The sequence below is a fragment of the Sphingobium sp. SG1 genome, assembly GCF_057063145.1.
This window is the reverse complement of the sequence record NZ_JBVVOJ010000012.1, coordinates 1-55,794: the sequence shown is the minus strand read 5'-3', so window position 1 is coordinate 55,794 and position 55,794 is coordinate 1. Positions and strand designations below refer to the sequence as shown.

52 protein-coding genes and 1 pseudogene (1 of these 53 only partly in view) are annotated in these 55,794 nt (G+C 65.0%); 18 read left to right on the top strand and 35 right to left on the bottom strand.

Features of this window, described 5'->3' with window-relative positions; translation table 11 throughout:
- The 5 genes from AC0KVN_RS20800 to purH all read right to left on the bottom strand — a co-directional run.
- Window positions 1–253 carry the beginning of a hypothetical protein gene (locus AC0KVN_RS20800; protein WP_435567799.1) on the bottom strand. The gene continues 1,517 nt to the left of window position 1, outside the view, so only the first 253 of its 1,770 coding nucleotides appear in the window; it begins with the start codon at window positions 251–253; its stop codon lies off the left edge, out of view.
- A complete protein-coding gene (locus AC0KVN_RS20795; RefSeq protein ID WP_435567800.1) occupies window positions 231–650 on the bottom strand; it encodes a GtrA family protein in 420 nt (139 codons plus the stop codon). Before AC0KVN_RS20795 ends, AC0KVN_RS20800 begins: the two co-directional genes overlap by 23 nt.
- Window positions 651–654: 4 nt before the next feature.
- Complete coding sequence (locus AC0KVN_RS20790; RefSeq protein WP_435567801.1) at window positions 655–2,181, bottom strand: NAD(P)/FAD-dependent oxidoreductase; 1,527 nt, start codon at window positions 2,179–2,181, stop codon at window positions 655–657.
- A 195-nt stretch (window positions 2,182–2,376) separates the two neighbouring features.
- On the bottom strand, window positions 2,377–2,709 hold the full coding sequence (locus AC0KVN_RS20785; RefSeq protein WP_004208877.1) for a UrcA family protein: 333 nt from the start codon (window positions 2,707–2,709) through the stop codon (window positions 2,377–2,379).
- Between the two features lie 228 nt (window positions 2,710–2,937).
- Window positions 2,938–4,530, bottom strand: a complete 1,593-nt coding sequence (purH, locus tag AC0KVN_RS20780) for a bifunctional phosphoribosylaminoimidazolecarboxamide formyltransferase/IMP cyclohydrolase (protein ID WP_435567802.1) — start codon at window positions 4,528–4,530, stop codon at window positions 2,938–2,940.
- A gap of 159 nt (window positions 4,531–4,689) precedes the next feature.
- Here purH and AC0KVN_RS20775 point away from each other — a divergent pair, with 159 nt between their 5' ends.
- Window positions 4,690–6,636: a S9 family peptidase gene (locus AC0KVN_RS20775; protein ID WP_435567803.1), complete on the top strand. Its 1,947-nt coding sequence runs from the start codon at window positions 4,690–4,692 to the stop codon at window positions 6,634–6,636.
- A 181-nt stretch (window positions 6,637–6,817) separates the two neighbouring features.
- On the opposite strand, the gene AC0KVN_RS20770 is transcribed toward AC0KVN_RS20775, so the two are convergent.
- From AC0KVN_RS20770 to htpX, 6 genes are all read right to left on the bottom strand, one after another.
- The gene (locus tag AC0KVN_RS20770; RefSeq protein ID WP_435567804.1) at window positions 6,818–8,584 is read right to left on the bottom strand and encodes a heparinase II/III family protein; all 1,767 of its coding nucleotides are present in this window, start codon (window positions 8,582–8,584) and stop codon (window positions 6,818–6,820) included.
- A complete protein-coding gene (rpe, locus tag AC0KVN_RS20765) occupies window positions 8,581–9,243 on the bottom strand; it encodes a ribulose-phosphate 3-epimerase (protein ID WP_004208872.1) in 663 nt (220 codons plus the stop codon). Before rpe ends, AC0KVN_RS20770 begins: the two co-directional genes overlap by 4 nt.
- A gap of 72 nt (window positions 9,244–9,315) precedes the next feature.
- Complete coding sequence (locus AC0KVN_RS20760) at window positions 9,316–9,801, bottom strand: diguanylate cyclase (protein ID WP_435567805.1); 486 nt, start codon at window positions 9,799–9,801, stop codon at window positions 9,316–9,318.
- A gap of 51 nt (window positions 9,802–9,852) precedes the next feature.
- On the bottom strand, window positions 9,853–11,163 hold the full coding sequence (locus AC0KVN_RS20755) for an RsmB/NOP family class I SAM-dependent RNA methyltransferase (RefSeq protein WP_435567806.1): 1,311 nt from the start codon (window positions 11,161–11,163) through the stop codon (window positions 9,853–9,855).
- Window positions 11,164–11,200: 37 nt separating this feature from the next.
- On the bottom strand, window positions 11,201–11,518 hold the full coding sequence (locus tag AC0KVN_RS20750; RefSeq protein ID WP_423301091.1) for a hypothetical protein: 318 nt from the start codon (window positions 11,516–11,518) through the stop codon (window positions 11,201–11,203).
- Window positions 11,518–12,438, bottom strand: a complete 921-nt coding sequence (htpX, locus tag AC0KVN_RS20745) for a zinc metalloprotease HtpX (RefSeq protein ID WP_483656375.1) — start codon at window positions 12,436–12,438, stop codon at window positions 11,518–11,520. The genes AC0KVN_RS20750 and htpX overlap by 1 nt, the downstream gene beginning before the upstream one ends.
- A gap of 108 nt (window positions 12,439–12,546) precedes the next feature.
- On the opposite strand from htpX, the gene AC0KVN_RS20740 reads away from it, so the two are divergent.
- The 3 genes from AC0KVN_RS20740 (at window position 12,547) to AC0KVN_RS20730 (ending at window position 14,326) form a co-directional block, all read left to right on the top strand.
- Complete coding sequence (locus AC0KVN_RS20740) at window positions 12,547–12,720, top strand: DUF1674 domain-containing protein (protein WP_435567807.1); 174 nt, start codon at window positions 12,547–12,549, stop codon at window positions 12,718–12,720.
- A gap of 158 nt (window positions 12,721–12,878) precedes the next feature.
- Complete coding sequence (locus tag AC0KVN_RS20735; protein ID WP_010338698.1) at window positions 12,879–13,358, top strand: hypothetical protein; 480 nt, start codon at window positions 12,879–12,881, stop codon at window positions 13,356–13,358.
- An 89-nt stretch (window positions 13,359–13,447) separates the two neighbouring features.
- Entirely contained in the window at window positions 13,448–14,326 is an 879-nt protein-coding gene (locus AC0KVN_RS20730; protein ID WP_010338699.1) for a UTP--glucose-1-phosphate uridylyltransferase, read from the top strand.
- A gap of 43 nt (window positions 14,327–14,369) precedes the next feature.
- Here the strand turns inward: AC0KVN_RS20730 and AC0KVN_RS20725 are convergent, their stop codons facing one another.
- The 7 genes from AC0KVN_RS20725 to AC0KVN_RS20695 form a co-directional block, all read right to left on the bottom strand.
- Window positions 14,370–14,501 (bottom strand): hypothetical protein, encoded by a 132-nt coding sequence (locus AC0KVN_RS20725; protein ID WP_017501097.1) that lies wholly within the window; start codon window positions 14,499–14,501, stop codon window positions 14,370–14,372.
- A gap of 162 nt (window positions 14,502–14,663) precedes the next feature.
- On the bottom strand, window positions 14,664–15,617 hold the full coding sequence (locus AC0KVN_RS20720; protein WP_435567808.1) for an NAD-dependent epimerase/dehydratase family protein: 954 nt from the start codon (window positions 15,615–15,617) through the stop codon (window positions 14,664–14,666).
- 29 nt (window positions 15,618–15,646) lie between these two features.
- The gene (gene ssb / locus AC0KVN_RS20715) at window positions 15,647–16,273 is read right to left on the bottom strand and encodes a single-stranded DNA-binding protein (RefSeq protein WP_435567809.1); all 627 of its coding nucleotides are present in this window, start codon (window positions 16,271–16,273) and stop codon (window positions 15,647–15,649) included.
- 89 nt (window positions 16,274–16,362) lie between these two features.
- Window positions 16,363–18,219, bottom strand: a complete 1,857-nt coding sequence (gene feoB / locus AC0KVN_RS20710) for a ferrous iron transporter B (protein WP_333702570.1) — start codon at window positions 18,217–18,219, stop codon at window positions 16,363–16,365.
- Window positions 18,216–18,473, bottom strand: coding sequence for a FeoA family protein (locus tag AC0KVN_RS20705; protein ID WP_435567810.1), 258 nt, complete (start codon window positions 18,471–18,473; stop codon window positions 18,216–18,218). The genes feoB and AC0KVN_RS20705 overlap by 4 nt, the downstream gene beginning before the upstream one ends.
- A gap of 75 nt (window positions 18,474–18,548) precedes the next feature.
- Window positions 18,549–19,214, bottom strand: a complete 666-nt coding sequence (locus AC0KVN_RS20700) for a COQ9 family protein (protein WP_435567811.1) — start codon at window positions 19,212–19,214, stop codon at window positions 18,549–18,551.
- 9 nt (window positions 19,215–19,223) lie between these two features.
- Entirely contained in the window at window positions 19,224–20,105 is an 882-nt protein-coding gene (locus AC0KVN_RS20695) for a DMT family transporter (protein ID WP_435567812.1), read from the bottom strand.
- Window positions 20,106–20,173: 68 nt separating this feature from the next.
- Between AC0KVN_RS20695 and AC0KVN_RS20690 the strand changes: the two genes are divergently transcribed.
- Complete coding sequence (locus tag AC0KVN_RS20690; RefSeq protein ID WP_435567813.1) at window positions 20,174–21,265, top strand: alkene reductase; 1,092 nt, start codon at window positions 20,174–20,176, stop codon at window positions 21,263–21,265.
- 75 nt (window positions 21,266–21,340) lie between these two features.
- Here the strand turns inward: AC0KVN_RS20690 and ribH are convergent, their stop codons facing one another.
- The 6 genes from ribH to AC0KVN_RS20660 form a co-directional block, all read right to left on the bottom strand.
- Window positions 21,341–21,763, bottom strand: a complete 423-nt coding sequence (ribH, locus tag AC0KVN_RS20685; protein ID WP_483656370.1) for a 6,7-dimethyl-8-ribityllumazine synthase — start codon at window positions 21,761–21,763, stop codon at window positions 21,341–21,343.
- Between the two features lie 11 nt (window positions 21,764–21,774).
- A complete protein-coding gene (gene ribB / locus AC0KVN_RS20680; protein WP_037510065.1) occupies window positions 21,775–23,055 on the bottom strand; it encodes a 3,4-dihydroxy-2-butanone-4-phosphate synthase in 1,281 nt (426 codons plus the stop codon).
- 73 nt (window positions 23,056–23,128) lie between these two features.
- The gene (locus AC0KVN_RS20675; protein ID WP_017501107.1) at window positions 23,129–23,737 is read right to left on the bottom strand and encodes a riboflavin synthase; all 609 of its coding nucleotides are present in this window, start codon (window positions 23,735–23,737) and stop codon (window positions 23,129–23,131) included.
- A gap of 36 nt (window positions 23,738–23,773) precedes the next feature.
- Window positions 23,774–24,727: a bifunctional diaminohydroxyphosphoribosylaminopyrimidine deaminase/5-amino-6-(5-phosphoribosylamino)uracil reductase RibD gene (ribD, locus tag AC0KVN_RS20670; RefSeq protein ID WP_435567833.1), complete on the bottom strand. Its 954-nt coding sequence runs from the start codon at window positions 24,725–24,727 to the stop codon at window positions 23,774–23,776.
- A 35-nt stretch (window positions 24,728–24,762) separates the two neighbouring features.
- A complete protein-coding gene (locus AC0KVN_RS20665; protein ID WP_037510071.1) occupies window positions 24,763–25,263 on the bottom strand; it encodes a hypothetical protein in 501 nt (166 codons plus the stop codon).
- 50 nt (window positions 25,264–25,313) lie between these two features.
- On the bottom strand, window positions 25,314–26,003 hold the full coding sequence (locus AC0KVN_RS20660) for an energy transducer TonB (protein WP_435567815.1): 690 nt from the start codon (window positions 26,001–26,003) through the stop codon (window positions 25,314–25,316).
- Between the two features lie 187 nt (window positions 26,004–26,190).
- Here AC0KVN_RS20660 and AC0KVN_RS20655 point away from each other — a divergent pair, with 187 nt between their 5' ends.
- On the top strand, window positions 26,191–26,775 hold the full coding sequence (locus tag AC0KVN_RS20655) for a hypothetical protein (protein WP_435567816.1): 585 nt from the start codon (window positions 26,191–26,193) through the stop codon (window positions 26,773–26,775).
- A 90-nt stretch (window positions 26,776–26,865) separates the two neighbouring features.
- Here the strand turns inward: AC0KVN_RS20655 and AC0KVN_RS20650 are convergent, their stop codons facing one another.
- The 3 genes from AC0KVN_RS20650 to AC0KVN_RS20640 all read right to left on the bottom strand — a co-directional run bounded on the left by AC0KVN_RS20650 (window position 26,866) and on the right by AC0KVN_RS20640 (window position 32,642).
- Complete coding sequence (locus AC0KVN_RS20650; RefSeq protein WP_435567817.1) at window positions 26,866–28,131, bottom strand: DUF445 domain-containing protein; 1,266 nt, start codon at window positions 28,129–28,131, stop codon at window positions 26,866–26,868.
- An 81-nt stretch (window positions 28,132–28,212) separates the two neighbouring features.
- Window positions 28,213–31,377 (bottom strand): efflux RND transporter permease subunit, encoded by a 3,165-nt coding sequence (locus tag AC0KVN_RS20645; protein WP_483656369.1) that lies wholly within the window; start codon window positions 31,375–31,377, stop codon window positions 28,213–28,215.
- A gap of 92 nt (window positions 31,378–31,469) precedes the next feature.
- Window positions 31,470–32,642 (bottom strand): efflux RND transporter periplasmic adaptor subunit, encoded by a 1,173-nt coding sequence (locus AC0KVN_RS20640; protein WP_435567819.1) that lies wholly within the window; start codon window positions 32,640–32,642, stop codon window positions 31,470–31,472.
- Between the two features lie 232 nt (window positions 32,643–32,874).
- Here AC0KVN_RS20640 and AC0KVN_RS20635 point away from each other — a divergent pair, with 232 nt between their 5' ends.
- Window positions 32,875–33,123, top strand: coding sequence for a GlsB/YeaQ/YmgE family stress response membrane protein (locus AC0KVN_RS20635; RefSeq protein ID WP_004208846.1), 249 nt, complete (start codon window positions 32,875–32,877; stop codon window positions 33,121–33,123).
- Between the two features lie 60 nt (window positions 33,124–33,183).
- Here the strand turns inward: AC0KVN_RS20635 and AC0KVN_RS20630 are convergent, their stop codons facing one another.
- The 3 genes from AC0KVN_RS20630 to AC0KVN_RS20620 form a co-directional block, all read right to left on the bottom strand.
- Window positions 33,184–33,441 (bottom strand): GlsB/YeaQ/YmgE family stress response membrane protein, encoded by a 258-nt coding sequence (locus AC0KVN_RS20630; protein WP_004208845.1) that lies wholly within the window; start codon window positions 33,439–33,441, stop codon window positions 33,184–33,186.
- Between the two features lie 195 nt (window positions 33,442–33,636).
- Window positions 33,637–33,936, bottom strand: a complete 300-nt coding sequence (gene sciP / locus AC0KVN_RS20625) for a CtrA inhibitor SciP (protein ID WP_004208844.1) — start codon at window positions 33,934–33,936, stop codon at window positions 33,637–33,639.
- A gap of 107 nt (window positions 33,937–34,043) precedes the next feature.
- Window positions 34,044–34,340: a hypothetical protein gene (locus tag AC0KVN_RS20620; RefSeq protein WP_097384715.1), complete on the bottom strand. Its 297-nt coding sequence runs from the start codon at window positions 34,338–34,340 to the stop codon at window positions 34,044–34,046.
- Between the two features lie 126 nt (window positions 34,341–34,466).
- Here AC0KVN_RS20620 and mnmA point away from each other — a divergent pair, with 126 nt between their 5' ends.
- The 8 genes from mnmA to AC0KVN_RS20580 all read left to right on the top strand — a co-directional run bounded on the left by mnmA (window position 34,467) and on the right by AC0KVN_RS20580 (window position 45,143).
- Window positions 34,467–35,573, top strand: a complete 1,107-nt coding sequence (mnmA, locus tag AC0KVN_RS20615; RefSeq protein ID WP_303762177.1) for a tRNA 2-thiouridine(34) synthase MnmA — start codon at window positions 34,467–34,469, stop codon at window positions 35,571–35,573.
- Between the two features lie 101 nt (window positions 35,574–35,674).
- Window positions 35,675–37,138: a CYTH and CHAD domain-containing protein gene (locus AC0KVN_RS20610; protein WP_435567820.1), complete on the top strand. Its 1,464-nt coding sequence runs from the start codon at window positions 35,675–35,677 to the stop codon at window positions 37,136–37,138.
- Window positions 37,139–37,203: 65 nt separating this feature from the next.
- Window positions 37,204–37,866: an ATP phosphoribosyltransferase gene (gene hisG, locus AC0KVN_RS20605; protein WP_004208839.1), complete on the top strand. Its 663-nt coding sequence runs from the start codon at window positions 37,204–37,206 to the stop codon at window positions 37,864–37,866.
- Window positions 37,856–39,142 carry a histidinol dehydrogenase gene (hisD, locus tag AC0KVN_RS20600; RefSeq protein ID WP_435567821.1) on the top strand — a complete coding sequence of 429 codons (1,287 nt, stop codon included), beginning with the start codon at window positions 37,856–37,858 and terminating at the stop codon, window positions 39,140–39,142. Before hisG ends, hisD begins: the two co-directional genes overlap by 11 nt.
- Before the next feature lie 84 nt (window positions 39,143–39,226).
- Window positions 39,227–39,673: a transcription antitermination factor NusB gene (gene nusB, locus AC0KVN_RS20595; RefSeq protein WP_004208836.1), complete on the top strand. Its 447-nt coding sequence runs from the start codon at window positions 39,227–39,229 to the stop codon at window positions 39,671–39,673.
- 155 nt (window positions 39,674–39,828) lie between these two features.
- Complete coding sequence (thiL, locus tag AC0KVN_RS20590; RefSeq protein ID WP_435567822.1) at window positions 39,829–40,746, top strand: thiamine-phosphate kinase; 918 nt, start codon at window positions 39,829–39,831, stop codon at window positions 40,744–40,746.
- A gap of 227 nt (window positions 40,747–40,973) precedes the next feature.
- A complete protein-coding gene (locus AC0KVN_RS20585; RefSeq protein ID WP_435567823.1) occupies window positions 40,974–43,097 on the top strand; it encodes a sodium-translocating pyrophosphatase in 2,124 nt (707 codons plus the stop codon).
- 54 nt (window positions 43,098–43,151) lie between these two features.
- Window positions 43,152–45,143 (top strand): alpha/beta hydrolase family protein, encoded by a 1,992-nt coding sequence (locus AC0KVN_RS20580; protein ID WP_435567824.1) that lies wholly within the window; start codon window positions 43,152–43,154, stop codon window positions 45,141–45,143.
- A 19-nt stretch (window positions 45,144–45,162) separates the two neighbouring features.
- Here the strand turns inward: AC0KVN_RS20580 and AC0KVN_RS20575 are convergent, their stop codons facing one another.
- Complete coding sequence (locus AC0KVN_RS20575; protein ID WP_435567825.1) at window positions 45,163–47,277, bottom strand: TonB-dependent siderophore receptor; 2,115 nt, start codon at window positions 47,275–47,277, stop codon at window positions 45,163–45,165.
- 274 nt (window positions 47,278–47,551) lie between these two features.
- On the opposite strand from AC0KVN_RS20575, the gene AC0KVN_RS20570 reads away from it, so the two are divergent.
- Entirely contained in the window at window positions 47,552–48,226 is a 675-nt protein-coding gene (locus AC0KVN_RS20570; protein WP_435567826.1) for a DUF2490 domain-containing protein, read from the top strand.
- A 154-nt stretch (window positions 48,227–48,380) separates the two neighbouring features.
- Window positions 48,381–48,608, top strand: a pseudogene (locus AC0KVN_RS20565) (TrbI/VirB10 family protein); the annotation flags it as partial.
- A 73-nt stretch (window positions 48,609–48,681) separates the two neighbouring features.
- Here AC0KVN_RS20565 and AC0KVN_RS20560 read toward each other — a convergent pair.
- The 3 genes from AC0KVN_RS20560 to AC0KVN_RS20550 are packed head-to-tail and all read right to left on the bottom strand — an operon-like array spanning window position 48,682 to window position 54,320.
- Complete coding sequence (locus AC0KVN_RS20560; RefSeq protein ID WP_435567827.1) at window positions 48,682–50,112, bottom strand: efflux transporter outer membrane subunit; 1,431 nt, start codon at window positions 50,110–50,112, stop codon at window positions 48,682–48,684.
- The gene (locus AC0KVN_RS20555) at window positions 50,105–53,182 is read right to left on the bottom strand and encodes an efflux RND transporter permease subunit (RefSeq protein ID WP_435567828.1); all 3,078 of its coding nucleotides are present in this window, start codon (window positions 53,180–53,182) and stop codon (window positions 50,105–50,107) included. The genes AC0KVN_RS20560 and AC0KVN_RS20555 overlap by 8 nt, the downstream gene beginning before the upstream one ends.
- Before the next feature lies 1 nt (window position 53,183).
- Complete coding sequence (locus tag AC0KVN_RS20550) at window positions 53,184–54,320, bottom strand: efflux RND transporter periplasmic adaptor subunit (protein ID WP_435567829.1); 1,137 nt, start codon at window positions 54,318–54,320, stop codon at window positions 53,184–53,186.
- A gap of 550 nt (window positions 54,321–54,870) precedes the next feature.
- Here AC0KVN_RS20550 and soxR point away from each other — a divergent pair.
- The gene (gene soxR, locus AC0KVN_RS20545) at window positions 54,871–55,311 is read left to right on the top strand and encodes a redox-sensitive transcriptional activator SoxR (protein WP_100206951.1); all 441 of its coding nucleotides are present in this window, start codon (window positions 54,871–54,873) and stop codon (window positions 55,309–55,311) included.
- A 79-nt stretch (window positions 55,312–55,390) separates the two neighbouring features.
- Here the strand turns inward: soxR and AC0KVN_RS20540 are convergent, their stop codons facing one another.
- Complete coding sequence (locus AC0KVN_RS20540) at window positions 55,391–55,708, bottom strand: LysR substrate-binding domain-containing protein (protein ID WP_483656368.1); 318 nt, start codon at window positions 55,706–55,708, stop codon at window positions 55,391–55,393.
- Window positions 55,709–55,794: the final 86 nt, after the last annotated feature.

The window sequence follows — 55,794 nt, the reverse complement described above, 5'->3', positions numbered from 1 at the left end:
GCATGTCGACGATGCGTGACCAGTGCATCGGTCCGCCCAGTGGCGGGTTCACCCGATGCTGGCTGACATCCCAGAAGCCCTGTCCGCCGATCCAGTCGCGTACCTGCACCAGCCGCATCGCATCATCGGGATCGCGAAAGCCCAACGCGGCGAAATCGCCATGGAACAGCCACAGCATGACCGCGCCGCACGCCAGCCAGGCGAGCAGGATCAGCCAGAGATTATAGCGCTCAACTACGCGCGAAAATGCCATATTTGCGGATCGCATAGACGCTCAGGAAACTGGCAGGCACCGATATCAGCTTGGCGATCGCCGGGGCAATGCCGACCGCGCTCAGCCCGCCAACCATGGCCATGGTGATGCCCATGCCGACCAGCGCACTGGCCACGAAGCCGAACCGCTGGGCATGACTGGGGCCGGCGCCCGTGTCGAACACGAAGCGGATGCTGATTACCCAATGCACGACCAGGCCGATCGCATAGCCCCCGAACGCAGCCAGAGTCGGCGTCGCACCGGCCCGGCTCAGCATGAGGAAGGCAGCCATGTCGCTCGACAGCGCGCAGATGCTGGCCAGCAGATAGCGGGCGAACATGAAGCGCGCGGCGATGCTGCCCAGAAGGGCGGTCAGGGCGCGCAACGGCTCGCCCATCGGCTCATGCGGCCTTCAGGCGAGAAGGCACCAGTCGTTCGCTGGCGAGCGCGGCACGCTGTCCTTCGACATCCTGCCCTTCCTCGCCCGATTCATGATATTCGGCATCCTCGTTGACGCCCCAGACGTCATAGACGCGCGTGCCGGCCTCGATGTTGCGCACCGTCAACATCGCCGTCATCATCGCATGATCCTGGTTGTTATAGCGGTGCATGCCGTTGCGGCCGACCAGATGGAGCGTCGGGGCGACGGCTTCCAGCTCGGTGCGCATCGCCAGCACATGGTCGGCATAGGCATCGTCATAGACCGGATAGGCCTTCTCCTGCCGCACCACCGCGCCGCCGACGACATCGTCGGGATTGCACAGGCCCAATATGGCCATTTCCTTCTTGGCCAGGTCGATCAGGTCGGCGTCGGCCGACGCCCACAGCCCGTCGCCCTCGAAGCAGAAATATTCCAGGCCCACGCAAGCGACCGATTCATCGGGCACCATTTCGGGCGACCAGCTGCGAAAGTTCTGGATACGGCCGACCTGCACCTTGCTGTCGTGGATATAGATCCAGTTGTCGGGGAACAGATCCTCCGACTTGATCATCAGCGCCACGGTCAGGAAGTCGCGATATTTGAGTTCCATCGCCTCGGGCAGGGTTTCGGGCAGCGGATGGATGCGCGCGGCCAGTTCGCGCATCGGCGCGGACGAAATCACATGCGCGGCGTTGATGATGACATCGCCATCCGGTCCGTCCGCCACCACGCGCCAGCGCTGCGTGCCCTGATCCTGCGCCAGCTGTTTCAGGCTGTGCGCCATCAAGATCTGGTTCCCGCCCTCGATCACCCGGTCGCGCGCGGCTTCCCACATCATGCCGGGGCCAAGGCGCGGATAGCGGAAGGTTTCGAGCAACGTCTTGGTCGCCATACCGTCATTGGGCTTCTTGTTGAGGCCCAGCGAGCGCTTCAGCCCATCGACCACCGCACCCCAGAGCGACAGGCCCTTGATCCGCTGCGCCGCCCAGTCGGCCGACATCTCGTCGCACGGCATGCCCCAGACCTTTTCCGTATAGGTCTTGAAGAAGATCGAGAAGAGCTTGTGGCCGAACGCGTTGACGGTCCAGTCCTGGAAGGAGCGGACATTGCGGTTTGGGAACAGCTTGGCCTTGGCAAAGCTTGCCATGCACAGGGTCGAGCGCCACACGCCCAGATTCCACAGCGCCTCGAACGCGCGCAGGGGATAGGAGTAGAATTTCCCCTCATAATAGATGCGGCTCATGCGCGGGCGCTGGATGAAATCGTCCGGCAGAATCTCGTTCCACAGGTCGACCACTTCCTTCGACTTGGAAAAGAAGCGGTGGCCGCCAATATCGAATCGATAGCCATCCAGTTCGACCGTGCGGCTGATGCCGCCGACATAGACCGGGTCTTTCTCGATGACGGTGACGGAAAAGCCTTTTTTCGTCAGCAGATAGGCAGCGGTCAGGCCCGCTGGCCCCGCGCCGATGATGGCCACGTCCACGCTCTGATCAATCCGCGACATGCGATTTAGTCCCCTGGATAGTCCTTCGTGTCTCGGTGAGTGCAGGAAATCCTCTAAGGAGTGGTTAATCGCCGGTAAGCATGAATGGGGCGCCGGCAGGACCGACCGATAGGACAAAGGGCCGCCCCGCATGTGCGGAACGGCCCCCTGCAGTCCCCGTGACGGGGAAGGCTTCCCTTGCGGGATGGGTGAAGATCAGCCCTGGCGCTGTGCCAGCGCGTTAAGGTCGCTGCGTGCGCCGTCCAGCGCGCTGCCGACACAGTCGCGATAGTCGGGGGTCGCCGGCAGGATCGATCCGTTGACCCAGCCGCACACCTGCTTGGCGGCGCGGCTGATGCGATAATCGGCGCGGCGCAGGCCATTGTTGCTGGCCAGGTTCAGGTCAGCGACCGATACGGCGATGGTGCGGGTGGTGAGGCCGGTGGTGCCGTCGACGACGACTTCGTTGCTGCTGTTGCCGGCGATAGCCATGCCAGGCAGCGCAAGGGCCAGGGTGGCGGCCATCGCCACCAGCGTCTTCTTGGTCATCCTATTCTCCTGTCGAACATGCTTTTTCTTATGTCGTGCCCAACGCCTGACGTGGGTGCGGGGTCGTCATCCTAAATAGGATTGCCCGGTGACATTGAAAAGAGGCCAATTGCCAAAAAATGGCAGTTTTCTGCGATTTTGCGGGTGCGAACAGGATCGTTTCGCACCCGCATAAACCTGATCGCGATATTGTCCCGACGCGCCATCTAGCGCGTTGGGAAACAAGCCTTAATGGCGGAAGTGACGCATGCCGGTGAAGACCATCGCCAGGCCCGCTTCGTCTGCTGCGGCAATGACTTCCTCGTCACGGATCGAGCCGCCCGGCTGGATCACCGCCGTCGCGCCGGCTTCCACTGCCGCGAGCAGGCCGTCGGCGAAGGGGAAGAAGGCGTCGGAAGCGACCGCCGAACCGATCGTGCGCGGTTCGCTCCAGCCGGCCTTCTCGGCGGCGTCCTTCGCCTTCCAGGCGGCGATGCGGGCCGATTCCAGGCGGTTCATCTGGCCAGCGCCGACGCCGGCGGTGCTGCCGCCCTTGGCATAGACGATCGCGTTCGACTTCACATGCTTGGCCACGGTCCAGGCGAACAGGCAGTCCTTCAGTTCCTGCTCGGTCGGCGCGCGCTTGGTCACGACCTTCAGCGCGTCCAGGTCGACCTTGCCATTGTCACGGCTCTGGACCAGCAGGCCACCGGCGATGCTCTTGACCATCAGGCCGGGGCGGGCCGGATCGGGCAGTTCGCCGGTCAGCAGCAGGCGCAGATTCTTCTTCTTGGCAAAGATCGCCTTGGCTTCGTCATCGGCGTCGGGTGCGGCGACGACTTCGGTGAAGATGCCGCTGATCGCTTCGGCGGTCGGGCCGTCGAGCGGACGGTTGACGGCGATGATGCCGCCGAATGCCGACACGCTGTCACAGGCGAGCGCCGCTTCATAGGCTTCGATCAGCGTCTCGCCGGTGGCGACGCCGCACGGATTGGCGTGCTTCACGATCACTACGGTCGGCGGGCCGTCGCGGAATTCGCTCACCAGCTCCAGCGCCGCATCGGCGTCGTTATAATTATTGTAGCTCAGTTCTTTGCCCTGGATCTGCCTGGCCTGGGCGATGCCGTTCGCGGTCGGGCCGTTAGGCAGGTAGAGCGCCGCCGACTGGTGCGGGTTCTCGCCATAGCGCAGCGTGGTGCTGAGCTTGCTCGACAGCGACAGGCTTTCGGGGAAGGCGACACCCTGGTCGGCAAAGGCGAACCAGCTGGCGATCATCGAATCATAGGCGGCGGTGGCGGCATAGGCCTTGGCCGCCAGCATCCGGCGGAAATCATAGCTGGTGGCACCGCCCTTTTCGGCCATTTCGGCGATCAGGCGGGCATAGTCGGCCGGATCGGTGACGATCGCGACGCTCTCATGATTCTTCGCGGCCGAACGGACCATCGACGGGCCGCCAATGTCGATATTCTCGATGATCTCGTCGCGGTCGGCGCCCTTCGCCACGGTCGCGGCGAAGGGATAGAGGTTGACGATCACCAGGTCGATCGCGCCGATTGCATGCTCGTCCATCGACGCGACATGCTCGGGATTGCCCCGCACCGCCAGCAGGCCGCCATGGACCTTGGGGTGCAGCGTCTTGACGCGGCCGTCCATCATTTCGGGAAAGCCGGTCAGCTCGGAAATATCCTTCACGGCCAGGCCCGCCTCGCGCAGCGCCTTGGCGGTGCCGCCGGTGGACACCAGTTCGACGCCATGCTGGCCCAGTGCCTGGCCCAGTTCGATGAGGCCGGTCTTGTCCGATACGGAAAGGAGGGCGCGCTTGATGGTGACGTCGGTGGTCATGGGGATGCTTCCTGCTGTTCGGGATGCCGCTTCAGGCTTGCCGCAGCCCTCTAGTCGCGCGCGGCGCAAAAATACAGTCCTCAAGCGCAGGGAATTTCCCGATCTTGCGGGCCTTTGCCGCTACTGTATTGTGATTGCATAACAGTTGGGGGATCTGACATGCGCTATCTGCTCGCCGCCACCGCCTTGCCCTTGCTCGTCGCCTTCCCGGTGCTGGCGCAAATTCCCACGCCGGAACGGGCAGTTACCGATCCCAAAAGCCTGACCTCGCCGGTCAATCCCGACGCCCGCGCCGTGCCGCTCGCCGATATCGGGGCCTCGCGCAGCCTGTCGAGCGCGGCGTGGAGTGCCGACGGCAAGCAGATCTTCGTCGCCACCAACCTCACCGGCCGCACCAATATCTGGCGCACCGACACCGCCGGCAGCTGGCCGGTGCAACTGACCCAGTCGGATGATGCCCAGACCGGCCTCGCCGCCTCGGCCGACGGCCGCTACCTGCTGTTCCAGCAGGATGTCGGCGGCAATGAATATAGCGACATCTACCGCGTGCCGGTGAACGGCGGCGCGGTCGAAAATCTCACCAACACCCCCGACCGGCGCGAAAGCGACTTGCTGGTCGGCCCCAGCGGCGGGCTGGTCGCGCTCGTCACCAAGCTCAAGACCCAAGGCCAGTCCAATGTCGCGGTGATGGACGGCGCGGGCAGGGTGCGCGACCTGACGCAGGAGGCCGACCCGCAGTTCGGCTGGTCACCGGTCGCCTGGATCGCGGATGGCAAGGCGCTGATCGCCAACCGTATGCGGATCGATTCCAAGGTCAGCGAAATCTGGCGCATCGACGTCGCCAGCGGCAAGGCGGCGAAATTGCTCGGCAAGGCCGACACCGTCTATGCCGCGACCGATGCGACCGCCGACGGCAAATGGATCGCCGTCTCCACGGATGAAGGCAGCGGCCAGATTCATGGCGGCCTGCTCGAAGCCGCCACCGGCAAATGGCGCTGGCTCAAATCTACGCCCTGGGAACAGGTGCCGGCCAGCTTCACCCGCGACGGCAGGGCGCTCATCTTCCGTATCAACGCCGACGCGCGCAGTAGCCTCTATCGCTTCGACCTGGCGAGCGGCGCGGAAACACCGCTCGCCATCCCGCCGGGTGTCAATTATCTGGTCGGCAGCGAGCCGCGCTCGCCCGACGGCGCCATGCTGATGCTCAACCATTCGGGCGCCGACTCGCCGGCCAATCTCTATCTCTATGACCTTGCAGCCGGCGCTGCGCGTCCCGCAACACAGCTTGCCATCGCCAGCCTCCAGCCCGCCGCGCTGCCCAAGTCCGACGTCGTCACCTACAAGAGCTTCGACGGTACGCTCATCAGCGCGATCGTGACCATGCCCGCCAATCTCAAGCGCGACGGCAGCAACCCCGCCATCGTCCTGCCCCATGGCGGCCCCACCGGTCAGGCGCAGGATGGTTACAGCCGCTACGCCACCGCCTTTGCCAGCCGCGGCTATGTCGTGATCCAGCCCAATTTCCGCGGCTCGACCGGCTATGGCAAGGCGTTCCAGGACGGCAATGTCAAGGATCTGGGCGGCGCCGACCTCAAGGACACGGTCGCGGCAAAGCATTTCCTGGTCGACAGCGGCTATGTCGACGCCAAGCGAGTCGGCATCTTCGGCGGCAGCTATGGCGGCTTCATGACCCTGATGGCGATCGGCCGGGCGCCCGACGAGTTCGCCGCCGCCGTCCAGTGGTTCGGCATCATCAACTGGCGCACCATGTATCGCGATCAGGATGAGGAGCTGAAGGCCTATCAGCGCAGCCTGCTTGGCACGCCGGAGAGCGATCCCAAGGTCTATGATGCCGCCTCGCCGCTCACCTATATCCGCGCCGCCAGGGCGCCCCTGCTTACCATCCAGGGCGAAAACGACATTCGCGTGCCGCGCGGCCAGGCGCAGGAGGTGCATGACATCCTCAAGGCCAAGGGCAATGTGGTGGAGACGATTTTCTACCCGGCCGAGGGCCATGGCTTCCAGAAAAAGGAGAATCAGCTCGATTCGCTGACCCGCACCGTCGCCTGGTTCGATACTTATCTGAAGTCGTCGCCTGTCCGCTGAAAGGGCTAGCGGCCCGGCCGCTGAAAGTGGCCGGGCCTGAGAGCGAGGTCGTTGATTGGTAGCAAACGGGCCTCGGGTCGCCCCTCTTGCATGCGCCCTTGTCCGGGCCGTTCATAGGAAAAAACGGACATCGATAGCCGGCTGAACAATAGCGCCCGCGTGATGGCCAATGTGATGCGGGTCAGCCGACCCGCTTGAACAGCCAGCCGATACTGGAGCCGCCCGGCAGTGCCTCGCTCGTCACCACCAGCTGCCTTGTGGGGTGGGGGCGGCCATCGCCATCGACCCACAGGCTATCCTCGACGCTCAGCACGCCGGCCCCGGTCCGGAACTGCCACAATGCGCCCAGTTCGATCCGCAGCAACGCGCCCTGGCTGTCGGCGGTCAGGGTCGGTTCCACGCCGGGCGCCAGATGAAAGCGCAGCTGCACCGGCCGCTTGACCGGCTTCTTGCCGCGCGTCGCCGGGGTCAGCATATCCTCGCCGCGCACTTCCTTGCCGTCGCCGCTCATCATCAGCAGGCGGCGGTGGACATAGCCCATGCGGCGGACATAGCCGTCATGGCTCAGCTCCACCCGGCTGCCATTGTCCAGCTCCTGCCGGTTCAGCTCGACCTCGGTCACGCCCTTGCCCAGCGTGCCGTCGGGCATCAGCGCGGTCGAGTTGCTGTCGTCCAGCACCAGCGTGCTGTGCGCCGCGGTGGAGCGCAGCGCCTGGGCGAGATCACGCGGGATATAAGCGCCTTCCAGCGCCGCGCCGCCGCAATTGATGACCAGCCGCAGCCGTCCGTCGCTGATCTCGATCGCGCCGGTGGAGGCGCAGCCGGCGGCCGCCAGGCGCGCGACCGGCGGCGGCGCCGCATCGATCTGCACCACCGTATTGCCGGCGCTGATCCGCTGATAGCCCCAGTCGCGCGCCTGGCGCAGCGGCCGGGTCCGCACCCGGCTGGCCTGCACCAGCGCCTCGACCATGTCGGGGTCGACTGCACCTGCACCCTGCCAGTTGCCCAGGCCCCCATCGCCATGGGTCAGGCCCAGCAAGGCCGGCACTGCGCGGGTCAGCCCGTCGATCAGGAAGCCGGGCACCTGTTCGCGTCGCACCTCATAGACCGCGACCACCATCGCCAGCAGCATCACGCCTTCCAGCTGCGCCAGCGGCGACCGGGAAATGATGCCGCCATCGGCATGGAAGGCGCTGTCGATCGCGCGCTTCAGGCCCGCTTCGCCGAACAGCTTGCGCGGATTGCCGCCGGGCATCAGCATCGACGCCGCGACGATCCCGCCCCAGGCGACCAGGCGCGGCAGGCCCGGCGCGGCCTTGTCCGCACTCTGGTCCAGATGGCGCGCGGTGCGGGCGATGCAGTTGAGCACCAGCGACCGATAGACAAGGTCGCTCGACGACAGGATCAGCGGCGCATGGGCGGTCCAGAACAGCAGCCGCCAGGCCGCATTGTCGGCGCGCCAGGCCGGGTCGCTCGGCGTTTCGGCGTGAGCGGCGAGCCATTTGCGCATCAGCGCCTCGGCCACCGGCGCGCCCTGCTCGCGCGTCGCCGCTGTCGACAGGTCGCGCAGCCAGCGGAAACTGTGCAGATAGTCGGTGAAGGCCGGGCCGACCGCCAATTTGCCGAAATCGATCGTGTCGATTGCCAGCTTCTGGCCCCGGAACAGGAAATAGCCGGCACGGATCGCCTGGCCGGCGCGCGGGTCGCCGGGCACGACATCGTCCGGCACCGCCAACAACTTGAGCGGATATTTGCCCTTCAGCCGCCGGCTGTGCAGCGGCGTCTTCCAGCTCAGCCGATAGAAATGATTGGCGATCCGCTCGGCCAGCGACAGGCCCTTGTCATCCGCGACGCGGATGAGCCGCTTGCCCTGTTCGATGCCGTCGTCGGCCGGTTCATGACCGGCCTCGACCGCGACAGGGGAGGACTGGCGCCGCTGGTTCGTCACCCGCCCCGCAGCGTCCTGATATTGTCGGCATAGGCGGCCGGGCCGCCACGGAAGGTCGCGGTGCCGGCGACCAGCACGTCGGCGCCCGCCGCGATCGCCTTGGGCGCGGTGTTGATGTCGATGCCGCCATCGACCTGCAGGCGGATGTCACGGCCGCTCTTCTCGATCATCTTGCGGCACGCCTCGATCTTGCGCAGCTGATTTTCGATGAAGCTCTGGCCGCCGAAACCGGGATTGACGCTCATCACCAGGATCAGGTCGATATCGTCGATCAGATAGTCCAGCATCTTGGCCGGGGTGCCGGGGTTCAGCACCACGCCCGCCTGCACGCCCAGCGACTTGATGTGCTGCACGGTGCGGTGGATGTGCGGACCGGCCTCGGGATGGACGGTGATGATGTCGGCGCCGGCCTGGGCGAAGGCGTCAAGATACTGGTCCACCGGCGATATCATCAGATGCACGTCGAACGGCTTTTTCGTGTGCGGGCGCAGCGCCTTCACCACGGCCGGACCGATGGTGATGTTGGGCACGAAATGGCCGTCCATCACGTCGATATGGATCCAGTCGCAACCGGCTTCGTCGATGGCGCGGACTTCCTCGCCCAGCCGTGCGAAATCGGCGGACAGGATGGACGGAGAGATGAGAATGGGATGGGTCATTTGACCGCTCGCATTAGCCCTCCCTTGGGGCGAGGGCAACGCATGATTTGCGCGGTGCGGCGATGAGTCGCATCAGGGGATGAAGAAGGTCGTGGGTTCCAGTCGGACGGGCGCACCGACATCCTTGGGCAGCCATTGCTTGACCCCGTGCAGCGCCACCGTCTCGCCGTCCAGCAGCACCGGCGCGGCGATCAGCCGCATCGCGCAATCGCTGCCGTCCGGGCGGCGAATGTCGACGTCCAGGGTGAAGCCGCGCTGGTGGCGGATGGCATAGGCGCGCAGCCGCTCCATCGCCTCGCGGCTGTCATGCGCATAGAGCGACACCGACAGTGGCCGGGGCACGATGCTGCCCGGCTCCAGCCCGAATATGTCATAGACGCCCTGGGTCCAGCTGATGCTGTTGTCGGCCAGATTGCAATGCCACAGGCCCAGCCCCCGATCGGCCAGCGCCGCCTCATTCCCCACAATATCCTGGTCCAGCACCACCGGCGCGAGATGGTCGCGCAGGTCGTAGAGTGGCCAGCTATGATGCAGGGGCAGGGGTTCGGTCGGACGCAAGGTGGGCCTTTCCAGCGAAGGGCCTCACCTTAAGCCCCTCATGGTTAAGCCTTAGTTCCCGATGCGCACGATCCTTGCAACGAAAAAGCCGTCGGTGCCGCCCTGCTCCGCCAGCGTGTCGGGCAGGGTGCGCAGCCAGCCGTCGGCGCTGGGCGCCATGCCGTCGGGCAGTTCGCTTGCCGTCACCGGCTGGGCCGCAAAATCGGGACGCGCCGCCAGGAAGCGCGCCAGCTGCGCCTCGCCCTCGGCCTGTTCCAGCGAGCAGGTGGCGTAGATCAGCGTCCCGCCCGGCTTCACCCAGTCGGCGACGCGGGCCAGCAGTTCGCCCTGCAGTTCGGCCAGTTCCGCGATCTGGCGCGGGCCGATGCGGTGCAAAACGTCGGGATGACGGCGATAGATGCCGGTGGCGGTGCAGGGCGCGTCGAGCAGCAGCGCATCGACCGGCGCGTCCGGTGCCCATTGGCGCAGATCCGCCTGCACGACATCGGCCGACAGGCCGGTGCGCACCAGATTTTCGCTCAGCCGCTCCAGCCGCTTTTTCGACTGGTCGACCGCGGTCACGGCCCATCCGGCCGCTGCCAGCTGCATCGTCTTGCCGCCCGGCGCGGCGCACAGGTCCAGCACGGTCCGGCCTTCGCCTGCGCCTAGCAGTCGGGCCGGGCAGGAGGCGGCGATATCCTGCACCCACCAGGCGCCCTCGGCAAAACCGGGCAGGTCGGGCACGATCGCCCCCTCGGGCAGGCGGACATGGCCGGGTGCAAAGCTGGTGCCGCCCAGCGCTTCGACCCATTTGCCGGTCTCGGCCGGATCGCGCAGGCTGATGTCGACCGGCGGCCGCACGGCATAGGCATGGGCGGCGGTCAGCGGCATCGCCTCGCCCCATTGTCCGGCCCAGCGTTCGGCGACGTCGGCGGGCAGGGTGGGCGGCACGGGCAGGCTCGGCTCGGCGCGGGTCACGGTGCCGAACACGCCATGGACCAGCTTGCGCGGCCCGCCATCGACCAGCGGCAGCGCGGTGGCGATCGCCGCATGGGGCGCGGTGCCCAGCGCCAGCACCTGGATGAGCGCGATGCGCAGCACCATGCGCGCCTTGGCATCGGCGGGCAGGGGCTGCTTGGTCGCGCCGTCGATCAGCGCGTCGAGATCGGGCAAATGGCGCAACGTCTCGGCGACGATGGCATGGACCAGGGCGCGGTCGGCCCGGTCGGCCAGCCCCTGGGTCGCGCCATGCAGCGCGATTTCCAGCGGATCGCCCCGACGCAAGACGGCGTCCAGCAGCTTCAGGGCCGCGCGGCGCGCGGGCAGGCCGGGGACATCATCGGCGCGCGGGGCACCGGAACGGGCGTTGGGACGACGGGACATCAGCGGCCCCTACGCGCTTTTGCCCTTGGGGTCATCTTCAAACGAAGCAGATGACCGTGTAGATCGCTGCCGCAACCAGGCCGATGCTGGTGGCAACGCCGACCCACAGCGCCAACCAGTCCGACCGGCGCGGGCGCGGCGCCATCCCCTTTGGCACCACCCGCAAGGAAGAGGGGATGCGTTTGCGGCCCAGCGTGGCGATCGCGATCGTCCGCCGGCCGATGGCGTGAAACAGGCGCGGCGTATGGCGTGAGAATATATAGTCGACGGCAATGTCGACGACGAGGCCGGCCGCCTCGCGCGCCACGAACCCGGCGGCGCGGAAGGCGATCTCGCCAATCTCGTCGACCGGCATCAGCGCCCGTGCGGGTCAAGGGCGCTGCGGCGCGGCCTGGGCGCTGCCACCGGAGACAGGGCCGATGCTCGCGTCGCCAAGTTAATGGGCGGCGGGCCGCCATTCTGCCCCATATCCTGCGCAATCTCCTCGAGCGCGGCGATGCGCTTCTCGGTTGCCGGGTGGGTCGAGAACAACTCGCTCACATGCACCGGCACGATATAGAGCTGCGCGGCGGCGGGATTGCGCTCGGCCACCGGGTTGGGAATCAGCTCGGCCCGGCCGGAAATCTTGGCCAGGGCGGAGGCGAGCGCGCGCGGATTGCCGCTGATCTCCGCCCCGGCCTGGTCGGCGCCATATTCGCGGGTGCGGCTGATCGCCATCTGCACGATCATCGCGGCAAAGGGGGCGACGATCACCGCCAGCAAGGTCGCGATCATGTTGCTATGGCCATTCTCCTCATTGCCGCCGCGGAAGAAGAGGCCGAAATTGGCCAGCATCGAAATGGCACCGGCGATGGTCGCCACCATCGTCATGATCAGGGTATCGCGATTCTTCACATGGCCCAGTTCATGCGCCATCACGCCCGCCACCTCGTCGCGGGTCAGCATGTTGAGCAGGCCAGTGGTCGCCGCCACGGCAGCATTCTCGGGATTGCGGCCAGTGGCAAAGGCATTGGGCGCATCCTGGTCGATCACATAGACACGCGGCATCGGCAGGCCGGCGCTCTGGCTCAGCGCCTGGACCAGGCCGTAAAATTCGGGCGCGCTCTGGGCATCCACCTCGCGCGCATTGTGCATGGACAGCACGATCTTGTCGGCGTTCCAGAAGGTGAACAGGTTCATGCCCGCCGCCACCAACAGGGCGATCACAGCGCCGCCGCTGCCGCCCAGCGTATAGCCCAACGCCATGAACAGCGCCGTCAGCGCCGACAACAGCATCACCGTGCGAAAACCACTCACTTGCACATCGCTCCTTTGCGGCCCAGATAGCGGGCCTTGTACTGAATATGGGGTTGCCGCGCGCGCTCCGCAATCGAAAGGCCCGACATGGGACATTTCAACGGCAAGCGCCCGGCGCATGTGAAGGCGCCCGAGCATCTCTCCAAGAGCCCGCCCGTGCCCCAGCCCGACCCGGTCGACCAGCAGCCGGCGCTGGACGAGGAACTGAGCCCGGTCCGCTATGGCGACTGGGAGCGCAAGGGCATCGCCATCGATTTCTGATCTGGCGACTTCTGATCGGCCAGCGCTGAACGCAACTTGTTCGGCTTGCCGACGTTTCAGCACATATTCCGCTGGCCCGTGCCCGGCTAGCGGGCGAGCGCGATCCGTTGCTCTGGCCTTTCCGGCTGAGTCTGCGCAGATTCAGGGGCATGAGGAGTATGCGGGGCGTGAGCGCGGAATTGGCGCAGGACGACAAGGTGACGAAGCCGGTTGCGGCCTATGCGCCGGAAGATGCGGCATTATTGTGCGGCATCGGAAGATTGGTTTGTGCTTGGACGATGTTGGAACAGAGTCTGGAAGCACGGCTGGCCGAGTTGCGCGAGACCATGGGCGATGTCCGCACCGTGGGGGCACGCACCCGGCCTACGATGACGAAGCTGATGACCGAATTGCGCACGACCGTCGCCATGCGGGACAGGCGCAACGCGGCTGGGCTGACCGAAATTGCGGAGGTCGAACGCGATCTCCAGCGGATCGACCGGTTTCGCGCCTTGATCATCGGCGGCTTTCAGCAACCCGCACCAGACGGCTTTCTTTGTCGCGACCTACGTAATAATGCTCAGCACGTCAGTCTGGAACATTTGGACGAAGAAATCGCCGCGCTTGAACAAGTGGCGCAGCGCCTGCTGAATATCTGACAGATAAAAGACAAGTAGTCGTACCACTTGACCTTTTCCTCCCGGTTCGCGATTCCCAGCGGACCGGTATCCATCGAGAACGGAATCCCATGTCGAACAAGCCGATTCGCAAAGCCGTCTTTCCTGTTGCCGGTCTTGGCACGCGCTTTCTGCCCGCGACCAAGTCGGTGCCCAAGGAATTGCTGCCCGTGGTCGACCGTCCGCTGATTCAATATGCGGTGGATGAGGCCCGCGAGGCAGGGATCGAGCAGATGATCTTCGTCACCGGACGCGGCAAGGGCGCGATCGAGGATTATTTCGACATCGCCTTCGAATGCGAGATCACCCAGCGCGAGCGCGGCAAGGATCTTTCGGCGCTCGAAGGGACGCGCCTGGCGCCCGGCGATGCGGTGTTCCTGCGCCAGCAGGAGCCGCTGGGCCTGGGCCACGCGATCTGGTGTGCCCGCGATATCGTCGGTGACGAGCCGTTCGCCATCATCCTGCCCGACGAGTTCATGAAGGGTGCGCCCGGCAATGGCTGCATGAAGCAGATGGTCGAGGCCTATGAAAAGGTCGGCGGCAACCTGGTCTGCGCGCTCGAAATCCCGATGGACCAGACGCCCAGCTATGGCGTGATCGATCCGGGCGCGCGCGACGGCGCCCTGACCGAAGTGAAGGGCCTGGTGGAAAAGCCCAAGCTCGGCACCGCCCCCTCCAACCTCATCCTGCCCGGCCGCTATATCCTGCAGCCCGACGTCATGAAGATCTTGGAAACCCAGGAAAAGGGCGCCGGCGGCGAGATTCAGCTGACCGACGCCATGGCCTCGCTGATCGGCAAGCAGCCCTTCCACGGCGTCACCTTCGATGGCCGTCGCTTCGACTGCGGTTCCAAGGCCGGCTATATCGAGGCGAACCTCGCCCTGGCGCTGGAGCGCGAGGATATCGGCGCCCATATCCGCGACTTCGCGAAGGCCGAACTGGCCAACTAAGTTTCGATCCGCAGGGGTGGCCGCTGGTCGCCCCTGCTGCCCGTCAGAGCAGGCGGACGGCCTGCGCCAGCAAAATCCCGATGCCCGACAGGGTGATGGTGCCACCAATTGCCATCTGCAGCGGGCGGACTATTTGCCGGATTGGGACACCGATGGCAGCTTCAATCTTGCTCATGCAAATCATTATCGCATAATGCGAGCGGAGAGTCACATCCATCTCTCCACTCACACTGATGCAGCGGATCGATCATCATTCGTGATTATAAGTAACGAATGATCGGAATGGCCGCTTTCAAATCAGTAACGCAACAATGGGCTCAAACTGTCAGCTTCGCTGTCAACTTTGCACCGCCGGTGACACATAATCGGCGTCGTGGATGAACGGCATCGCCGCATCGTTCGCCAGCGCCGTCAGGATCGCGGCAAAGTCCGTCGCGCAGCGAAACCCCATCTGGCGCTGCGCCAATCCCGCGTCATAGACCCGGCCGATCGAAGCGGGCAGTTGCCAGCCACGCTGGGCATATAGCTCTGCGGCTTCGGGAAAATACCGCGCGATCACCGCCGCCGCATCGCGTTTCAGTTCCTCGGCTTCCGCCCGAACGAACGGCGTTGGCGCGGAAACCAGATAGGTTTCGCAACGCGCTGGCGGCGTCCGTTCCAGCGCAACCAGATGTGCCCGCGCCGCATCCTCGACCGTCAGCCGGCGATGGAGAAATTCATTGGCCTTCAGATTCTGCCCTGACAGGCTAGCATCGCTGTCGTCATCCTCGGGGAAGAAGCGGGCGGTGCGCAAGATGGTGCAGCCGATGCCGCGTTCCAGTTGCTGCACCCGGCACAGCCCCTCGGCCGCCAGCTTGGTCACGCCATAGATGTTGCGCGGCTCCAGCGGCCCGCTCTGCTCGTCGAGCCATACCGCCGCGTCACCGGCCTCGTCCCGCACCGCCTGGCTGATCATCAGCGATGTGGTGGATGTCATGACGAAGCGGTCATGTCCCGCCGCGACCGCCGCTTCCAGCAGGTTGCGCGTGCCGGTGACATTGACGTCGATGAAGGCCTGGGCGGGGTAGCGGACGATGTCCGGCTTGTGCAGCGCGCCGCTATGGATCACCGCCTCGATCCCGCGCTCAGCAAAGGTCCGATCGACCAGCACCCGGTCGGCGACCGATCCGATGATGTCGGTGTCCCGGCCCGGCGAGACGTCCAGGCCGGTCACTGCATGTCCCGCCGCGCGCAGCATCGGCGCCAGGAAACGGCCCAGCCAGCCCGACGATCCGGTCAGCAGGACATGCATGTCAGTTTAATTCCTGTGGAAAGGGCCGATCAGAACGGCACTTCGTCGTCCAGGTCATTGTCGAAGTTCGGGCCGCCCTGACCGCCGCCCGAGGAGCGTCCGCCGCCAAAGCCGCCACCCTGGTTGCCGCCGCCCGAGGAGCGCCCGCCACCAAAGCCGCCGCCGCTGTTGCCGCCGCCGAAATCGTCATAATCGCCGCCGCCAAAGCCGCTGCTGCTTGCGCCCCAGTCGCTGACGCCCTGGTTGCCGCCGCCCGACGAGCGACCACCGCCATAGCCGCCGCCCTGGCCGCCACCGCCACCCGGTGCGCCGTCCAACATGGTCAGCACCGCGCCGGGGCCCGACAGGGCGACCTCGGTGGTGTAACGGTCATTGCCATTATTGTCCTGCCACTTGCGGGTGCGCAGCTGGCCCTCGATGTAGATCTTCGATCCCTTGCGCAGGAAGCGTTCGGCCACGCCGACCAGGCCTTCGGAATTGATGACGACGCTATGCCATTCGGTGCGCTCCTTGCGCTCCCCCGACATGCGATCCTTCCAGCTTTCCGAGGTCGCGATCCGCAGGTTGCAGATCTTGCCGCCATTCTGGAAGCTCTTCACTTCCGGGTCGGCCCCCAGATTCCCGATGAGAATGACCTTGTTGACCGAGCCTGCCATGATTCCTCCGAAAGCACTAAAGGCGCCGTTATAGAAGCCTCGCCTTGGCGGTAAAGAACAAAGCTAGGCCAAATGTCCGGGGCTTGGGATCAGCCGAGTCCCATCGCGACTGCCGCCCAATATGTCACGCCCGCCGCCGCATAGGCCAGCACGAACAGATAACCGATCATGAACAGTGGCCATTTCCAACCATTGGTCTCGCGCCGGGTAACGGCAATGGTGGAAATACACTGCGGCGCGAACACGAACCAGGCCAGGAAGGCGAGGGCGGTGGCCAGGCTCCAGCGGCCGGCCAGCCGGTCGCCCAGTCCCTGTTCCAGAGCCTCGGCATCATCCTCGGCATCGATCGCATAGACGGTCGCGATGGCCGACACGGCGACTTCGCGCGCCGCCATGCTGGGCAGCAGGGCGAGCGAAATGTCGCGGTTGAAGCCGATCGGCTCGACCAGGACGTTGATGCCGCCCGCGATCCGGCCGGCGATCGAATATTCGCTCTGCCGCACGCCTTCAGGCGCATGGGGGAAGCTGGCCAGCACCCACAGCACGATATTGGTGGCCAGGATGATGGTGCCGGCGCGCTTCAGGAAAATGACGCCGCGCTGCCACAGGCCGATCAAGATATCCTGCGGCCGGGGCCACTGATATTTCGGCATTTCCATCAGGAATCCGCCGCTGCGGCCCTTGGCCACGGTCAGGCGCAGCGCCCAGGCGGCGAGCATGGCGCCGACGATGCCGGCGACATAGAGCAGGAACAGCACCAGTCCCTGCAGGCCGATGCCCGGCCCCACGCTGCGCGCCGGGATGAAGGCGGCGATGATCAGGCCATAGACAGGCAGCCGCGCCGAACAGGTCATCAGCGGCGCGATCAGGATCGTGGTCAGCCGGTCCTTGGGGTCGCTGATCGTGCGCGTCGCCATGATGCCCGGCACCGCGCAGGCGAAGGAGGACAGGAGCGGGATGAATGCCCGGCCCGACAGGCCGACTTTCGCCATGATGCCATCCATCAGGAAGGCAGCACGGGCCATATAGCCGGTCGCCTCCAGCATCAGGATGAAGAAGAAGAGGATCAGGATCTGCGGCAGGAACACGATCACCGCGCCGACGCCGCCCACCACGCCCTGCAACAGGAAATCGTGGATGATGCCGGGCGGCAAAGTGTTGGTCACCGCCTCCCCCAGCGCCGTGACCCAGCCCTCCAGCATGTCGGCGGGCACCGATGCCCAGGAGAAGACCGCCTGAAACATCACGAACAACAGGCTGAGCAACAGGGCGAGGCCGAGCACCGGATGCAACGCGACCCGGTCGACCGCCGCGGTCAGCCGGCGCGACGGGGTTTCGCGCACAATCGCGGCGCGGGCGATGCGACGGGCCTCACGACGCACGGCGTCGAAATCCGGTTCACCGGCGGAGGCGCGCAACATGCCCGTCTGGGCGCCGAGCAGCGTTTCCAGCTCGGTCTTGAGGTGATCCAGGCCGCGCTTGCGCACCGCCACGGTGGATACCACCGGCACGCCCAGTTCCTGCGCCAGCACATTGGCGTCCAGTTCCAGCCCGTCGCGGGTCGCTAGGTCGACCATGTTGAGCGCGACCACGGTGGGCAGGCCCAGTGCGATCAGTTCCAGCGCAAAGCGCAGATGATTGTCGAGGTTCGATGCGTCGACCACGATCACCAGCGCGTCGGGCAACTTCTCGCCGGCCTGCTTGCCCAGCACGAAGTCGCGCGTCACCTGCTCGTCGGGGCTGGCCGGCGACAGGCTGTAGGTGCCGGGCAGATCGACCAGTTCGACCGGCCGGCCGTCGGCCAGCGACAGCCGACCCGCCTTGCGCTCTACCGTGACGCCCGGATAATTGCCCAGCTTCTGCCGCGCGCCGGTCAGCGCGTTGAACAGGGCGGACTTGCCCGCATTGGGATTGCCGACCAGCGCGACGAGGGGAAGGCCGCTCATGCCTGCGCCTCCTGCGGGCCGGTGCTGACCTCCACTGCGGCGGCGTGGTTGCGGCGCATCGCCACCGTCATGCGCCCGATCTTGACCGCCAGCGGTCCGCGACCCAGCAGCCCGCTATGATGCAGCGCTTCGACGCTGGCGCCTTCGCACAGGCCGAACTCGCGCAGGCGCTGTCCTTCCACGGACGACAGCGACTCCCAGTCGATGGTTTCAACAAAAGCGGGTTGGCGCAGGGGCAGATCGGTCAGGCGCAAGGAGGAGGGACTCTTAACCAGAAATCGGATTTGCGACTGACTATCAATTACGTCTGGTGAAGGCCAGCCCGAACTTCACACCGCCGGGTAGCGCAGCCGGCCGATGAAGCGCGACAGGCTGAGATGCTCGCCATCGCCCACGCCCTTGAACCGGGCCTTCATCTTCTCGAAGCGCATGATCCCCTCGATCCGCCGGGCCAGGAAGGCGCGGCTATCGGCATGATCCTCGCTCTCGTCATTGACGAAGGTCAGCAGTGTCGCGGCATAGATGCTGCCCAATGTCGCACGCTTGCTATAATGGTTCAGGTCGGTGGCGGTGTCGCCCGCCGCGCGCCACATGATGTCGGCGGCGTGCCAGCCCAGCTTGGCGGCACGCACGGCATTGGCCGGCATCGCCAGGATCGCCTGCGCCCGGCGCAGCGCTTCGCGGTCGGGCGCCAGCAGGGCCAGGCGGGTCTCGATCAGCGCGCTGATCTTCTTGCGGATCGACATGGTCGCCAGCTTTTCGTGGGGCAACGCCTCCATCATCCGCGTGTCGATGCTGGCGAACCAGGCCTCGATCATGCCCATGGCGCCACCGTCGAAGGCCAGCGCGGCGACATCGGCATCGATGTTCTTTTCCGCCGCCGCCATCGCCACCGCTTCGGGCCGCCAGCCGTCAAAGGCGGCGTGGCGCGGCAGGATCGGCGCCAGCAATGCGCGGATTTCGTCCAGGGTCAGGTCTTGGGTCTGGTCGCTCATGGTCGTAATCTAGGCCCGTCGGGGCAGGCGCACAAGCACCAGTGCGACCGCCACGGCCACGCCGCCGACAATGTCGGTCGCGCTCAATGTTTCGCCGAACAGCAGCCACCCGGCCAGCGCGGCAACGGCGGGTTGCAGCAACAGGCTCAGCCCCAGCACCAGCGGTGAAAAGCAACCGAGCGCATAGGTGAGCAGTCCCTGGCCGACGATCTGGCTGGACAGGGCGAGGATGATGAGCGGCGTCCAGTCCTGCGGCATCACCGCTTCGCCCATCGCATTGGCGGCGAGCAGCAGCGGCAAGGCCCCGGCTGCGCTGACGACCGCCAGCACCGACCAACTGTCCAGCCGCTTGCGCGCGCCCTGGATCAGCAGAAGATAGGTGGTGTAGAGCAGCCCGGCGAGCAGGCAGAACAGGTCGCCCTTCAAGTTGACAGGCGACAGCTCATAGCTGCTGCCCATCAATATGGCCGCGCCGATCGCCGCCAGGATCAGCGCGCCGATCTGCAGCTTCGATACATGTTCGCGCAGCACGATGAGGCCCCAGAGCGGTAGCATCAGCGCGCTCATATTGCCGAACAGCGTTGCATTGGCGACCTTGGTATGGCCGATGCCCAGATGCCAGGCGGCCAGGTCGGCGGCAAAGCAGACGCCGGCCAGAATCACGATCGTCCACTGGCCGCGCGACAAGCGGCTCTTGCGCAGCTTCGGCAATGCCAGGATGAACAGGAAGGGCATGGCGATCGCCAATCGCCAGAAGGCGGCAGCCACCGGCCCGACATCGGCCAGCCTTACCAGCACCGGTCCCAGCGCCAGAATGATATTGGCCAGGATCAGCGCCGGAAAAGCGAGTCTGGGCGTCGCGATATGCGCCATGGGGGTTGAAGCGGCCATGGCGGCTCCCTAGCTGGCTTTCTGCATCACGTCCCGTTGCAAATTGCAACGTTCATGAGGGAGGTTTCATGACCACAATCTTCGATCCGATACAGCTCGGCGCCGACACCGCCGCCAACCGCGCCATCATGGCGCCGCTCACCCGTGGCCGCGCCACCCGCGACCATGTCCCGACCCCGATCATGGTCGATTATTATGCGCAGCGCGCCTCGGCCGGCCTCATCATCAGCGAGGCGACCGGCATTTCGCATCAGGGTTTGGGCTGGCCCTATGCGCCGGGCCTCTGGTCCGACGAACAGGTCGAAGCCTGGAAGCCGGTCACCCAGGCCGTGCATGACAAGGGCGGGCTGATCGTCGCCCAGCTCTGGCATATGGGCCGCGCCGTCCATTCGGCCGTGACCGGCGAGCAGCCGGTTTCCTCCAGTGCCACCGCGACGCCGGGCGATGCCCATACCTATGAGGGCAAGAAGCCCTATGAGGTCGCCCGTCCGCTCGCCATCGACGAAATCCCCGGCATCATCGCCGACTATGTGAAGGCGGCCAACAATGCGATCGCCGCCGGCTTCGACGGGGTCCAGATCCACGCCGCGAACGGCTATCTGATCGACCAGTTCCTGCGCGACAACAGCAATTTCCGCGATGACATCTATGGCGGCAGCATCGAAAATCGCGTCCGCCTGCTGCGTGAAGTGACGCAGGCGGTGGTCGATGCGATCGGTGCCGATCGCGTGTCCGTGCGCCTGTCGCCCAATGGCGATACCCAGGGCGTCAATGACAGCAATCCTGAGCCGCTGTTTGCCGCCGCTGCCGAGGTGCTGAACCAGATCGGCATCGCCTTCCTCGAACTGCGCGAGCCCGGCCCGGACGGCACCTTCGGCGCCACCGACGTGCCGCGCCTGTCGCCGCTGATCCGCCAGCATTTCAAGGGGCCGCTGGTTCTCAACAGCGATTATGGGCTGAATCGTGCGCAGGCCGATCTCGCCTCTGGTCTGGCCGACGCGATCAGCTTTGGCCGTCCCTTCCTCGCCAATCCCGATCTGGTCGATCGCCTGCGCGAAGGCGCGCCGCTGACCCCGGCGCAGATGGCAACCTTCTACAGCCAGGGCGCGGAAGGCTATACCGACTATCCGACCCTGGCCGAGGAAAAGGCGGCCGCCTGATCCTCCGGTAGTAATGAATAAGGGCGCGTTCCTCGCGGAGCGCGCCCTTATTTGTGTCTGGCAAAAGGCCGTGGATCAGATCGCGAAACGCTCGCGCAGGCCCAGCATGGCGATCGCTGCCTTGGCCGCTTCGCCGCCCTTGTCCTTCTGGTCGGGACGGGCACGGACCAGGGCCTGCTCCTCATTCTCGACAGTCAGGATGCTGTTGCCGATTGCGATAGCGTCCATGCTCAGCGCCATCAGGCCGCGCGCGCTTTCGTTCGACACCACTTCGAAATGATAGGTTTCGCCGCGGATCACCACGCCGATCGCGACGAAGCCGTCATAGCGGCCGGTCTCGGCTGCCAGTGCGATCGCGCCGGGGATTTCCAGCGCGCCCGGAACGGTCACCACCTCATATTTGTGGCCGGCTTCATCCAGCGCAGCCTTCGCGCCTTCGATCAGCAGGTCGTTGAGATGGTCGTAGAAGCGGGCTTCGACGATGAGAAACTTGGCCATGCGAATATCCTTCAGAGCTCGATCGGACGCTGCCCAACCACGGCCAGGTCATAGCCGTCAAGGGCGATCAGGCTGTGCTGGGTGTTGCTGAGCAGGATCATGTCATGCACGCCCAGCTCCGCCAGGATCTGCGCGCCCACGCCATAGTCGCGCAGTTCGTCCATGCCGCCCGGCTGCTTGCCGGCATGGGCCTGGATCATGCGGGTCAGCATGTCGGGTTCGCCGTCACGCAGCAGCACGACCACGCCGGCGCCTTCCTTGTCGATGATTTCCATCGATCGGGCCAGCATGTCGCCACGCGGGCCTTCGGCACCGAAAATGTCGCTCAGTGGTGCCAGCTGGTGCATGCGCACCAGGGTCGGCTGGTCGGGGCTGATGCGACCCTTCTGCAAAACCAGCTGCTCGGACTGGGTGGCGCGGTTGAAGAAGGTGATTGCCTTCCACTCGCCGCCCCATTTGCTTTCGAAGCTGGTTTCGGCACGACGCTCGACCACATGGTCGTGGCGGCGGCGATAGGCGATCAGGTCGCGAATCGTGCCGATCTTCATCTTGTGCTTCTGGGCAAAGATGATCAGGTCGTCGAGGCGCGCCATCGTGCCGTCGTCCTTCATCACTTCGCAAATGACGCCGGACGGATTGAGGCCGGCCAGGCGGGCGACGTCCACCGCCGCCTCGGTATGGCCGGTCCGCACGAGCACGCCGCCGTCACGGGCGATCAGCGGGAAGACATGGCCAGGCGTCACGATGTCGGCGCGCGTCTTGGATGCGTCGATGGCGACGGATACGGTGCGGGCGCGGTCGGCGGCGCTGATGCCGGTGTCGACGCCTTCACGCGCCTCGATCGACACGGTGAACGCCGTTTCGTGGCGGGTGCCATTGTTGCGGCTCATCAGGTCGAGCCCCAGCTGGTCGACGCGATCCTTGGTCAGCGCCAGGCAGATGAGGCCGCGGCCATGGGTGGCCATGAAGTTGATCGCGTCCGGGGTCGCCATTTGGGCGGGGATGACCAGATCGCCCTCATTTTCGCGATCCTCGTCATCGACCAGGATGAACATGCGGCCGTTGCGGGCCTCGTTGATGATTTCCTCGGGGCTGGCAAGTGCGGTGCCGCCCTCGCGCTTGAGCAGATAGGCTTCCAGCTTGCCCAGCGTCTCGGCCGTCGGGTTCCAGTCGCCTTCGCCCAGCTTGCGCAGGCTGTTGGCGTGCAGGCCGGCGGCGCGCGCCAGGCCCGATCGGGACATGCCGCCATCGGTGACGAGGGCGCGGACGGAATCGATAAGCGAGGACGACATAAACACTCCTTCCCGGATCGGGGATGAGCGTTATATCACACTACAATGTGATTTCTTCAAGGGCGAAATCACATCATTTGCTGCGAAGACTTTGCATCCGGTCGAGATATCGGGCCAGCACATCGATCTCCAGATTGAACGCCCGGCCATCGGGCAGGCTGTCCAGCGTGGTCGCGATCGCGGTGTGGGGGATGATGTTGAGGCCGAAATGCACGCTGCCGTCGGGCTGGTCCTCGACGCTGTTCACGGTCAGCGAGATACCGTCCAATGTGATCGATCCCTTGGCGGCCAGTGCGGCGGCCAGTTCCGCCGGTGCGCTGATGACCAGGCGGATCGAATCGCCCTCGCGGCTGGCCGACACCAGATGGCCGATGCCGTCGACATGGCCGGTGACGATATGGCCGCCCAGCTCGTCGCCGACCTTCAGTGCGCGTTCCAGGTTGAGCTTGCCGCCCTGTGCCCACAGGCCCGGCGCGGTGCGGGCGACGGTCTCGGCCGACAGGTCGACCGCGAACCAGCCCGGCCCCTTTTCCACCACCGTCAGGCAGGCGCCCGAACAGGCGATCGATGCGCCGATCGCGACCGTCTCCATGTCATAGCCGCTTTCGATGACCAGCCGCAGGTCGCCGCGCTGCTCATGGGTGCGGATGGTGCCGATGTCGGTGATGATGCCGGTGAACATGGTGCCCAGATCCTTGGGAAAGAATTTTGCGCTGATCTATGCGCTACGCGTCCGCGCGTAAACCTCCAGCCGGTCCGGGCCGAACCAGCGCTCCTCGGTCTGGCGCCAGCGCCCATGGGCATCGGCCAGGTCGGTCAGGCCGATATCGCCGATCCCGGCCAGGCCCGACCCGATCAGGATCGGCGCGCGATAGAGCAGCAGCCGGTCGACCAGATCGGCGCGCAGGAAAGCGGCGGCGGTCTCGGCCCCGCCCTCGATCATCAGATGATCGACCCGGTCGAGCGTTGCGATATCCTCCGGATCGGCAATCGCACTCCAGCCTTCGGGCGCCGGGCCACGGCTCAGCAGCAGCCGGCGGGGCGATCGCTCCTCCAGCCCTGGCAGGCGCACGTCCAGGCTCGGCGCATCGGCCCGCAACGTACCACCGCCGACCAGGATGGCGTCATGTCGCGCCCGCTCCAGATGGGCATGGGCACGGGCATCCGGCCCGGTGATCCAGCGACTCGACCCGTCAGCCAGCGCGATCCGTCCGTCGAGCGAGAGTCCCAGCTTCAGTGTCACTGCCGGGCGCCCGAGCGTCTGGCGCAGCACGAAACCGCGCATCGCCTCGGCGGCCTCGGCCGCCATCAGCCCCATCTCGACCGTCACGCCGCGTTCGCGCAGCCAGGCGGCACCCTGGCCATCGGTGCGCGGATCGGGATCGCGCAGGGCAATCACGACTCGGGCAATACCCGCCCGCGCCATCAGGTCGGCGCAGCGCGGTCCGCGCGGGCTCAGGTGAAAACAGGGTTCCAGCGTCACATAGGCAGTGGCCCCCTCGGCCCGGTCCATCGCCTCGTCCAGCGCCTGCGCCTCGGCATGGGGGCGGCCGCCCTTCTGGGTCCAGCCGCGGCCGACGACATGGCCGTCGCGAACGATCAGGCAGCCGACATTGGGGTTCGGGGTCGACAGGCCCCGGCCACGTTCCGACAGGGCAATCGCCGCCGCCATGTAGCGACGGTCAGCGGCGACGTCTGTGGTCATGGTCAGGGCTTGGCGGTTGCCGCGTCGACCTTCTGATCGGCCTCCGCCTTGGCCAGCCGCTGGTCCAGCAAGCCATTGATCTGGCGGACGGCCTCCTTGCGCCGTGCGGTGTTGCGAGCCTCTTCGTCGCGCCATTCGATGCCGAAGGCGTCGGCAAAGCCCTGCATCTTCTTCTGCTGCTTGACGAGGGCCGCCTCGCGCTTGGCGAAGTCGATCTTCTGCTGCAGGATCACCGCCGCGTCGGACCGGTTCGCGTCCCAGCTCTGGACATAGATGATCTTGTTGCGGGTCGGCATCGTGTTGGTGTTGGCGTCGACGATGAAGGCCCAGACGATCACATAGGTGAAGGCTGCGGACACGCCGAGCAGCGGCCATTTATGCTGGCGCTGCTGCCGGAAATAGCTCCAGAAATCGCCAAAGGCGCTTTTGGGAGAAACGGGACGGGGAAATATCGCCATGCCGCGCTTATAGGGCAGGGCGGGCGCGGATGCAAAATGATCCATCGAACATCCCTCCATGAAGGACGGGCGGGCTATGCCCGCCCGTCCTCTGCTCAGCGATCGGTCAGGGTGAAGCGCACAGTCAGTGTCTTGATGCTGCTCACCGCGACGCCGTCGCGCGTTGCCGGCCGGAAGCGCCATTTGCGCAGCGCATGCTTCTGGGTCGCGAGCCAGAAGCTCTCGTCGGTAGCTGAAATCTTGACGATGTCGCTGACGCGCCCTTCCGGGCTGATGGTGACACGCACGGTGACGTTGCCTTCCAGCCCCTGGCGGATCATCGCGCCGGGATAATCGGGCTGGAAAGAACCCAGTGCGTTTGGCGCTATCGTCGCATCGACAAGCACCGGAACATGTAACGGGGGCAAAGGCGGATCGATGACCGTCCCGGCTCCGGAGCCGTCAAAGGGCGAGGATGGGCCGGTTTCGACCGTCGTCCCCGTCGGGACGGGCATCGGCACAATCGGATCGGTGATGGTCGGCTTTTGCGGCAGCGGGTTGGTCTGGACCGTCTGGGTGGTCGGTTCCGGTGGTGCCGGTTCAGGCGGCGGGGGCAGCGGTACGGGATAGCCGGTGATCGGCGGCGTCGGGCGGACCCAGTCGATGACCTCCTTGGGCATCAGCAGGAAGGCGCCGACCACAACGGCATGGACCGCAATTGCCCCGCCGATCCCGATCGGTGATTTGCGCCGCGCGGCATAGCCCGACCGGGTCGCATCCTGTGTCGGTTGCATCGTCATATACATGGACTGCACCCTCCTTTCGTGGCGCCGTCTCTCCGGCAACCATGAAATGATACAACATCAAAATATGATATGTTGCAACGTCAATTTTCAAAGGGGCGATGCGCCTGAAATATTCGCGTCGCCTCGGGACATATCGGGGCAATGCGGCGATGCGAGACACTGCGGCAACGCAAATCCAGGAACCCCGATGCGCCTTCCCACGATGCTGCTATTGTCGACCCTGTTGCTGCCGGTGCCACTGTTCGCCCAGCAGCCAGCCGACCTGTCCGCGCGGACGGAAGGTCCGCATGACGGCGGGGCACGACCCGATGGGCCCTGGGCTGCCGATGCCGACGGTGATGGCCGGATCACGCGGGACGAGATGCAGGCCTGGCTCGACCGCCGCTTTTCGGCGATGGATTCGGATGGCGATGGGGCGATTTCAGCTGACGCCATGCAGCAGATGCTGGGCCATCAGCGCGGCCCGCGGCAGGAAGGGCAGGGCGAACGCCGGCATGGCCGTGGCGGCCCCGGTGGCGCCGGCGGCCCCCCGCCGGGAGGACCACCGCCCGGCGGCCAGCGTGGCGACGCCGCTCCACCCCCACCTCCGGGCCGCGCGATGCCCTATCCCGAGGATGGCAATGAGGATGGCGTGATCGATCGCGCCGAATTTTCCGCCCCGTCGCTTGCCATGTTTCATGATCTCGACCGCAATGGTGACGGCGTGTTGAGCGCTGATGAGCTGCCGCCATCGCCGCCGCCACCGGGGGGAAAGGGCGGTCCCGAAGACTGATGTTCAGTTAGGAACCGGGGGCCTTCTCCTCTGTGCGACCGGTTCCGGTCGGGGCGCGTCGTTTTTGGCCCGATGCGCCCCGACCATTTCTCAGAAGAACGTGTCGATGGCGTGGATCGCCAGCCCCACCAGCCCGCCGACCAGCGTGCCGTTGATGCGGATATATTGCACGTCGCGGCCGACCGCATTCTCCAGCCGGCTGGTGACCGTGCCGGCATCCCATCCGCGCACCGTCTCGCTCACCAGCTTGACGATCGAATCGCCATAGGTCGCCGTGGCCCCGACCGCGCCGCGCCGCACGAAGCGATTGATCACCAGTTTCAACCGCGCATCCTCCTGCAGGGTGCCGCCCAGTTGCTGCAACGCCTCGCCCAGTCGCCCGGCCATCGCCTTGCCGGGATCGCGCACCGCACGCAGCAGGCCGGTGCGGGCCTGTTCCCACATCCCCTCGATCCAGCGCTGCATCGCCGGATTGTCGAGTATCTCGTCGCGGATCTTGGCCGCCTTCGCCTGCATCTCGATGTCGAACTGCAGGTCGAAGGCAAGCTTGGCCATGCCTTCCTCGGCCTTGAGGCGCAGGCTGTGGCCAGGATCGGCGGCCATGTCCGCCAACAACTTGCGCAGGCCGCCGAGAATCGCATTGGCCAGATTTTCGTCCAGCCCGGTCCAGCGCAGCACCGTGCCCGCGCGCTCATGCACCATCTGGCGGATCAGATGGTCATTCGCCTCCAGCGCCCTGTCTGCCCACTGGATGATGCCATCCATCACCGGCGCATGGCGGCCGTCGCGCATCGCGGCCTCGATTGCTTGCCCCACCAGCGGGCCGACATTGATCGCGCGCAGCCGCTGGCCGATCGCACCCTTCACCATGCCGCCCAACCGTTCCTGGTCCAGCGCCTCCAGCATGTCGGCCAGCAGCCGGGATGCGCCCATGCGCAGTCGGCCGTCGCCGGCGGACGGGCTGGCGAGGAAACGGCCGGCCGCACCGGCCACGTCCATGCCGCGCATCCGCCGCGCGACGACGGCCGGGGTCAGGAAATTGTCGCGCAGGAAAATCGCCAGCGTGTCGCCGATCCGGTCCTTGTTGCGCGGAATGATCGCCGTATGCGGGATCGGCAGGCCGAGCGGATGGCGGAACAGGGCGGTGACCGCGAACCAGTCGGCCAGGCCGCCGACCATCGCCGCTTCGGCAAAGGCCTGGACGAAGCCGATCGCGGGGTGGAGATGGACGGTGGCGCGCGCCGCGATGAAGATCGCCGCCATCGCCAGCAACATCCCCGTCGCCACCAGCCGCATGCGCCGCGCGGGATGGGCGGCAGCGTCGAGGGGCGAACGGGGCATGCGCAGCAGCTTCATGGCGGTGAAACGGTTACGCGCCCGTTTCGTTCAGGCAAGCTCCATATTTTGCCATGGGGCTGCCCGCGCGAACCCGATTCTTTATTCCGCCGGCTGGGCATGGCTGCCCGCATGGCCATCATGCGACTTGTGGGTCAGGAAGCGGCGGCTCAGCCGCGGCCCGGCCCATTGCTCGACGCCCAGCGCCAGGCTGAACACGGCCGGCACGATCACCAGCGTCAGCACCGTCGACAGCAGCAAGCCGCCGATCACCGTGATGCCCATCGGCGCGCGCCAGGCGGCGTCACCCGACAGCGAAAGGGCGGTCGGCACCATGCCCGCGACCATGGCGACCGTGGTCATCACGATCGGCTGCGCACGCTTGTGACCGGCGTCGAGAATCGCCTCCTGCTTGGGCACGCCCTTCTCCATCTCCTCCAGCGCGAAGTCGATCACCAGGATCGAGTTCTTGGCGACGATGCCCAGCAGCATCAGCAGGCCGATGAACACCGGCAGCGACATGGGCTGGCCGGCAATGTGCAGCGCGATCGCCCCGCCCAGCGGCGCGAGCAGCAGCGACCCCAGATTCACGAAGGGCGGCATGATCCGCTTGTAGAGCAGCACCAGCACCGCCAGCACCAGCATGATGCCGGAGAAGACGGCGATCACGAAGTTGGTCAGCATTTCCGCCTGGAACTTGCTGTCGCCTGCCTCGATCTTCTGCACGCCCTGGATGCGGCCTTCCTTGATGGCCTTCATCGTCGGCAGTTCGTTGATCTTCTGATTGGCCTGGCTGGTGACGATGCCGGGCGCCAGATCCGCGCCGACGACGACGCGGCGGATCTGGTTATAGCGGCGAATCTGCGTCGGTCCGGCGCCAAAGCTGATGTCGGCGACCACCTTGAGCGGCACGGAACCACCCGACACGGTCGGCACCGGCATATTCTCGATCGTGGCGATATCCTTGCGGCTATCCTCGGCCAGGGCGACGCGGATCGGGATCTGGCGATCGGACAGCGAGAATTTGGCGACATTCTGGTCGATGTCGCCGATCGTCGCGATGCGGATCGACTGGCTGAGCGCAGCGGTCGTCACGCCCAGGCTGGCGGCCAGGTCGAGGCGCGGCTTGATGATGATCTCGGGCCGCTGCATGTCGCCCTGCACGCGCGGCGCGCGCAGTTCGCGGATGCCGGCCATTTCATGCACCAGCTGATTGGCGGTCTTTTCCAGCAGCTCCGGATCGTCCGAACCATACATCATGATGATGTCGCGGCCGAAGCCACCACCCGACTGGGACTGAAAATTGACCCGTGCGTCGGCGATCGTCTGGAACTTGGGCGCGATCTTGCGTTCCCAATCCACCGACGACATCGGCCGGGTCTTCTTGAGCGTCAGGAAGATGTCGGCGCTGGTCGGCTCGATATCGGCGAAGGCGGCCTCGACCACATCCGTGTCGGCGGCCAGCATGTCGGCGACCTTGCGGGTGATGGCGGTGGTCTGCTCCAGCGTGCTGCCCGGCACGGTCTCGATCTTCACCTGGCTGAAATCGGTGTTGATCGTCGGCTGGAAGGTCATGGGCAAAGTGCCGAAGGCGAACAGGGTCGCCACGAAGGCGAGCATGCCGATGCCCAGAGTCCACACGCGATGGTCGACGAAGAAGGCGACGAAGCGATTGCGGAACCCGCCGCGCGCGCGCCGCGCCTTTGCCTTGCGCTGGTCCAGCGACCAGTGGAGCACGCCCATATAGCGGTCCATCAGCCAGCCTTCGCCATGGCTCGCCTCGCCATGGGCCTTCAGGAAATAGGCTGCGATCATCGGCGTGATGAGGCGCGCCACGGCCAGGCTCATCAGCACCGACACGACCACGGTCATGCCGAACTGGATGAAGAACTGGCCCGAAATACCCGGCATCAGCGCGACCGGCAGGAACACCGCGACGATCGCCATGGTGGTCGCCAGCACGGCTAGGCCGATTTCGTCGGCCGCGTCGATCGATGCCTGATAGGCCGATTTGCCCATGCGCATGTGGCGCACGATATTCTCGATCTCCACGATCGCGTCATCGACCAGCACGCCCGCCACCAAGCTCAATGCCAGCAGCGAAATGCCGTTCAGCGTGAAGCCCAGCATGTCCATGAACCAGAAGGACGGGATCGCCGACAGCGGAATGGCGAGGGCAGAGATCATCGTCGCGCGCCAGTCGCGCAGGAACAGGAAGACGATGACGACCGCCAGCACTGCGCCCTCGATCATCGCCGACATGGCGCTGTGATATTGGCCGCGTGTATATTCGACGCTTGAATAGAGCTGCTTGAACTGGACCTTGGGATTTTCCTTCTTGAGCTTGTCCAGCACCTTCATGGCATCGTCATAGACGGTGACGTCGGACGATCCCTTGGCCTTTTCCAGGCTGAAACTGGTCACCTGCCGGCCGTTCATCAGCGCCAGGCTACGCTGTTCGGCATACATGTCGCGAACATCGGCAATATCGGCCAGCTTGACCGTGCGGCCGCCGGAAATGGCGATCTGCGTCTGGCCCAGATCATGGGCGTTGCGGGCATTGCCCAGCACGCGAATCGACTGTTCGGCACCGGCAATTTCGGTGCGACCGCCGGCCGCGTTGATATTGACCTGGCTCAGCTGCGCATTCACCTGCGCGGCGGTGACGCCATAGGCCTGTAGGTGGGCGGGATCGAGGATGACGCGGATCTCGCGGCTGACGCCGCCGCCGCGCCGCACCGCTGCCATGCCGCTGACCGACAGCAATCGCTTGGCGACCGTATTGTCGACATACCAGGAAAGTTCCTCCAGCGTCATGTCGGTTGCTTCGGCGCTGAAATAGGCGATCGGTCCGCCATCCACGTCGATGCGCTGGACCTGCGGTTCCAGGATGCCGTCGGGCAGATCGCTGCGAATCTGGTCGACGGCATTCTTGACGTCATTGACCGCACGATCGACCGGCGTGCCGATCTTGAACTGGACATTGGTCAGCGACTGGCCTTCGGACGCGAAGGAGGTGATGTCCTCGACCCCGCTGATACCGCGCACGGCGGCCTCGACCCGCTGGGTCACCTGGGTTTCCAGTTCGGTCGGCGCGGCGCCCGGCTGGGACACGGTGACGCTGACCATGGGGAAGCTGATGTCGGGATTCTGGTTGATGTCCATCCGCAGGAAGCTGACGACACCGGCCAGCATCAGCGCGGCGAACAGGACCAGCGGCGGCACCGGATTGCGGATCGCCCATGCGGAGATATTGCGAAAACTCATGACGGGCTTCCCTCACCGGACGCCACCGCGCCCGCTTCCAATATTATCAGTCCTGCCGGTCCGGGCACGATGACCCGGCCGGGACCATTGTGTCAGCGCGCCTTGAGCGCTTCCGGCTTCACCTTCTGCCCCACGGTCAGGAAGGCGCCGGCCGACGTCACGATGCGCTCCGCGCCCGTGATGCCGCTGGTGATGGCGACGCCCGTGTCGGACACCTGGCCCACCTTCACGTCGCGCCGTTCGACCTGGTTCTTGCCGTTGACGATATAGACATAGCTGCCCTTGGCGTCGCTCTGCACCGCCGATTCCGGCAGCAGCGGAGCATTACCCGAGCCGCTGGTGATCGTCGCCGATGCGAAACCGCCGGGGCGGATAGCGTCATTATAGGCGACCGCGATGCGGGCGATGCCCTGGCGGGTCTGCGGGTCGACGACCGGCGATACCTGCCAGACGCGACCGCTGAAATGCTGGTTGCTGCCGACCGGGGTCACGGTCGCACTGTTGCCGGCGCGCAGCGTCGCCAGATCGGCTTCAGCCACCTGCGCCTGCATTTCCATCTCGCCATCCTTGGCCATGCGGAACAATGTGCCGCCGCCGGCCTGGACGATCTGGCCGGGCTCGACCGTGCGGGTCAGCACCAGCCCGGATGCCGGCGCGCGGATGTCCAGCCGGCCGGTGCGGGCGCGCTGTTCGGCCAATTGCGCTTCGGCCACGCGGACCTGAGCGACGGCCTGGTCGCGGGTGGCGGTGCGCTGGTCGATGTCGGCGGCGCTGATGAAGCCGCGGCCAACCAGCGCCTTGGCGCGTTCCAGTTGGGCCTGGGCCAGCTTGGCATTGGCACGCTGTACTTCGACCTGGGCGGCCAGCGAATTGACCTGCTCGCTCTGGACCGATCGTTCGACGGTGGCCAGCGCCTGGCCAGCGCGCACCCAGTCGCCCGGTTGCACCAGCACGCGCGTCACCATGCCGCCTTCGCCGACCACGCCGACCGGCATGTCGACACGGGCGGCCAGCGATCCGGTGCTGCTCACGGTACGCGCGACCATCGTCTGGCCGGGGGTCAGTACGGTCACGACCGGCGCCTGCGGTGTGGCGTCGGGGGTGGCGGCATCCTTGCCCCGCATCGACAGCGCGGCAGCCGCCGCCACCAGCGCAACCGCAACAACGCCACCGATGATCAGCAGCCGGCGGCGACGGCGAATCCGGTCTTCGTCATCGATCAGGATCGCGGACGATTCGCCCGTCAGCGTAGTTTCGTAATTCATGCCGTTTCCATCTCTCCGGCGGGTTCCGCCCAAACTCGGAACTGTGTTATATGAATATATCACCGCCCTCAAGCCCCAATATCACGGTTGGACGGGCCTTCGCAAAGCCAATTGTGCTGATGCGAAGGGGCTGGCGGGCTCTTGCATCTTGTCCGTCTCTTGCCAAAGGGGCCGGACTATGTCGCTATGCCGCGCCTTGGGGCGGGTTGGCCAATATAAGAGGATGCGCGCCATGGAATTGCTGGGATGGATCATCACGGGCCTGCTCGCGGGGGCATTGGCGCGTCTGGTCATGCCGGGCCGCGATCCGGGGGGCTGCGTCGTCACCATCCTGCTCGGCATGGCCGGGGCCTTGCTGGCGGCCTTCGTAGGTCAGATCATGGGCTTCTACGCGCCGGGCGAGCATGCCAGTTTCATCGCCGCCGTGCTGGGTGCGATCGCGGTTCTGGCGCTCTATCGCTGGTTCAGCGTCCGGCGCTGACGCAAAAAGGCCGCGTCCTTCCTGGGAAGGACACGGCCTTTGATATGGAATGTCCGGTCGTTAGCGGACCGATCCGCGCCGTACCAGGTTGACGATCGCCAGCAGGATGACCGCGCCCAGCAGCGAAACGAGGAAGCTGTAGAGCGTCAGTCCGGCATTGTTGATCGAGCCGCCACTGAAGATCAGGCCGCCGATGAAGGCGCCGACAATGCCGACGACGATGTTCAGCAAGATACCCTGCTGCGCGTCCGTGCGCATGATCATGCTGGCGAGCCAGCCAATAATGCCGCCGACGATAAGCCACAAGATGATGCCCATGTTACTCTCCTTGACCACACCCCCAACGGGTTTGCTGGCTATTCAACCCGGAACATGGCTTCGCGTTCCCGCACAAAATGATTCCGCCTTGGAAACCATCCCCGACCCGCAACGCGAAAGGGGCCGCCGGACGGTCTGTCCGGCGGCCCCCGCATCATTCGTCTCTGTGCCCGCCCGTCGGCGGTACCCGATCCTTCAATATTTCTGCTGTCGCTCGTAGAGTGACTTATAATATTGGATGCGCGTCACGCGCAGGCCATGCATGCCCGAACGGTCCACCGCCCGCTGCCAGCTGGCAAATTCTTCCAGCGTCAGGCTGTAGCGGGCGCAGGCCTCGTCCACGGTCAGCAGGCCCCCATTGACGGCAGCGACGACCTCCGCCTTGCGACGCACGACCCAGCGGGTGGTGTTCACGGGCGGCAGATTTTCCAGCGTCAGGGGTTCGCCGAGCGGTCCTACGACCTGTGCAGGCCTGATTTTCTGGTTCTCTATCATCTTTACCCTCAATTAGCGGCATTGGCGTTGCCGAATTCAGCAGCGAAACCTCGTTGTCACATCAGCCCTGAAGATCGGCTAAAGCCCCAAGGTAAACACAGGCTTCATCATCCTTGCCCCACCCCTAAATGGCTCGCGATCAGCGGGTTAAAGCTTCCTGCGAGACGAACGGCTTCGATCTTGCCGTCGGAACGTGGCGCGAAAAGCTCGGCCAGTTCCTGTATCCAGTCCTCCATCCCGTCCTGCCCCCGCAGGACGCCCGCGACCGCCAAGGCCGTGGGACTGGCCGCCTGCGCCGCAGCCGAAGCCGCCCGCAGGAAAGGCCAGGCCGGGACGCGTGCCCGGCCTGTCGGCCTTGTCAGGGCGGGTTTCAGCCCGCCTGTCCGGAGAAAACTCAGATCCATGACCAGGCTTCTACCGGGCTAATCGATAAGGTCCGGTAAATGCCGGACACATTTTCGTCATCGAAACGATGCGCCTCTTGGGGAAGGTGCTGGAACGCGGCGCCGCCTGCGACTATATGGGCGGCCATGCAGCCCGAATTTCAGCTCCCAGAGCCGCTCTCGCAGCGGCGCATCGTCGTTGCCATGTCCGGTGGCGTGGACAGCAGCGTCGTCGCCGCGCTCGCCGCGAAGACCGGCGCGGAAGTGATCGGCGTGACGCTCCAGCTTTACGATCATGGCGCCGCCGTTGGCCGTACCGGCAGCTGTTGCGCGGGCCAGGATATCCGCGATGCGCGCGCCGTCGCCGACCGCATCGGCATTGCGCATTATGTCTTTGATTATGAAAGCCAGTTTCGCGATTCGGTGATCGCCGACTTTGCCGATGAATATATGGCCGGCCGCACCCCGATCCCGTGCGTGAAATGCAATATGGGGGTGAAGTTCACCGACCTGTTCCAGATCGCGCGCGACCTGGGTGCCGATTGCCTGGCGACCGGTCATTATGTCCGCCGGGTCGAAGGGCCGCAGGGCGCCGAGTTGCATCGCGCCGCCGATCCGGCGCGCGACCAGAGCTATTTCCTGTTCGCCACGACTCAGGCCCAGCTCGACTATCTGCGTTTCCCGCTGGGCGGCCTGCCCAAGCCGCAGGTGCGCGAGATCGCCGCCGAACTCGGCCTGTCGGTGGCGTTGAAGCCCGACAGCCAGGACATCTGCTTCGTGCCCGATGGCGATTATGCCAAGATCGTGCGCAAGCTGCGCCCCGATGCGGACGAGGGCGGCGACATCGTCCATGTCGATGGCCGGGTGCTGGGCCGGCACAAGGGGCTGATCCATTATACGGTCGGCCAGCGCAAGGGGCTGGAGATCGGCGGCCAGGCAGAACCGCTCTATGTCGTGCGGCTCGATGCCGAAGGACGGCGGGTGATCGTCGGGCCGAAGGTTGCGCTGGCCGTGTCGGGCGCGCGTCTCAGCGACATCAACTGGCTTGGTCGCGATTTTACCGGACCTCTGACCGCCAAGGTCCGCTCCATGGCCAAGCCGGTTCCGGCGCGGCTCGAAGGCGATCGGCTGATCTTCGACGCGCCCGAATATGGCGTCGCGCCGGGGCAGGCGGCGGTTCTCTATGCCGGCGATCAGGTGCTGGGCGGCGGCTGGATCGCCGCGACCGAGGCTGCGCTGGCCGAGGTGGCCTGAGCCGGCGGCGCGGCCAATTGTGACAATTATATTTCCTTTCGTGCCCGATTCGATCTAGCGTCCCCGCCCTGGCGGCACCGCTCGCAACAAGGGGCGCACGGATGGACAACCGCGAAGTCGAGCTGAAGCTGGAATTTGACCCGGCCGATCGCGCTCTGCTGGCCGATGCACCGCTGTTCGCGGGGCAGAAGGGGCAGGCGGCCCATCTGGTTGCGACCTATTTCGACACCCCCGCGCTCGATCTGCACCGTGCCGGTTTTTCGCTGCGCATCCGGCGCAAGGGGCGGGCCCATGTTCAGACGATCAAGGCCGATGGCGGCAGGGCGGCTGGCCTCTTTGCCCGCTCGGAATGGGAAAAGCCGGTCGACGGCAATGTCCCGCTGTTCGATGCGATTCCCGATCCGCTCGATCGGGCCGTCGGCGCCGCCACCGTCGCGACCGCCGACAAGATTTTTGTCACCGATATCGAACGCACCGTGCATCGGCTCGATCGGGACGGGCAGGGGGTCGAATGCGCGATCGACATTGGCCGGGTTCGGGTCGGCCGTCGTGCCACCCCGCTGGCAGAGGTGGAACTGGAATTATTGTCGGGTGAACCGGCCCTGCTTTTTTCGATGGCCCGCCAGCTCAACGATCTGGTGCCGCTGCGTCTGGGCATGCGCTCCAAGTCGGATCGCGGCTATGCCCTGCTCGCGAAGGAACGGCGCAAGCCGGCCAAGGCCGAACCCATTGCGATCGCACCAGACGCAACCGTCGAGCAGGCCTTTCGTGCCATCGCCCAGGGCTGCATCCGCCAATTCCGCCTGAACGAGGATCTGCTGTTCACCACTGGCGCGCCCGGCGCGCTGCATCAGGCGCGGGTGGGGCTGCGTCGGCTGCGCTCGGCGCTGTCGATCTTTGCGCCGGTGCTGGCGGGCGATCCTGCACTCGCGCCGCTCAAGGATGGTCTGCGCGCACTGGCTGCCACGCTTGGCCGGGTCCGCAATATCGACGTGCTGCTGCCCAGTCTGCCCGACGATGCCGCCGCCCGCCTCGCGCTTGTCCGGGCGGAAGCGCTGGCCGATGCCGAACTGCGCCTGCAGGCGCGCGAGACCCGAATCCTGATGCTGGACCTCGCCGAATGGCTGGCGCTGGGCGACTGGTGTAGCCAGCCGGCCGATGCCGCGTTGCTGCATGCGCCTGTCAGGCCCTTTGCTGCCGAAATCCTGTCGGATCGACGCAAGCGGCTGAAGCGCAAGGGTAAGAATCTTGCCAGACGCAGTGACGAGCGGCGCCACCAAGCTCGCATCGCCGCCAAGAAGCTGCGCTACGCCAGCGAATTTTTCGCGCCGCTTTTCCCCAAGAACCAGCAGCAGCGGCGCCATGCTGCCTTCTCCGCCATGTTAGAAAAGCTGCAGGATGATCTGGGCGCGCTCAACGATCTGGCGACCGCGCCCGCCACCCTCGCGGCGGCCGGTATCGACTTCGATCTGCCGGCGCCGGATGACAAGGCGCAGCGCCGCCTACTGCGTCGCGCGGAAAAGGCCTATGCGTCTCTGCTCGACACCAGGCGCTTCTGGGGCTGAGCTTCCTGTTCTCCTGACCCGAAAATCTTGTGCTTTGGCGCGTCGATGGCTAAGGCCCGCCGGTCATGACTCGCCCGATCACCTTCGCCATCCCCAAGGGCCGCATCCTCGAAGAAGCGCTGCCCCTGCTCGCCAAAGCCGGTATCGAACCGGAGGCGGAATTTCATGACAAGAAGAGCCGAGCGCTGCGCTTCGCCACCAACCGGCCCGACGTGTCGATCATCCGCGTGCGCGCCTTCGACGTGGCGACCTTCGTTGCCCATGGCGCAGCACAGATCGGCATCGTCGGTTCCGACGTGGTCGATGAGTTCGATTATTCCGAACTTTACGCCCCGGTGGACCTCAATATCGGCCATTGCCGCCTGTCGGTCGCCGAGCCGGCGGATGCGGGAGACGAGGATCAGGCGGCGATGAGCCATGTCCGTGTCGCCACCAAATATCCGCATCTCACCCGCAAATATTATGAGGCGCGCGGGCTTCAGGCCGAATGCGTCAAGCTGAATGGCGCGATGGAACTGGCGCCTTCGCTTGGCCTGTCGCGTCGCATCGTCGATCTTGTGTCCTCGGGCGCCACGCTCAAGGCCAATGGCCTCGTTGAAACCGCGATCATCATGCCGGTTTCGGCGCGGCTGATCGTCAATCGCGCCGCCTACAAGATGCGTTCGGCCGATCTCACCACGCTGGTGGAGGCGTTCCGCAAGGCCGTGGAGGTGCGCGATGCCGCTTAGGCTCGACAGCAAGGCCGCCGGCTTCGCCGCCGATTTCACCGCCCTGGTCGATGCCCGGCGCGAGGCGGACGAGGATGTGTCGCGCGACGTCAGCGCCATCCTGAAGGCCGTGCGCGCCCATGGCGACACCGCGCTCGCCGATTATACCAGCCGCTTCGACCATCATGATCTGGACGTCAGCGGCTGGGCGGTCGACCCGGCGGATTGCCGCGCCGCGCTCGATGGCCTGTCGACGCCTCTGCGCGACGCGCTCGAACTCGCGGCCGCGCGCATCACCGACTATCATGAAAAGCAAAGGCCGGTGGACAGCGACGGTATCGACGCCGCCGGTGTGCGCCTCGGCGCGCGCTGGACCGCGGTGGATGCCGCCGGCCTCTATGTGCCGGGAGGCCGCGCCGCCTATCCCAGCTCGCTGCTGATGAACGTCATCCCGGCCAAGGTCGCGGGTGTGCAGCGCATCGCCATGGTGACACCGACGCCGAAAGGCGAGATTAACCCGCTGGTGCTCGCCGCAGCCCAGATTGCGGGAATAGAGGAGATCTGGCGCGTCGGTGGCGCGCAGGCCGTCGCCGCGCTGGCCTATGGCACCGAACGGATCAAGCCGGTCGACGTCATCACCGGCCCCGGCAATGCCTGGGTCGCCGAAGCCAAGCGCCAGCTTTATGGCGTGGTCGGCATCGACATGGTTGCCGGCCCGTCCGAAATCGTCGTCGTTGCCGATGGCCGGAACGACGCCGACTGGATCGCCGCCGATCTCCTGAGTCAGTCGGAACATGACCCGACCAGCCAGTCGATCCTCTTTACCGACGATGCCGCCTTTGCCGACGCCGTCGAACAGGCAGTTATGCGCCGCCTGCCGCTGCTGTCGACGCAGGCCGTCGCCACCACCAGCTGGGCCGCCAATGGCGCGATCATCCTGGTCCGCGACCTGGATGAAGCGATGCCGCTGGTCGATCGACTCGCGCCCGAACATCTGGAACTGGCAGTAGACGATCCCGACCGCTATTTCGCGCAGGTCCGCCATGCCGGTTCGGTCTTCCTTGGCCGCATGACGCCCGAGGCGGTGGGCGATTATGTCGCTGGCCCCAACCATGTGCTGCCGACCGGTCGCCGCGCGCGCTTCTCCTCGGGCCTCTCGGTGCTCGACTTCATGAAGCGCACCAGTTTTCTTGGCCTTACCCCCGACGCGATCCAGGCGATCGGCCCCGCGGCCGTCGCTCTTGCGGAGGCGGAAGGGTTGCCCGCTCACGCCGCATCGGTCGCGCTGCGGCTTTGATTTCTTCCCGTTCGGTTCGAGCCTGTCGAGAACCGGTTATGCGGGCTTCTCGACAGGCATGATATTCACGGATTAGAAAGCCGCATGAACGACCGCTCCAAATCCCGCTCCGCCGCGCGCCTCGCCGCGGTCCAGGCGCTCTACCAGCTCGAAATGGAGGGCACGCCGCTCCATCTGCTGCTGCACGAATTCCACGAACATCGCCTGGGCGCGACGATCGAGGACGTGACCTATGCCGAGGCCGAACAGAATTTCTTCGATGATGTCGTGTCGGGCGTCGATCGCCGCCGCGCCGAGATTGACGGGCTGATCAGCGCGCGCCTGTCGAGCGGCTGGACCCTCGACCGCCTCGACAAGCCGATGCGCCAGATCCTGCGCGCGGGCACCTATGAACTGCTCGCCCGTCAGGACGTCGCGACCGGCACCGTCATCAGCGAATATGTCGACGTCGCCCACGCCTTCTATGACAAGCGGGAAGCCGGCTTCGTCAACGGCCTGCTCGACGGCGTGTCGAAGGACGTGCGGAAATAAGGTTGCACGGACGCGTTCTGTAATGGACGTCATCCCGAACTTGATCCGGGATCCATTCAGCGCTTCCTCTCCAACATAGCGCGCAATGGATCCCCGCGTCCGCGGGGATGACGGATGATTTCGGTAGAAGCGGGCGCTGGGATAGAGATTATATCATGTCCGCCGAATCCCGCTTCCTCAACCTGCTGCGCCTGCTCGCCCATGATCCTGCCGCGCAGGGATTGCAGGACGATGTCGCGGTGCTGCCGGTCGGCGCCACGCGCCTCATCCTCACCAGCGACACGATGGTGGAGGGCGTTCATTATCTCCCCACCGATCCGCCGGCCGATATCGGCTGGAAACTGGCGGCGGTGAACCTGTCGGACCTCGCCGCCAAGGGCGCGAAACCGATCGGCTGTCTGCTCAACTACAGCCTGTCCGGCGACGACGACTGGGACGCCGCCTTCCTCGAAGGTCTGGGCGAAGCGCTGGAGCGTCATGCCATGCCGTTGCTCGGCGGTGACACGGTCAGCATGCCGGCCGGCGCACCGCGCAGCTACAGCCTGACCGCGATTGGTGAGGCGACCAGCACGCCGGTCCCCAGCCGCGCCGGCGCGCGGGCGGGCGACCGCCTCTATGTCACCGGGCCGGTCGGCGATGCCGGGATCGGTCTCGACCTTGCCCGCGCCGATCCTGCCGCATCCGGCCCGCTGGTCGCCGCCTATCGCCGACCGCGCCCGCGTCTGGCAGAGGGGGCCTTGCTCGCCCGTCTCGCCACCGCCATGATGGACCTGTCCGACGGCCTGCTGATCGATGCCGCGCGCATGGGCGCGGCCAGCAACCTCGCCGTCACCATCGACCATATCCCGCTCTCCCCGGCGCTCGAGAGCGTGCGCGGCGCCAGCACCGCGATCCAGCTCGCCGCGGCGCGCGCCGGCGACGATTATGAACTGCTTTTCGCGCTGCCGCCCGGCGTGTCGCCGCCGGTGCGCGCGATCCCGATCGGCCGTTTCGCAGAAGGGGCTGGCCTGACCCTGCTGATCGACGGCGCGGTCATGCCGTTGCCCGACCGGCTTGGCTGGGAACATGGCTGATCTGGATCATTGCGCTACCGGCTTGACGCGCGGCGCCTGACCTGTAGCTTCCTATCACCCTATTCTCAGCCGGTTGGAGCGCCCGATGCGCATCGTCCTGTTGCTGATTGACGCGGTGCCCGATGCCGGCGTTTCTCCGTCCGGCCGCCCGCTGTTGTGCCCTTCGCCCGCCCGTCATTCCCTGCGGAGCGATCGATGACAGCAACAATAGGGGGAGAGGAACAAGCATGCAGATAGTCCATATCGCCATAGGGTGCGGCCTGCTGGCCGTGCTCTACGGGCTTTTCACCAGTCGCCAGGTGCTTGCCGCACCGGCGGGCAACGATACGATGCAGGCGATCGCGGGGGCGATCCAGGAGGGGGCAAAGGCCTATCTTGGCCGCCAATATACCACCATCGCGGTGGTCGGCATCGTCGTCGCCGTCCTTGTCTTCCTTTTCCTGGGGATCACTTCTGCCGTCGGCTTCCTGATCGGCGCGATCCTGTCGGGCGCGGCCGGTTTCATCGGCATGAACATCTCGGTCCGCGCCAATGTCCGCACAGCAGAGGCGTCGCGCGGCACGCTGCAGAGCGGCCTCACTGTCGCCTTCCGGGCCGGCGCGATCACCGGCATGCTGGTGGCGGGCCTCGCCTTGCTCGCGATCAGCGTCTTCTTCTGGTATCTGACCGGCCCGGCCGGCCATGCGCCCGATGACCGTCTGGTGATCGACAGCCTGGTCGCGCTCGCCTTCGGCGCCAGCCTCATCTCCATCTTCGCGCGGCTGGGCGGTGGCATCTTCACCAAGGCGGCCGATGTCGGTGCCGATCTGGTCGGCAAGGTGGAGGCCGGCATCCCGGAGGATGACCCGCGCAACCCGGCGGTGATCGCTGACAATGTCGGTGACAATGTCGGCGACTGCGCCGGCATGGCGGCCGACCTGTTCGAAACCTATGTCGTCACCGTCGGCGCCACCATGGTGCTGACCGCATTGCTGGTAACCGGCGTCGACAATGCCTTCCTGATGCGCTTGATGGCCTTGCCGCTGATCGTCGGCGGCGTGTGCATCATCACCTCGATAATCGGCACCTATATGGTCCGTCTCGGCGCCAGCCAGTCGATCATGGGCGCGCTCTACAAGGGTTTCTGGACCACCGCGATCCTGTCGATCCCGGCGCTCTGGTTCGTCACCCATTATACGCTGGGTGATCTCAATACCCCGTTCGGCACCGATCTGGATGGCGTCGGCGGTTATACCGGCATGGCGCTGTTCTGGTCGATGATGGTGGGCCTTGCCGTCACCGGCCTGCTCGTCGTCATCACCGAATATTATACCGGCACCAATTATCGCCCGGTCCGTTCGATCGCCAAGGCATCGGAAACCGGCCATGGCACCAATGTCATTCAGGGCCTCGCCATCAGCCTGGAATCGACCGCGCTGCCGACGATCGTGATCGTGATCGGCATCATCGTCGCCTATCAGCTGGCGGGCCTGATCGGCATTGCCTTTGCCGCCACCGCGATGCTGGCGCTGGCCGGCATGGTGGTCGCGCTCGACGCCTATGGTCCGGTCACCGACAATGCCGGCGGCATCGCCGAAATGGCCCATCTCGACGACAGCGTCCGGGTGAAGACCGATGCGCTCGACGCGGTCGGCAACACCACCAAGGCGGTGACCAAGGGCTATGCCATCGGCTCGGCCGGCCTGGCGGCTCTGGTGCTGTTCGGCGCCTATACGGAGGATCTCAAATTCTACAATTCGGCCCTCGGCCTTACCGAACCGGTCGATTTCAGCCTGTCCAACCCCTATGTCATCGTCGGCCTGCTGCTGGGCGCGCTGCTGCCTTATCTGTTCGGTGCGATGGGGATGACGGCGGTCGGCCGCGCGGCCGGCGACGTGGTCAAGGATGTGCGCGACCAGTTCGCCACCAACAAGGGCATCATGGAGGGGACGTCGCGCCCCAATTATGCCCGCACCGTCGACCTCGTCACCCGCGCCGCGATCAAGGAAATGATCATCCCCTCGCTGCTGCCGGTGCTCGCGCCGATCGCGGTCTATTTCATCATCGCGGCGGTGGCAGGCGTGCCCAACGGCTTTGCCGCGCTGGGCGCGTTGCTGCTGGGCGTCATCGTCTCGGGCTTGTTCGTCGCCCTGTCGATGACCTCGGGTGGCGGCGCCTGGGACAATGCGAAGAAATATATCGAGGACGGCCATCATGGCGGCAAAGGCAGCGAGGCGCACAAGGCTGCGGTGACCGGCGACACGGTGGGGGATCCCTACAAGGACACCGCCGGCCCGGCGGTCAACCCGATGATCAAGATCACCAATATCGTGGCGCTATTGTTGCTCGCGGCGCTTGCACACGGCGCTTAACCCGGTTTTAAATCGCCGGACTGACGATGACCCCGCCCGGTAACGGGCGGGGTCATGTTTGACTGGGGGGTATGTTTGAAACCAATTCTTTCCGCCGCAGCCTGCGCGCTCGCGGCTTTTGCACCTGCTGTCTCTGCGCAAACCGATGCGACCAAGGCCGACGCTGCCAAGGTGTCCGCGACAACCGCCAAGACCTGGCCGATCGAGGCCTTCGCCGAACTGCCGGCAATGGATTCACCCGAACTCTCGCCTGATGGCGCGCGCGTCGCCGCGCGGATCGCGATCAAGGGCGTGCAGCAATTGGTGATCGCCGAAGTGAAAGGCGGCAATGTTCGCACCATGGGCCTGGGCGAAAATGACCTCAACTGGTGGCGCTGGGTCAATAATGACTGGCTGATCGTCGGCATCGGCGCAGAAACCAATGTGCAGGGCATGCCCTGGTCGATCAGCCGCGTCGCCAGCATCAAGGCGGACGGCACCAAGGCCAGCATCCTTGCCAAGGCTGTCGCCGCGCAAAATGGCGACGATGTCATCTGGGTCGCCCGTGATGGCAGCCCGCGCATCCTGCTCTCCTACCAGACCTCCATCTATTATGATGATCTTGGTTTCTGGCCGCAGGTTAGCGAGGTGGACGTCAGCACCGGCAAGATGCGCACCGTCGTTGCGTCGCGCCAATATGTGCGCAGCTGGTATGCCGATGCGACCGGCGCGGTGCGCATGGGGGTGGGCTATAATGACACGACCCGTTCCTCGAAACTGCTCTACCGCCCCGATGGTCGCGGCAGCTTCCGCGTGGTCGACAAGGCTAATCGGCGCCGCCATGAATCGCTGATCGTGCCGATGCTGTTCACTGCCGATCCGGGTAAGGCGATCGCCAGCGACGATCGCGACGGCACCGATGCCTTCTATGAACTGGACCTAGGCACGCTTGAATTGGGCAAAAAGCTCTATGAAGCGCCCGGCTTCGATCTTGGCGGGCTGGAGGTTGATGCCGCTGGCACCGGCATGGCGGGCGTGCGCTACACGGCCGATGCGCCAGCTGTTCACTGGTTCGACCCGACTTTGGCGAAGATTCAGGCGGATATCGACAAGGCCGTGGGTGATCGCCGCGCGCGCATCATCTCGACCAGCCAGGACTTGAAGAAACTGATCGTCCATGTCGGTGCGGCCAGCCAGCCGGGGGCCTATTATTATTATGACACCGATTATGGCGCCATGTCGCTGCTATCGAAGGTCAGCGAGACGCTGGGTGTCCGGCCCCAACTCTCCCCGGTCAAGACGATTCGCTACAAGGCGCGTGACGGTCTGGAGATCGCGGCGGTGCTGACCCTGCCTTATGGCAAGGAGGCGAAGGATCTTCCTTTAATTCTGATGCCCCATGGCGGCCCCTTCGCCCGCGACGCGGAGACCTGGGATTGGTGGGTGCAGTTCCTGGCCAATCGTGGCTATGCGGTGATCCAGCCCAATTATCGCGGCTCATCGGGCTATGGCACGGAATTCGCGGCCAAGGGTGAGGGGCAATGGGGCCGTGCCATGCAGGATGACCTCAATGATGCGGTCGATTGGGCAGTGAAGCAGGGCATTGCGGACGCCAAGCGGGTATGCGTCGTCGGCGCCTCCTATGGTGGCTATGCCGCGATGCGCGCGGCCCAGCGCGATGGCGGTAAATATCGCTGCGCCGTCTCCTATGCCGGCGTGTCGGATCTGGGCGCGATGATGCGCTATGACCGGCGATTCCTGAATTCCGGTGCCAGTGGCGACTGGCTGAAGGAGCAGGCGCCCGATTTTGCTGTCGTCTCGCCGATCAATTATGCTGCCGGCTTCTCGACGCCGATCCTGCTGATGCATGGCAAGAAGGACCGGCGCGTACCGGTCGGCCAGTCCCGTGAAATGGCGGAAAAGCTCAAGGCTGCCGGCAAGGTGGACGGCCGCGACTATATCTATGTCGAACAGCCGCTGGCCGACCATTTCTTCTCGCGCCAGGCCGACCGGCTGGAATTTCTCCAGCAGCTCGAAGCCTTTCTGAAAGCGCATAACCCCGCTTGATCGGGGCGCGGCGCGACCGTCAGAAGTCGCGCCGCAACTCCAGGAAGACGGTGCGCGGCCGACCGACAAAGGCGCCCTTGCGCGCGTCGAAGGTGGCGACGGCATAGGTCTTGTCGAAGATATTCTCGACCCGGATCATCGCCTCGGCAAAGCCCAGATCCTGGGTGATGCTGCCGTCGAACACGGTGAAGCCGGGAATATGCGCGCCGCGCCGGTCGATCTGCCCCGACACATATTGGCCGCCCAGCGCCAGCGCCGTGCCCCAGGCAGGGATCTGATAGCGGGACCATAGCCCGGCCTGATGATGCGGGGCGTTGGGGAAGCGGCCGCCGACCGCATTGTCGATCGTCGCGCCGTCCGCACTGTCGGTGATGCGCGCGTCATTATAGGCGTAATTGGCGGTCAGCACCCAATTCTTGCTGATGTCGGCCGCCAGCGTCAGCTCGATCCCCTTGCTGGTGACTTCGCCGACCGGCGACAGCTGGTCCAGGCCATTGACCGGTTCCAGATCGGGATCGACCTGCACGATGCCGTTGCGCACGATATGATAGAGCGCGATCGTCGGTTGCAGCTTGCCTTGCATCAGCTCGCCCTTGGCGCCGACCTCGAACTGGCGGCTGGCGATCGGGGCGAAGGGGCCGCCGACCGCCGGATTCTGGTTGCCGGGGCTTTGCGGCTCGAAACTCTGGGCATAGCTGCCATAGAGGGACACCGACTGCACCGGCTTGTAGATGCCGCCAACGCGCCAACTCCAGCGACCGCCATCGGCATAGGCGCCGCCAATCTCGTCCTTGTCGTCGAACCAGTCATGGCGCACGCCGCCGACCAGGATGACATGCTCGCCAATATCGGCCTGTTCCTGCGCATAGACGCCATAGCGATGGGCGCGTGATGCATTCACTTCCGGGGTCAGGCCGGCCAGATCCGCCTCTGTCGGATTACTCAGGCCATAGACGGGGTTGTTGAGCGACAGGCCCGGCACGCCCTTGATCGTCACGCCGCTGAAATCCTGGGTCTCGCGATACCAGTCGGCGCCGACCAATATTGTATGCTTGATCCCGCCGGTCTCCAGCCTGGCGATCATGTTGCTCGCCAGGCTCGCGCCCTCGATCGTGCGATGCTGCGACCGGAATTCGCGCGGCTGGGTATCGACCACGCCATCGCCGTCGGTGTCGATCGGTCCCAGCGGTTCATGATAGCGCTGATATTCGGTGTAGCGGAACCAGCGGCCCGATGCATTGATGCTGACCGCATCCGACAGCCGGCTGTCGAGCCGCGCCTGCAGCACGGTGCCCTTCAGGTCCAGTCTGTCGTTCTTTTCATTATGGGTCCAGCTCCGGTCGGCCAGGAAATTGCCGTCCGCATCGATCGCCACGCCACGCAGCCGGTTGCCGGGCCGATCCTGGTCATAACGGGTCGCCTGCACCGTCAGGCTGGTGTCGGGCGCCAGATTGAACTTCAGCCCGCCGTCCGCGACCAGGCTGCGGCTGCCGGAAAAGCGCTGCACCGTGTCGAAACTCTCGTAGAACAGGCCGGCCCGCCCGGCGACCACGCCATTAGCGTCGATCGGCCCGGTCACTTCGCCCGACGCGCCATAGCGATCATAATTGCCGACCACCGCGCGCACCGATGCGGCGAACTTGTCCTGCGGCTTCTTCGTCACATAATTGACCATGCCGCCGGGCGAACTGGCGCCGTAAAGCATGCCGACCGGCCCCTTCAGAAACTCGACCCGGTCGATGCTGAACAGGTTCGGCACGGCGAAGCCCTGGAACGGGTCGCCGCGCAGCCCGTCATAGAACATCGATTCCTGTCGGAAACCGCGATAGGTAACGGTGGCATATTGGTTGGCGCTGACGCCGGCGACATTGCGATAAAGGTCGGTGATGTCGCGTGCGCCCTGGTCGCGGATCAGCTCGCTGGTGATGACCTGGACCGACTGGGGAATGTCCATCGGATCGGCCGGGATCTTGCCGATCTCGCTATCCTCGACGCGATAGAGTTTCTGCGCGCGGGCGGTGACCAGGATGTCGCTGTCGCCGGCGGCCGCATCGAGCGGGGCCTGCGCCAGCACGGGCAGTGGTGCAAACAGGAAGGGCAGGGCGCAAAGACGCGCGAGGCGGAGGCTGGGCAAGGCGGCGATCCCGTTAAAATGGATAAGGAATGGAGCTGGTTCGCTCCTTCTGGCCTCTCCCCAATGTCGCTCGGCTAATGATATTGCGACTATATTGCAATATGTAACAGGCTGATTTGGCGCGACATGTTCCGGCCTGCCGAATGCCGGACGGAGGATGTGCACATCAGCAATTGTCCGGACTGCCATTGTCACAAAATGGCAATCAAACTGACGCTGGCATGTAATCGAATCGTCATAGAGGCCCGCCAACCCTGTTGGAGAGCAATGCCCGATGCGCCGCCTGTCCCTCTGCCTTTTTGCCCTGATGGCGCTGCCCGCGACCGCCCATGCCAGCGAGGATGAGCAACTCTGGACCACCACCAGCGCGACGGTGAAGCTGTCCGACCATTGGCGCCTCCAGCAGGAGATCGTCGCCCGCTTCAGCAATGATCGCGACGGCCTGTACGAGGTCGAGAGCAACACGCTGGTCGGTTACAAGCTCGACAAGAAGGTGACGGTCTGGGCTGGTTACACCCATGACCCGCAATATGATGGCGGCGATTTCACCGTGATGGAGCATCGCGTCCGCGAGCAGGTGACGGTCGACAATATCCTCAAGCTCGGCCCGGTGTCGGTCAGCGCGCGGATGCGGATGGAGCAGCGCTGGCGCGAAGGAATTGACGGCACCGCCTGGCGCCTGCGTCCCTATGTGAAGCTGACAATGCCCTTCAAGGAAGGCGGCAAGACCGCGCTGATCCTCAGCCATGAGAGCTTCATCGATCTCAACAAGACCAATTTCCAGCGTGTCCAGGGCGAGGAGCGGATGCGGAACCTGATCGCGATCACCACGCCGCTGGCCAAGAATGTGAATGTGGAGATCGGCTATCTCCACCAGCATGGCTTCCGCTCCGATGCCGACGACAGCAACGACAATGTCGCCTCGCTCTCGCTCAGCTTCAGTTTCTGATCGCTGGATTGATTGGGGGGAAGGGAATCCTGTTGCGACTGATGAAAGAATTAACGTTGCTCTCTTGAAGGAACGGAATTTGCGATACTTCGAGAAATGGTGCGGAGACGACATCGAATTGGAGCATCAGGATGCTGAATTACAGTGAAGTCAAAGCATCGATGCTTTCGGCCAGCAGCGCGCGCTGGTTATCTGGCAGCGCCTCCTTCTCACGGACGGCAGTTCGCTGCGGCTCGACAATTTTCCAGCGACGGATACGGCTGGATATGCCGGGCTGGCCGACAATGTCGATTTCTACAGTTGGTCCCGGCTCAAGGGGATCGCCATCGCAACGCTCCTGGATGTTGGATCGGAACTGACCATCAAAGGTGAAAGCGACGTCAGCGGCGCTCCCCCTGCAGCCGATCTCCCGTGGATGAGCATTTGTTCCAGGAGGCCGGCTGCAGCTTGTCCTTCTATCTGACGCCAGTAACGGGCGCGCTTGCGTTGCCCGATTGCCAGCCACCGCCAAGCGCCTTGAACAGATCGACGCGCGCGGTGGACAGTCGCTGGAGCGACGTCGCCTGCGCCGTTCGGGCGTCCAGTAAGGCCGATTGTGCAACAAGCACATCCAGCAGGCCGACAGACCCTGCCCGATAGCGCTGGCTGGCGAAATCGAAAGCGCGGGTCGAGCGAACTTCAGCCTCGTCAAGAGCGGCCAGCCTTTCCTGTTCACGCCCGACATTGGTCAGTGCCTGTTCGACCTGCTTGAGCGCCGTGATGACGGTGCCGTCGAAGGCGGCGAGCGAGGCGTCCCCCTGCGCTTCGGCCTGACGGATGCGGGCACGCGCGACGCTGATATTGGGGAAGCTCCAACTGAGCAGCGGTCCCACCGAAAAGCTGAGACTGTCATTGCCGCGGACGCTGTCGTTGCGGAAGAAATTGCCCGACCCGCCCAGGCTGATCTTCGGATAGAGCGCGGCGGTCGCGACGCCGATCCGTGCCGTGTCGGCCGCCAACTGTCGCTCCGCCTGGCGCAGATCAGGGCGACGGCGCAGCAGGGATGCGCCGTCGCCCACCGGCAATGCCGCCATGGGGGCAGGCGGCGTCGTGCATTGCCGGGCAGCAGGGGGAATGTCGGCGGGTGTGGCGCCCAGCAGGGCAGCGAGTTCGAACAGCGCGACCTGATGCTGCGCTTCCAGCGCCGGGATCGCGGCACGCGCGGTTGCGGCAGCGGCGGCGGCACGCTCGACATCGAACTTGCCGACCGATCCGGCTTTTTCCTGCGCGGTCACAAGGCGCAGGCTGTCGGTGCTGACGCGCCAGCTATCCTGCGCCACGCCAAGCGCATGAGCATAGGAACAGGCGTCGAGATAGGCCCGTGTCGTTTCCGCCGCGACCGTCACGCGCACGGCATCGCGGGCCGCCTCCACAGCCTGCGCATCGGCACGGGCCGCCTCGACCGCGCGGCTGACGCGGCCGAACAGGTCAACCTCCCAACTCAGCGCCAGGCTGCCATTTTGCGACCATTGCGCCTGATCCTGGGTGAAGGCGCCGCCCGCGCCTTGCATTCCGTCGCCATAGCTGACCCCGCCATTGATGTCGGTGGCCGGCAGGCGTCCTGCCTTGGCCTCGCTCAGCGTGGCGCGGGCCCTGGCGAGATTGGCGGCGGCGACGCGCAGGTCGGTGTTGGCGGCCAGCGCCTGCGCCACCAGCGCATCGAGCGCCGGATCATCATAGAGTTTCCACCATTGGTCCGGCAGCGGCGCGGTCGGATCGAAGGCATTGGCCTGCGTCACGAAAGCGCCACTGGCGGCGGCCTTTAGTTCGGGACGGTGATAGTCGGGGCCAGCGGCGCATCCGCCGGCCATCAGCGCCGCGATCAGCGGCAAAAGAGATTTACGCATGGGCAAGGTCTCCCGCAGGCTGGGCGCCTTCATCGCCCGGCGCCGCCTTGCGATGGTCGCCGGCCAGCAGCGTGTAGAAAGTGGGCAGGACGAACAGGGTGAAGAGCGTGCCGATCAGCATGCCCATGACGACGACGATGCCGATGGCAAAGCGGCTGGCTGCGCCGGCGCCGCCAGCGAAGAGCAGCGGAACCAGCCCCGCTACCATCGCCGCCGTGGTCATCAGCACCGGCCGCATCCGGACGGCGGCGGCATGGCGGATCGCCTCCATGCGGCTCAGCCCTTCCTTTTCCTGCATCTCATTGGCGAAGGACACCATGAGAATACCGTGCTTGGAGATGAGGCCGATCAGCGTCACCAGCCCGATCTGGGTATAGATGTTGAGCGTGGTGAAGCCGAGATAGAGCGGCACCAGCGCGCCGCACACCGCCAGCGGCACCGTCACCAGGATCACGAGCGGATCGCGGAAGCTTTCGAACTGCGCCGCCAGCACCAGGAAGATGACGATCAGGGCGAAGGCGAAGGAGACGGTCAGCCGATCGCCCTCGGTCACATATTGGCGGCTGTTGGACAGCCAGTCGATACTGGTCCCGGCCGGCATCGGCTGCGTCTTCAGGAAGTCGACCGCCTGGCCCATGGTGACACCCGGCATCAGCACCGCGGACAGGGTAGCAGAGTTCATCTGGTTGAACTGCGGCAGCTTGTTGGGCTGCGGGCGCATCTCGACCTTTGCCACGGTGGACAGCGGGATCAGCGCGCCCGACCCGGCCTTGACATAATATTGGCCCAGATTGTCAGGCGTGACGCGCTTGTCGCGAGGCACCTGTGCGATCACGTCATAGCTGCGATCATGCCAGTTGAAGCGATTGACGTAATTTTCGCCCACCAGCACCGCCAGCGTATCGGCAATCTCCGCCATGGTGACGCCCAGTTGCCCGGCCTTGGCCCTATCGACGCTGATATGCGCCTCGGGACTGTCGAAGGCGAGGTCGCTGTCGACGAAGGCGAAGAGGCCACTGCCCCAGGCCGCGCCCTTCACCGCCTCCAGCGTCTGGTAGATTTGCGAGAAGTCATCGGAGGAACGGATGACCATCTGCACCGGCAGGCCGCCGCTGCCCGCCGGCAAGGGGCTGTCCTGGAAGGCGGTGGCATAGATGCCGGTGACGGCGCTGGTGCGGCCAACCAGTTCACCCTGAATGGCGTCGGCATTGCGTTTGCGGTCGCCCCATTCGGACAGGATGATACCGCCAAACCCATTATTGGTGCCATTGGCCCCGCCAGCATCGAACCAACTGCCGCGATATTCCGGGAAGGTGCGGAAGATGTCATCAACCTGGCGGTTGAAGCGCGAGATATAGTCGATATTGGCATATTGCGGCGCCTTGGTCGCGACGAAGACATAGCCCATATCCTCCTGCGGGGCGAGTTCGCGCTGGCTCCCGGTGAAGAGCAGGACGATCGTGCCGAGCATCGCCACGCCGACCACCAGCACCGCCGCGCGCGCCGCCAGCGTGCGATCGAGCAGTCGGCCATAGCCCTGGGTCAGCCGCTCCATATTATGCTCGATCGCCTGGCTCAGCCTGCCTTCGGCCAGCTTGGCGTTGAGCAGCTTGCCGCTCATCATCGGCGACAAGGTGAGCGCGATCACGCCCGACACGATCACCGATCCGGCCAGGGTGAAGGCGAATTCGCGGAACAGCGCGCCGGTGAGGCCACCCATCAGGCCGATCGGTGCATAGACTGCGGCCAGGGTAATGGTCATGGCGATGACCGGACCGACAATTTCCCGCGCACCGACCAAGGCCGCGTTGAAGGGAGAGAGGCCTTCCTCGATATGACGGTGGATATTTTCCACGACGACGATGGCGTCATCGACCACCAGACCGATGGCCAGCACCATCGCAAGCAGGGTCAGGAGATTGAGCGAGAAGCCGAAGGCCAGCATCAGCGCCGCCGTGCCGAGCAGCGAGAGCGGGATGGTGACGATCGGGATGATGACCGCACGGACCGAGCCGAGGAACAGGAAGATGACGAGGATGACGATGACGATCGCTTCAATGAGCGTATGTTCGACCTCCTCGATCGAGGCATTGACGAAATGGGCGACGTCGAAATCATTATGGACCTTCACCCCCGGCGGAGCGACCCGCTGCATCTCGGGGATCATTGCCTGGACGGCCTTTACGATTTCCAGCGGATTGCCATCGGGCGTCGGGGAAATGGCGATCGAAATGCCGGGGACACCCGACGACAGGGCGCCGGCATCATAATTCTGGCCGCCCATTTCCACCGTCGCGACATCGGCCAGACGAACGATACCGCCCGCCTCGCTCTTGAGGACCATGTCACGAAAGGCGCCGACATCACGCAGGTCAGTGCCGGCCGTGATGTTGATCGCCGTGTTGGCGCCCTTCAACTGGCCGGGCGAGGCCTGCACATTATTGGCGCGCAGCGCATTGGCGACGTCGCTGGCGGTCAGGCCGCGTGCGGTCAGCTTCACCGGATCGACCCAGATGCGCATGGCGAGCGGCGCGCCGCCGGTCATCTCCGCCGACGCGACGCCGGGGACGGAGGTGATCATCGGTTGCGCCACGCGGGTGGCGAAATCCTGGATCTGCGGTGGTGAGAGGGTCTTGCTGGAAAAGGAGACATATTGGATCGCCGATGCGCCGTCGGTGATCTTGGCGATGACCGGATCGGTCACGCCGGCAGGCAGACGATATTTCACCTGCTGCACCTTGGCGAGAATTTCAGTCATCGACCGCTCGGCATTGGCGTTCAGCACCAGCTTGGCGGCGATATGGCTCTTGCCCTGGCTGGAGGTGGAACTGAGATATTCGATACCGTTGGCGGTCGCGATCGCCTGCGCGATCGGCGTCGTGACGAAGCCCTGCATCACGTCCTGCGTCGCGCCCGGCAGCGCCGTGTCGATCGTGATCGTGGCGCTTTCCATCCGGGGATATTGGCGGATCGGCAGGCTGAACAGCGCAGCAAGGCCGATCAGCAGGATCAGCAGGCTGACGACGACCGAAAGGATCGGCCGGCGGATGAAGAGATCGGTGAAGGCCATGTCAGCGGCCTCCCTTGATGGTCGGGGCCGCAACCTTGACCTCGGCGCCCGGCTGCACCCGCAACTGGCCTTCGGTGACGATCACATCCCCGGCGCGCAGGCCGCGCGTGACGACGACATCATTGCCGACCCGGCGCCCAGTCTGGACCGGTACGATCTCCGCCTTGCCGCCAACGCGAGCATTGCTGCCACGAATGACGATGATGCTGTCCCCCTGCGCCGAGGTCTGGATCGCGGTGGCGGGCACGAGCAGCGCGCCCTGCTGCACCGGCAGTTCCAGCGCGGCGGTGACATACATGCCCGGACGCAATGCGCGATCGCCATTCCCCAACAGCGCCTGCACGCTGACGTTGCGGGTATCCGCGCCGATCTTCGGCTCGATCGCGTTCACCTTTGCCGTGAAGCGGCGGCCGGGCCAGGCATCGCTTGTAACGATGACCGTTGCACCAGGCTTCAATCGGCTCAGTTCCTGTTGCGGCAGGGCGAAATCCACGAACAGGCTGTCGAGCGCGGTCAGCGTCGCCACCGCATCGCCGGGATTGAGATATTGGCCAAGATTGACCTGCCGGATGCCCAATATCCCGGCAAAAGGTGCACGCACCTGCTTCTGGACCAGCCGTGCGTCGATCTGCTGCACGGCGGCGGCGGCCTGATCGCGATCAGCGCGGCGCTGTTCGAGTGTCTCGCGCGGTTCCGCGCCGGTTGGCGCCAGTTCCTGTGATCGGGCGACCTGAATTCCGGCAAAGGCTGCCTTGGCCTGCGCGGCACGGTGGTCGGCTCGTTCAGGCCCGTCGAACAATTGCACCAGCAGCGCGCCGGCTCCAACCGGTTGCCCCGCTTCGAAATGAATCGCTGAAACTCTGCCGGCAATTTCGGGCGACAAAGTGACTTCGCGCACGGCACGCAAAGAACCGACAGCCTCCAGCGCGGCAGGAATGTCGCGCGACTGCACGACCATGGCAGCGACCGGTACCGCTTGGGGCTGCCAGGCCTGCGCCTGGCTCGCGCGCCATCCACGCCAAAGATACAGGGTCCCCAGAAGCACGAAAAGCAGGACGATCGTCAGCAACATAGTGCGTGTCGGGCGGATCAATCGCGGGGCAGCGCGCGATGGTTCGGGCAGATTATGATCGCTCATGCTTTCACCTCCCTCCGCTTCAGGCGAACGAAGTGGGGCCAGAGCAGAACCGCAAGGCCGAAAGGATCGATGCTCATCGAAAATCCAGTTGGATAAGAGGAATATAGGCGAGATGGCTGCCGCGAAGTCACGCAGGACTCCGTCAAAGACAGTCGCTCATCGGAGAATGGGGAAGGGTCACAATCGTCTGCGCGCACGGGCTATCCTTCACGGGGACAGGACGTGCGTCGGCAAGAGCCGTAAACACCGCGCGTCATGCCCCGAAACAGGTTCGGGTTGACACCGCGGCGGAGAAGAACTTGCCACCTGGCAAGCGCAGGAGACACCACCCTGCAACTCTATTTCCGGCCAACATCGATTATTCTTGTTGCGAGAGGCTTGCAACAGGAATCGCTTTTGAGCGCGCCAATACGACGCGCGAACCATTGAGATCAGGAATAGCAAATCGACCTCCCTTGCGAATCAGGGAGTGCCTCTATAAAACCTCAATAATAGTTGAGGTAAAGCGATATCTCGTCCGCGACGATGTCGCTGCAAAATGGACATATCGATGCCGCTGGCAGCCACTGGTCTTGGTGTAGGTGAAGTCGCCCGGCGCGCCGGCGTGCCGATCTCGACGCTTCATTTCTACGAGGCACAGGGTTTGATCGAGAGCCAGCGGACCAGTGGCAATCAGCGGCGCTATCATCGCTCGGTGCTTCGCCTGATCGCGGTGATCAAGGTTGCCCAGCGTGTCGGCATTCCCCTTGCCCAAATCAAGGACAGCATCGCCCAACTCCCGTCGGGGCATGTGCGGGCAATGAATGACTGGTCTGCCCTGTCCAAATCCTGGCGTGCGGAACTGGATCGCAGGATTGCGCTGATGTCGAGCCTTCGCGATCAACTGGATAGCTGCATTGGTTGCGGATGCCTGTCGCTCGCCGACTGTCCCTTGCGGAACCCTGGCGACATAGCAGCCGGAGCCGGATCGGGCGCACGTGCATTCGATTGATCTGCAAAGATCTGGGCTTATCAAGCCTGAACACCAACCGGAAATGCCGTCCGTTATATGGTCATCGGGGATGAAAGTCTCATTGCCGATCGGCCGTCGGGTACAACCACTCGCTCGCTGAAGCGGTGACCATCTCCGTCACCCAGTCGATGAAAGCGCGAACCTGGGGCGCCAAATGTTGTCGATTGGGATACATGATCGAGAGCGGCCAGCGAATTGACCGCATTTCCGGCACAACCTCAACCAGCGAACCGGTCGATAGATGATCGGCCACGACCAATCCCGGCACTTGAATCAATCCCAAGCCATTAAGGGCACAGCCGACGAACGCCTCGGTATCGTTGACCATTATGCCGCTTCGCAGGGTGAATTGGGGCAAGCCGGGATCACCGGGCATGGACCAGGCTGTCAATCGGCGTCGAAACGGGACCCCCGATCGGCGCGCAAAAGGGACCCCCTTTCAAGGATGGCACGACGGTCGAG

What these genes read in the sequence shown, in the direction of transcription:
- AC0KVN_RS20640 (WP_435567819.1), bottom strand. Translation starts at nt 32,642, where the DNA reads ATGAATTACGAAACTACGCTGACGGGCGAATCGTCCGCGATCCTGATC.
- AC0KVN_RS20610 (WP_435567820.1), top strand. Translation starts at nt 35,675, where the DNA reads ATGGACAACCGCGAAGTCGAGCTGAAGCTGGAATTTGACCCGGCCGAT.
- AC0KVN_RS20700 (WP_435567811.1), bottom strand. Translation starts at nt 19,214, where the DNA reads ATGAGCGACCAGACCCAAGACCTGACCCTGGACGAAATCCGCGCATTG.
- AC0KVN_RS20690 (WP_435567813.1), top strand. Translation starts at nt 20,174, where the DNA reads ATGACCACAATCTTCGATCCGATACAGCTCGGCGCCGACACCGCCGCC.
- thiL (WP_435567822.1), top strand. Translation starts at nt 39,829, where the DNA reads ATGTCCGCCGAATCCCGCTTCCTCAACCTGCTGCGCCTGCTCGCCCAT.
- AC0KVN_RS20555 (WP_435567828.1), bottom strand. Translation starts at nt 53,182, where the DNA reads ATGGCCTTCACCGATCTCTTCATCCGCCGGCCGATCCTTTCGGTCGTC.
- AC0KVN_RS20725 (WP_017501097.1), bottom strand. Translation starts at nt 14,501, where the DNA reads ATGAGCAAGATTGAAGCTGCCATCGGTGTCCCAATCCGGCAAATAGTC.
- AC0KVN_RS20630 (WP_004208845.1), bottom strand. Translation starts at nt 33,441, where the DNA reads ATGGGCATCATCTTGTGGCTTATCGTCGGCGGCATTATTGGCTGGCTC.
- soxR (WP_100206951.1), top strand. Translation starts at nt 54,871, where the DNA reads ATGCCGCTGGCAGCCACTGGTCTTGGTGTAGGTGAAGTCGCCCGGCGC.
- nusB (WP_004208836.1), top strand. Translation starts at nt 39,227, where the DNA reads ATGAACGACCGCTCCAAATCCCGCTCCGCCGCGCGCCTCGCCGCGGTC.
- ribD (WP_435567833.1), bottom strand. Translation starts at nt 24,727, where the DNA reads ATGGCGGCGGCGATTGCCCTGTCGGAACGTGGCCGGGGCCTGTCGACC.
- AC0KVN_RS20665 (WP_037510071.1), bottom strand. Translation starts at nt 25,263, where the DNA reads ATGGATCATTTTGCATCCGCGCCCGCCCTGCCCTATAAGCGCGGCATG.
- AC0KVN_RS20775 (WP_435567803.1), top strand. Translation starts at nt 4,690, where the DNA reads ATGCGCTATCTGCTCGCCGCCACCGCCTTGCCCTTGCTCGTCGCCTTC.
- AC0KVN_RS20660 (WP_435567815.1), bottom strand. Translation starts at nt 26,003, where the DNA reads ATGTATATGACGATGCAACCGACACAGGATGCGACCCGGTCGGGCTAT.
- AC0KVN_RS20785 (WP_004208877.1), bottom strand. Translation starts at nt 2,709, where the DNA reads ATGACCAAGAAGACGCTGGTGGCGATGGCCGCCACCCTGGCCCTTGCG.
- AC0KVN_RS20550 (WP_435567829.1), bottom strand. Translation starts at nt 54,320, where the DNA reads ATGAGCGATCATAATCTGCCCGAACCATCGCGCGCTGCCCCGCGATTG.
- feoB (WP_333702570.1), bottom strand. Translation starts at nt 18,219, where the DNA reads ATGAGCGGCCTTCCCCTCGTCGCGCTGGTCGGCAATCCCAATGCGGGC.
- hisG (WP_004208839.1), top strand. Translation starts at nt 37,204, where the DNA reads ATGACTCGCCCGATCACCTTCGCCATCCCCAAGGGCCGCATCCTCGAA.
- AC0KVN_RS20570 (WP_435567826.1), top strand. Translation starts at nt 47,552, where the DNA reads ATGCGCCGCCTGTCCCTCTGCCTTTTTGCCCTGATGGCGCTGCCCGCG.
- AC0KVN_RS20730 (WP_010338699.1), top strand. Translation starts at nt 13,448, where the DNA reads ATGTCGAACAAGCCGATTCGCAAAGCCGTCTTTCCTGTTGCCGGTCTT.
- AC0KVN_RS20735 (WP_010338698.1), top strand. Translation starts at nt 12,879, where the DNA reads ATGCGGGGCGTGAGCGCGGAATTGGCGCAGGACGACAAGGTGACGAAG.
- AC0KVN_RS20560 (WP_435567827.1), bottom strand. Translation starts at nt 50,112, where the DNA reads ATGCGTAAATCTCTTTTGCCGCTGATCGCGGCGCTGATGGCCGGCGGA.
- AC0KVN_RS20635 (WP_004208846.1), top strand. Translation starts at nt 32,875, where the DNA reads ATGGAATTGCTGGGATGGATCATCACGGGCCTGCTCGCGGGGGCATTG.
- AC0KVN_RS20750 (WP_423301091.1), bottom strand. Translation starts at nt 11,518, where the DNA reads ATGCCGGTCGACGAGATTGGCGAGATCGCCTTCCGCGCCGCCGGGTTC.
- ribH (WP_483656370.1), bottom strand. Translation starts at nt 21,763, where the DNA reads ATGGCCAAGTTTCTCATCGTCGAAGCCCGCTTCTACGACCATCTCAAC.
- sciP (WP_004208844.1), bottom strand. Translation starts at nt 33,936, where the DNA reads ATGATAGAGAACCAGAAAATCAGGCCTGCACAGGTCGTAGGACCGCTC.
- mnmA (WP_303762177.1), top strand. Translation starts at nt 34,467, where the DNA reads ATGCAGCCCGAATTTCAGCTCCCAGAGCCGCTCTCGCAGCGGCGCATC.
- ssb (WP_435567809.1), bottom strand. Translation starts at nt 16,273, where the DNA reads ATGGCAGGCTCGGTCAACAAGGTCATTCTCATCGGGAATCTGGGGGCC.
- htpX (WP_483656375.1), bottom strand. Translation starts at nt 12,438, where the DNA reads ATGCTGTTGTCGGCGCTGACGGCGCTGTTCATGGCGTTGGGCTATACG.
- AC0KVN_RS20655 (WP_435567816.1), top strand. Translation starts at nt 26,191, where the DNA reads ATGCGCCTTCCCACGATGCTGCTATTGTCGACCCTGTTGCTGCCGGTG.
- AC0KVN_RS20790 (WP_435567801.1), bottom strand. Translation starts at nt 2,181, where the DNA reads ATGTCGCGGATTGATCAGAGCGTGGACGTGGCCATCATCGGCGCGGGG.
- AC0KVN_RS20675 (WP_017501107.1), bottom strand. Translation starts at nt 23,737, where the DNA reads ATGTTCACCGGCATCATCACCGACATCGGCACCATCCGCACCCATGAG.
- AC0KVN_RS20720 (WP_435567808.1), bottom strand. Translation starts at nt 15,617, where the DNA reads ATGCATGTCCTGCTGACCGGATCGTCGGGCTGGCTGGGCCGTTTCCTG.
- AC0KVN_RS20755 (WP_435567806.1), bottom strand. Translation starts at nt 11,163, where the DNA reads ATGTCCCGTCGTCCCAACGCCCGTTCCGGTGCCCCGCGCGCCGATGAT.
- AC0KVN_RS20645 (WP_483656369.1), bottom strand. Translation starts at nt 31,377, where the DNA reads ATGAGTTTTCGCAATATCTCCGCATGGGCGATCCGCAATCCGGTGCCG.
- purH (WP_435567802.1), bottom strand. Translation starts at nt 4,530, where the DNA reads ATGACCACCGACGTCACCATCAAGCGCGCCCTCCTTTCCGTATCGGAC.
- hisD (WP_435567821.1), top strand. Translation starts at nt 37,856, where the DNA reads ATGCCGCTTAGGCTCGACAGCAAGGCCGCCGGCTTCGCCGCCGATTTC.
- AC0KVN_RS20740 (WP_435567807.1), top strand. Translation starts at nt 12,547, where the DNA reads ATGGGACATTTCAACGGCAAGCGCCCGGCGCATGTGAAGGCGCCCGAG.
- AC0KVN_RS20585 (WP_435567823.1), top strand. Translation starts at nt 40,974, where the DNA reads ATGCAGATAGTCCATATCGCCATAGGGTGCGGCCTGCTGGCCGTGCTC.
- rpe (WP_004208872.1), bottom strand. Translation starts at nt 9,243, where the DNA reads ATGACCCATCCCATTCTCATCTCTCCGTCCATCCTGTCCGCCGATTTC.
- AC0KVN_RS20795 (WP_435567800.1), bottom strand. Translation starts at nt 650, where the DNA reads ATGGGCGAGCCGTTGCGCGCCCTGACCGCCCTTCTGGGCAGCATCGCC.
- AC0KVN_RS20580 (WP_435567824.1), top strand. Translation starts at nt 43,152, where the DNA reads ATGTTTGACTGGGGGGTATGTTTGAAACCAATTCTTTCCGCCGCAGCC.
- ribB (WP_037510065.1), bottom strand. Translation starts at nt 23,055, where the DNA reads ATGTCGTCCTCGCTTATCGATTCCGTCCGCGCCCTCGTCACCGATGGC.
- AC0KVN_RS20695 (WP_435567812.1), bottom strand. Translation starts at nt 20,105, where the DNA reads ATGGCCGCTTCAACCCCCATGGCGCATATCGCGACGCCCAGACTCGCT.
- AC0KVN_RS20650 (WP_435567817.1), bottom strand. Translation starts at nt 28,131, where the DNA reads ATGAAGCTGCTGCGCATGCCCCGTTCGCCCCTCGACGCTGCCGCCCAT.
- AC0KVN_RS20620 (WP_097384715.1), bottom strand. Translation starts at nt 34,340, where the DNA reads ATGGATCTGAGTTTTCTCCGGACAGGCGGGCTGAAACCCGCCCTGACA.
- AC0KVN_RS20540 (WP_483656368.1), bottom strand. Translation starts at nt 55,708, where the DNA reads ATGCCCGGTGATCCCGGCTTGCCCCAATTCACCCTGCGAAGCGGCATA.